58 protein-coding genes (2 of these 58 running past the window's edge) are annotated in these 55,367 nt (G+C 69.8%); 38 read left to right on the plus strand and 20 right to left on the minus strand.

What is annotated here, in order from left to right; translation table 11 throughout:
• The 3 genes in view from KVF89_RS29385 to KVF89_RS29395 are tightly spaced (at most 5 nt apart) and all read right to left on the minus strand, a layout consistent with a single transcriptional unit that may run on beyond the window.
• Positions 1 to 328, minus strand: the start of a protein-coding gene (locus KVF89_RS29385; protein ID WP_257430725.1) for an SDR family NAD(P)-dependent oxidoreductase. The gene continues 428 nt to the left of window position 1, outside the view; 328 of the gene's 756 nt are visible here — the first part of the coding sequence; the start codon lies at positions 326 to 328; the stop codon falls past the left edge of the window.
• Positions 325 to 1,833, minus strand: coding sequence for a class I adenylate-forming enzyme family protein (locus tag KVF89_RS29390; RefSeq protein ID WP_257430726.1), 1,509 nt, complete (start codon positions 1,831 to 1,833; stop codon positions 325 to 327). The genes KVF89_RS29385 and KVF89_RS29390 overlap by 4 nt, the downstream gene beginning before the upstream one ends.
• Before the next feature lie 5 nt (positions 1,834 to 1,838).
• A complete protein-coding gene (locus KVF89_RS29395) occupies positions 1,839 to 2,771 on the minus strand; it encodes a VOC family protein (RefSeq protein WP_257430727.1) in 933 nt (310 codons plus the stop codon).
• Positions 2,772 to 2,935: 164 nt separating this feature from the next.
• Between KVF89_RS29395 and KVF89_RS29400 the strand changes: the two genes are divergently transcribed.
• The 6 genes from KVF89_RS29400 to KVF89_RS29425 all read left to right on the plus strand — a co-directional run bounded on the left by KVF89_RS29400 (position 2,936) and on the right by KVF89_RS29425 (position 9,017).
• Positions 2,936 to 4,129 (plus strand): ABC transporter substrate-binding protein, encoded by a 1,194-nt coding sequence (locus KVF89_RS29400; RefSeq protein WP_257430728.1) that lies wholly within the window; start codon positions 2,936 to 2,938, stop codon positions 4,127 to 4,129.
• A complete protein-coding gene (locus KVF89_RS29405) occupies positions 4,129 to 5,001 on the plus strand; it encodes a branched-chain amino acid ABC transporter permease (protein ID WP_257430729.1) in 873 nt (290 codons plus the stop codon). Before KVF89_RS29400 ends, KVF89_RS29405 begins: the two co-directional genes overlap by 1 nt.
• The gene (locus KVF89_RS29410) at positions 5,001 to 6,923 is read left to right on the plus strand and encodes a branched-chain amino acid ABC transporter ATP-binding protein/permease (protein WP_257430730.1); all 1,923 of its coding nucleotides are present in this window, start codon (positions 5,001 to 5,003) and stop codon (positions 6,921 to 6,923) included. Before KVF89_RS29405 ends, KVF89_RS29410 begins: the two co-directional genes overlap by 1 nt.
• Positions 6,916 to 7,647, plus strand: coding sequence for an ABC transporter ATP-binding protein (locus KVF89_RS29415; RefSeq protein WP_257430731.1), 732 nt, complete (start codon positions 6,916 to 6,918; stop codon positions 7,645 to 7,647). Before KVF89_RS29410 ends, KVF89_RS29415 begins: the two co-directional genes overlap by 8 nt.
• A complete protein-coding gene (locus KVF89_RS29420; protein ID WP_257430733.1) occupies positions 7,644 to 8,357 on the plus strand; it encodes a TetR/AcrR family transcriptional regulator in 714 nt (237 codons plus the stop codon). The genes KVF89_RS29415 and KVF89_RS29420 overlap by 4 nt, the downstream gene beginning before the upstream one ends.
• A gap of 84 nt (positions 8,358 to 8,441) precedes the next feature.
• Positions 8,442 to 9,017, plus strand: coding sequence for a TetR-like C-terminal domain-containing protein (locus tag KVF89_RS29425; protein WP_257430734.1), 576 nt, complete (start codon positions 8,442 to 8,444; stop codon positions 9,015 to 9,017).
• A gap of 20 nt (positions 9,018 to 9,037) precedes the next feature.
• Here the strand turns inward: KVF89_RS29425 and KVF89_RS29430 are convergent, their stop codons facing one another.
• Both KVF89_RS29430 and KVF89_RS29435 read right to left on the minus strand, forming a co-directional pair.
• Positions 9,038 to 9,232 carry a ferredoxin gene (locus tag KVF89_RS29430; protein ID WP_257430735.1) on the minus strand — a complete coding sequence of 65 codons (195 nt, stop codon included), beginning with the start codon at positions 9,230 to 9,232 and terminating at the stop codon, positions 9,038 to 9,040.
• Entirely contained in the window at positions 9,229 to 10,455 is a 1,227-nt protein-coding gene (locus tag KVF89_RS29435) for a cytochrome P450 (protein WP_257430737.1), read from the minus strand. The genes KVF89_RS29430 and KVF89_RS29435 overlap by 4 nt, the downstream gene beginning before the upstream one ends.
• 62 nt (positions 10,456 to 10,517) lie before the next feature.
• Here KVF89_RS29435 and KVF89_RS29440 point away from each other — a divergent pair, with 62 nt between their 5' ends.
• Entirely contained in the window at positions 10,518 to 11,042 is a 525-nt protein-coding gene (locus KVF89_RS29440; RefSeq protein ID WP_257430739.1) for a thioesterase family protein, read from the plus strand.
• A gap of 21 nt (positions 11,043 to 11,063) precedes the next feature.
• On the opposite strand, the gene KVF89_RS29445 is transcribed toward KVF89_RS29440, so the two are convergent.
• Positions 11,064 to 11,993, minus strand: coding sequence for a DUF5995 family protein (locus KVF89_RS29445; protein ID WP_257430740.1), 930 nt, complete (start codon positions 11,991 to 11,993; stop codon positions 11,064 to 11,066).
• Between the two features lie 118 nt (positions 11,994 to 12,111).
• On the opposite strand from KVF89_RS29445, the gene KVF89_RS29450 reads away from it, so the two are divergent.
• Genes KVF89_RS29450 through KVF89_RS29465 form a run of 4 tightly spaced genes read left to right on the plus strand, consistent with a single transcriptional unit; the run spans position 12,112 to position 15,267 of the window.
• Positions 12,112 to 12,327 carry a ribbon-helix-helix protein, CopG family gene (locus KVF89_RS29450; protein ID WP_257430742.1) on the plus strand — a complete coding sequence of 72 codons (216 nt, stop codon included), beginning with the start codon at positions 12,112 to 12,114 and terminating at the stop codon, positions 12,325 to 12,327.
• Positions 12,327 to 12,701, plus strand: a complete 375-nt coding sequence (locus tag KVF89_RS29455) for a type II toxin-antitoxin system death-on-curing family toxin (RefSeq protein WP_257430744.1) — start codon at positions 12,327 to 12,329, stop codon at positions 12,699 to 12,701. Before KVF89_RS29450 ends, KVF89_RS29455 begins: the two co-directional genes overlap by 1 nt.
• A gap of 48 nt (positions 12,702 to 12,749) precedes the next feature.
• The gene (locus KVF89_RS29460; protein WP_257430880.1) at positions 12,750 to 13,916 is read left to right on the plus strand and encodes a cystathionine gamma-synthase; all 1,167 of its coding nucleotides are present in this window, start codon (positions 12,750 to 12,752) and stop codon (positions 13,914 to 13,916) included.
• 22 nt (positions 13,917 to 13,938) lie between these two features.
• Positions 13,939 to 15,267 (plus strand): AI-2E family transporter, encoded by a 1,329-nt coding sequence (locus KVF89_RS29465; protein ID WP_257430746.1) that lies wholly within the window; start codon positions 13,939 to 13,941, stop codon positions 15,265 to 15,267.
• On the opposite strand, the gene greA is transcribed toward KVF89_RS29465, so the two are convergent.
• Both greA and KVF89_RS29475 read right to left on the minus strand, forming a co-directional pair.
• Complete coding sequence (gene greA / locus KVF89_RS29470; protein ID WP_257430748.1) at positions 15,255 to 15,761, minus strand: transcription elongation factor GreA; 507 nt, start codon at positions 15,759 to 15,761, stop codon at positions 15,255 to 15,257. The two genes, KVF89_RS29465 and greA, sit on opposite strands and share 13 nt — an antisense overlap.
• 54 nt (positions 15,762 to 15,815) lie before the next feature.
• The gene (locus KVF89_RS29475; RefSeq protein ID WP_257430750.1) at positions 15,816 to 16,238 is read right to left on the minus strand and encodes a DUF4307 domain-containing protein; all 423 of its coding nucleotides are present in this window, start codon (positions 16,236 to 16,238) and stop codon (positions 15,816 to 15,818) included.
• A 41-nt stretch (positions 16,239 to 16,279) separates the two neighbouring features.
• On the opposite strand from KVF89_RS29475, the gene mca reads away from it, so the two are divergent.
• Together mca and KVF89_RS29485 are read left to right on the plus strand one after the other, a co-directional pair.
• Entirely contained in the window at positions 16,280 to 17,179 is a 900-nt protein-coding gene (gene mca, locus KVF89_RS29480; RefSeq protein WP_257430751.1) for a mycothiol conjugate amidase Mca, read from the plus strand.
• A gap of 28 nt (positions 17,180 to 17,207) precedes the next feature.
• A complete protein-coding gene (locus tag KVF89_RS29485; protein ID WP_257430753.1) occupies positions 17,208 to 17,516 on the plus strand; it encodes a hypothetical protein in 309 nt (102 codons plus the stop codon).
• On the opposite strand, the gene KVF89_RS29490 is transcribed toward KVF89_RS29485, so the two are convergent.
• Entirely contained in the window at positions 17,501 to 18,094 is a 594-nt protein-coding gene (locus KVF89_RS29490) for a TetR/AcrR family transcriptional regulator (protein ID WP_257430755.1), read from the minus strand. The genes KVF89_RS29485 and KVF89_RS29490 overlap by 16 nt on opposite strands.
• 61 nt (positions 18,095 to 18,155) lie before the next feature.
• On the opposite strand from KVF89_RS29490, the gene KVF89_RS29495 reads away from it, so the two are divergent.
• Positions 18,156 to 19,427, plus strand: a complete 1,272-nt coding sequence (locus KVF89_RS29495) for an oxygenase MpaB family protein (protein WP_257430757.1) — start codon at positions 18,156 to 18,158, stop codon at positions 19,425 to 19,427.
• Here the strand turns inward: KVF89_RS29495 and KVF89_RS29500 are convergent.
• From KVF89_RS29500 to KVF89_RS29515, 4 genes are all read right to left on the minus strand, one after another.
• A complete protein-coding gene (locus KVF89_RS29500; protein WP_257430759.1) occupies positions 19,417 to 20,376 on the minus strand; it encodes a hypothetical protein in 960 nt (319 codons plus the stop codon). The genes KVF89_RS29495 and KVF89_RS29500 overlap by 11 nt on opposite strands.
• Positions 20,369 to 20,896: a SigE family RNA polymerase sigma factor gene (locus KVF89_RS29505; RefSeq protein ID WP_257430761.1), complete on the minus strand. Its 528-nt coding sequence runs from the start codon at positions 20,894 to 20,896 to the stop codon at positions 20,369 to 20,371. Before KVF89_RS29505 ends, KVF89_RS29500 begins: the two co-directional genes overlap by 8 nt.
• A 184-nt stretch (positions 20,897 to 21,080) precedes the next feature.
• Positions 21,081 to 22,196, minus strand: coding sequence for an HNH endonuclease signature motif containing protein (locus KVF89_RS29510; protein ID WP_257430763.1), 1,116 nt, complete (start codon positions 22,194 to 22,196; stop codon positions 21,081 to 21,083).
• Positions 22,197 to 22,495: 299 nt separating this feature from the next.
• On the minus strand, positions 22,496 to 22,960 hold the full coding sequence (locus KVF89_RS29515) for a hypothetical protein (RefSeq protein ID WP_257430765.1): 465 nt from the start codon (positions 22,958 to 22,960) through the stop codon (positions 22,496 to 22,498).
• An 89-nt stretch (positions 22,961 to 23,049) separates the two neighbouring features.
• Between KVF89_RS29515 and KVF89_RS29520 the strand changes: the two genes are divergently transcribed.
• A complete protein-coding gene (locus KVF89_RS29520) occupies positions 23,050 to 23,520 on the plus strand; it encodes an MmcQ/YjbR family DNA-binding protein (RefSeq protein ID WP_257430767.1) in 471 nt (156 codons plus the stop codon).
• 9 nt (positions 23,521 to 23,529) lie between these two features.
• On the opposite strand, the gene KVF89_RS29525 is transcribed toward KVF89_RS29520, so the two are convergent.
• Entirely contained in the window at positions 23,530 to 24,201 is a 672-nt protein-coding gene (locus KVF89_RS29525; RefSeq protein ID WP_257430769.1) for a PaaI family thioesterase, read from the minus strand.
• Positions 24,202 to 24,217: 16 nt separating this feature from the next.
• On the opposite strand from KVF89_RS29525, the gene KVF89_RS29530 reads away from it, so the two are divergent.
• The 5 genes from KVF89_RS29530 to KVF89_RS29550 all read left to right on the plus strand — a co-directional run bounded on the left by KVF89_RS29530 (position 24,218) and on the right by KVF89_RS29550 (position 27,122).
• Complete coding sequence (locus tag KVF89_RS29530) at positions 24,218 to 24,997, plus strand: enoyl-CoA hydratase-related protein (RefSeq protein ID WP_257430771.1); 780 nt, start codon at positions 24,218 to 24,220, stop codon at positions 24,995 to 24,997.
• 19 nt (positions 24,998 to 25,016) lie between these two features.
• Positions 25,017 to 25,235, plus strand: coding sequence for a hypothetical protein (locus tag KVF89_RS29535; protein WP_257430773.1), 219 nt, complete (start codon positions 25,017 to 25,019; stop codon positions 25,233 to 25,235).
• Between the two features lie 108 nt (positions 25,236 to 25,343).
• Positions 25,344 to 25,478 (plus strand): hypothetical protein, encoded by a 135-nt coding sequence (locus KVF89_RS29540; protein WP_257430775.1) that lies wholly within the window; start codon positions 25,344 to 25,346, stop codon positions 25,476 to 25,478.
• The gene (locus tag KVF89_RS29545) at positions 25,475 to 26,617 is read left to right on the plus strand and encodes a N(5)-(carboxyethyl)ornithine synthase (RefSeq protein WP_257430777.1); all 1,143 of its coding nucleotides are present in this window, start codon (positions 25,475 to 25,477) and stop codon (positions 26,615 to 26,617) included. The genes KVF89_RS29540 and KVF89_RS29545 overlap by 4 nt, the downstream gene beginning before the upstream one ends.
• A 64-nt stretch (positions 26,618 to 26,681) precedes the next feature.
• Positions 26,682 to 27,122: a class I SAM-dependent methyltransferase gene (locus KVF89_RS29550; RefSeq protein ID WP_257430779.1), complete on the plus strand. Its 441-nt coding sequence runs from the start codon at positions 26,682 to 26,684 to the stop codon at positions 27,120 to 27,122.
• Position 27,123: 1 nt separating this feature from the next.
• Here the strand turns inward: KVF89_RS29550 and KVF89_RS29555 are convergent, their stop codons facing one another.
• Positions 27,124 to 27,825 (minus strand): FadR/GntR family transcriptional regulator, encoded by a 702-nt coding sequence (locus KVF89_RS29555; protein ID WP_257430781.1) that lies wholly within the window; start codon positions 27,823 to 27,825, stop codon positions 27,124 to 27,126.
• A 76-nt stretch (positions 27,826 to 27,901) separates the two neighbouring features.
• On the opposite strand from KVF89_RS29555, the gene KVF89_RS29560 reads away from it, so the two are divergent.
• Positions 27,902 to 29,128, plus strand: coding sequence for a CaiB/BaiF CoA transferase family protein (locus KVF89_RS29560; RefSeq protein WP_257430783.1), 1,227 nt, complete (start codon positions 27,902 to 27,904; stop codon positions 29,126 to 29,128).
• Positions 29,125 to 30,558, plus strand: a complete 1,434-nt coding sequence (locus tag KVF89_RS29565; RefSeq protein ID WP_257430785.1) for a carboxyl transferase domain-containing protein — start codon at positions 29,125 to 29,127, stop codon at positions 30,556 to 30,558. The genes KVF89_RS29560 and KVF89_RS29565 overlap by 4 nt, the downstream gene beginning before the upstream one ends.
• Positions 30,559 to 30,609: 51 nt before the next feature.
• Here the strand turns inward: KVF89_RS29565 and KVF89_RS29570 are convergent, their stop codons facing one another.
• Entirely contained in the window at positions 30,610 to 31,563 is a 954-nt protein-coding gene (locus tag KVF89_RS29570) for an acyl-ACP desaturase (protein WP_257430787.1), read from the minus strand.
• Positions 31,564 to 31,869: 306 nt separating this feature from the next.
• Here KVF89_RS29570 and KVF89_RS29575 point away from each other — a divergent pair, with 306 nt between their 5' ends.
• From KVF89_RS29575 to KVF89_RS29620, 10 genes are all read left to right on the plus strand, one after another.
• A complete protein-coding gene (locus KVF89_RS29575) occupies positions 31,870 to 32,625 on the plus strand; it encodes a FadR/GntR family transcriptional regulator (protein ID WP_257430789.1) in 756 nt (251 codons plus the stop codon).
• 81 nt (positions 32,626 to 32,706) lie between these two features.
• Entirely contained in the window at positions 32,707 to 34,281 is a 1,575-nt protein-coding gene (locus KVF89_RS29580) for an ABC transporter substrate-binding protein (protein ID WP_257430791.1), read from the plus strand.
• Entirely contained in the window at positions 34,278 to 35,315 is a 1,038-nt protein-coding gene (locus KVF89_RS29585; protein WP_257430793.1) for an ABC transporter permease, read from the plus strand. Before KVF89_RS29580 ends, KVF89_RS29585 begins: the two co-directional genes overlap by 4 nt.
• Positions 35,312 to 37,186 carry a dipeptide/oligopeptide/nickel ABC transporter permease/ATP-binding protein gene (locus KVF89_RS29590; protein WP_257430795.1) on the plus strand — a complete coding sequence of 625 codons (1,875 nt, stop codon included), beginning with the start codon at positions 35,312 to 35,314 and terminating at the stop codon, positions 37,184 to 37,186. The genes KVF89_RS29585 and KVF89_RS29590 overlap by 4 nt, the downstream gene beginning before the upstream one ends.
• Positions 37,187 to 37,290: 104 nt before the next feature.
• Positions 37,291 to 38,091 (plus strand): ATP-binding cassette domain-containing protein, encoded by an 801-nt coding sequence (locus tag KVF89_RS29595; protein ID WP_257430797.1) that lies wholly within the window; start codon positions 37,291 to 37,293, stop codon positions 38,089 to 38,091.
• 48 nt (positions 38,092 to 38,139) lie between these two features.
• Positions 38,140 to 38,676 (plus strand): MaoC family dehydratase, encoded by a 537-nt coding sequence (locus KVF89_RS29600; RefSeq protein ID WP_257430799.1) that lies wholly within the window; start codon positions 38,140 to 38,142, stop codon positions 38,674 to 38,676.
• Positions 38,673 to 39,914, plus strand: coding sequence for a CaiB/BaiF CoA transferase family protein (locus KVF89_RS29605; RefSeq protein WP_257430801.1), 1,242 nt, complete (start codon positions 38,673 to 38,675; stop codon positions 39,912 to 39,914). The genes KVF89_RS29600 and KVF89_RS29605 overlap by 4 nt, the downstream gene beginning before the upstream one ends.
• Positions 39,911 to 40,729 (plus strand): HpcH/HpaI aldolase/citrate lyase family protein, encoded by an 819-nt coding sequence (locus tag KVF89_RS29610; RefSeq protein WP_257430803.1) that lies wholly within the window; start codon positions 39,911 to 39,913, stop codon positions 40,727 to 40,729. The genes KVF89_RS29605 and KVF89_RS29610 overlap by 4 nt, the downstream gene beginning before the upstream one ends.
• On the plus strand, positions 40,729 to 41,445 hold the full coding sequence (locus KVF89_RS29615; RefSeq protein WP_257430804.1) for a cysteine hydrolase family protein: 717 nt from the start codon (positions 40,729 to 40,731) through the stop codon (positions 41,443 to 41,445). Before KVF89_RS29610 ends, KVF89_RS29615 begins: the two co-directional genes overlap by 1 nt.
• Positions 41,446 to 41,524: 79 nt before the next feature.
• Complete coding sequence (locus KVF89_RS29620; RefSeq protein ID WP_257430806.1) at positions 41,525 to 43,258, plus strand: DEAD/DEAH box helicase; 1,734 nt, start codon at positions 41,525 to 41,527, stop codon at positions 43,256 to 43,258.
• Positions 43,259 to 43,340: 82 nt separating this feature from the next.
• Here the strand turns inward: KVF89_RS29620 and KVF89_RS29625 are convergent, their stop codons facing one another.
• The 3 genes from KVF89_RS29625 to KVF89_RS30680 form a co-directional block, all read right to left on the minus strand.
• Positions 43,341 to 45,047, minus strand: a complete 1,707-nt coding sequence (locus KVF89_RS29625; RefSeq protein WP_257430808.1) for a DNA/RNA helicase domain-containing protein — start codon at positions 45,045 to 45,047, stop codon at positions 43,341 to 43,343.
• Positions 45,028 to 45,351, minus strand: a complete 324-nt coding sequence (locus KVF89_RS29630) for a nucleotide pyrophosphohydrolase (protein WP_257430810.1) — start codon at positions 45,349 to 45,351, stop codon at positions 45,028 to 45,030. The genes KVF89_RS29625 and KVF89_RS29630 overlap by 20 nt, the downstream gene beginning before the upstream one ends.
• 392 nt (positions 45,352 to 45,743) lie before the next feature.
• Positions 45,744 to 46,367 (minus strand): IS110 family transposase, encoded by a 624-nt coding sequence (locus KVF89_RS30680; RefSeq protein WP_273475608.1) that lies wholly within the window; start codon positions 46,365 to 46,367, stop codon positions 45,744 to 45,746.
• A 336-nt stretch (positions 46,368 to 46,703) separates the two neighbouring features.
• Here KVF89_RS30680 and tcmP point away from each other — a divergent pair, with 336 nt between their 5' ends.
• Positions 46,704 to 47,957 carry a three-Cys-motif partner protein TcmP gene (gene tcmP, locus KVF89_RS29635; RefSeq protein ID WP_257430811.1) on the plus strand — a complete coding sequence of 418 codons (1,254 nt, stop codon included), beginning with the start codon at positions 46,704 to 46,706 and terminating at the stop codon, positions 47,955 to 47,957.
• Here the strand turns inward: tcmP and KVF89_RS29640 are convergent.
• A complete protein-coding gene (locus KVF89_RS29640; protein ID WP_257430812.1) occupies positions 47,947 to 48,702 on the minus strand; it encodes a DUF5131 family protein in 756 nt (251 codons plus the stop codon). The genes tcmP and KVF89_RS29640 overlap by 11 nt on opposite strands.
• Positions 48,703 to 48,770: 68 nt before the next feature.
• On the opposite strand from KVF89_RS29640, the gene KVF89_RS29645 reads away from it, so the two are divergent.
• The 5 genes from KVF89_RS29645 to KVF89_RS29665 form a co-directional block, all read left to right on the plus strand.
• On the plus strand, positions 48,771 to 49,079 hold the full coding sequence (locus tag KVF89_RS29645; protein WP_257430814.1) for a MarR family transcriptional regulator: 309 nt from the start codon (positions 48,771 to 48,773) through the stop codon (positions 49,077 to 49,079).
• 580 nt (positions 49,080 to 49,659) lie between these two features.
• Entirely contained in the window at positions 49,660 to 50,937 is a 1,278-nt protein-coding gene (locus KVF89_RS29650; protein WP_257430816.1) for a hypothetical protein, read from the plus strand.
• Positions 50,934 to 53,237 carry a phosphoribosyltransferase gene (locus tag KVF89_RS29655; protein WP_257430818.1) on the plus strand — a complete coding sequence of 768 codons (2,304 nt, stop codon included), beginning with the start codon at positions 50,934 to 50,936 and terminating at the stop codon, positions 53,235 to 53,237. Before KVF89_RS29650 ends, KVF89_RS29655 begins: the two co-directional genes overlap by 4 nt.
• Before the next feature lie 415 nt (positions 53,238 to 53,652).
• Positions 53,653 to 54,192 (plus strand): YaeQ family protein, encoded by a 540-nt coding sequence (locus KVF89_RS29660; protein WP_257430820.1) that lies wholly within the window; start codon positions 53,653 to 53,655, stop codon positions 54,190 to 54,192.
• Between the two features lie 327 nt (positions 54,193 to 54,519).
• Positions 54,520 to 55,367, plus strand: partial view of a CPCC family cysteine-rich protein gene (locus tag KVF89_RS29665; protein ID WP_257430821.1) — the 5' portion only. 175 nt of this gene lie beyond the right edge of the window; 848 of the gene's 1,023 nt are visible here — the first part of the coding sequence; it begins with the start codon at positions 54,520 to 54,522; its stop codon lies off the right edge, out of view.

Raw genomic sequence — 55,367 nt, forward strand, 5'->3', positions numbered from 1 at the left:
ACGGACCGCGGACGTTGACCTGCATGAACCGGTCCCAGGTCTCCAGCGCGATCCGGTGCGTGGCGCGGTAGTCGCCGAACAGCGCCGCACAGTTGACCAGGACGTCGAACCGCACGTCGTCGCGACGCAGCGTGTCGAGAGCGGCGCGCACCCGGGTGTCGTCGGTGAGGTCGACGTCGACGTGGGTGACGCCGGGGAGGGCCGCGGCGGGCGCGGTCAGGTCGAGACCGAAGACGCGGTCGCCGAGCGCGACGAACCGCTCGGCGACGATCCGCCCGACGACACCGTTGGCGCCGGTCACGAGCACGGTGCGGGCGGGGCGGCTCACCGGCTCTCCTCGGCGAGCAGCAGCGCGGCGCGCTCGCGCAGCGCGACCCGCTGCACCTTCGAGGACAGCGTGCGGGGGAAGTCGTCCATGACCAGCACCCGCTTGGGGACCTTGTAGTCGGCGAGACCCGCCCGGGCGGCGGCGGTCACCGCCGCCGGGTCGATGACGGCGCCGGGCTGCGGGATCACGCACGCTACGACCTCCTCGCCCCAGCGCTCGCTCGGGACGCCGACCACCGACGACTCCGCGACGCCGGGACCGTGGTCCAGCACCCGCTCCACCTCGGCCGGGTAGACGTTGAGCCCGCCGGTCACGATCATCTCCTTCTTGCGCCCGGCGATGAAGTAGTAGCCGTCCTCGTCGCGATGGGCCAGGTCGCCGGTCCGCAGCCAGCCGTCGGCCAGCGCCTCTGAGGTGAGGTCGGGGCGGCCCCAGTAGCCGGCGAAGACCTGCGGTCCGCGCAGGGCGATCTCACCGATCTCGCCGACCGCGACGTCCTCGCCCGCGTCGTCGAGCAGCCGGATCTCGAAGCCGAGCGCCGCGCGGCCGACCGAGCCGACCTTGACCCGGATCATGGCGTCGTCCATCCACATCGACGGACCGCCCGTCGCCTCGGAGAGCCCATAGGCCTGGCTGACGTTGACTCCGCGGGCGCCGTACGCCTCGACCAGGTCGGGGGGAACGACGGCGCCGCCCGACTGGATGCCGCGTAGCGAGGTCAGGTCGGTGGAGTCCCAGGTGGCGGCAGCCCGCATCCGGTCCAGGATCGTCGGCACGGAGGTGATCCAGGTGACGCCGTGGCGCTCGACGAGGCGCAGTGCCTCGAGTGGCTCGAAGTCGCGGACCAGCACCAGCGTGCCGCCGGCCGCGATCGCGTGCTTGGAGGAGGCGATGAAGCCACCGGAGAAGCACAGCGGCATCACCACCAGGTGCACGTCGCGGTGAGTCAGCGCGTACTCCGACATCCACAGCGTCCGGGACGCCTCCAGGTTGCCCAGCGTGAGGGTCACGCCCTTCGGGCGGCCGGTCGTGCCCGAGGTGTGGATGAGGGCCGCCGGCTCGTCGGTGTCGCGTGCGGGCAGCGGTCCCCGGTCCGGTGCCACCGGCGCCGCGGCGTCCACGTCGACCGCGACACCGCCGGTCCAGGCGTCCGTGAGGTACGCCGCCAGCGCCGGCAGGTCCCGCTCGTAGACGACCACTGCCGGCGTGGCGTCCTCGAGGACCTCGGCGAGCTCGCGGGCGGCGAGGCGGGTGTTGACCGGGACGACGACGGCGCCGACCCGGTGCGCGGCGAACTCCACGTAGAGGAACTCGGGCCGGTTCAGCAGGCAGATGGCCACCCGGTCCCCGGGGCGCACGCCCAGCGCGCCGAGCCGAGCGCGCCAGCGCGCCACCTCCTCGTCGAACCGGCTCCAGGTCACGGCCTCGTCGCCGAAGTGGATCGCGGGGCGGTCGCCGAAGAGCGTGGCCCAGTGGCCGATCCAGGTGGGGAGGGTGCTGCGCATGACGACTAGATCTCCTGGGGGACGGGGCGGTTGTTGCGGCGCGCGCCCTCCACGAGGCCGTGCTCGATGAACTCGACGACCGCGCCGTCGGGATCCTCGAAGAACACCGCGTCCAGGAGTCCGACTCCTGCGCCGATGTCGATCTTCGCGACTCGGGGTGGTTCGGGCAACAGATCGCCCAGGTGCTCCAGGCTGGCGGCGAAATCCTCGGTCACCAGTGCCATCCGGTAGAGCCCGGGGTGGTTGCCCGGGGTGAGGGCGCGGGGGAGGAGCACCTCGGGACCGGGCTCGCACAGCTCGATGCCGAACGTGTCGCGGTTGCCCTCGTAGCGCAGCATCCGGCGGTGCACCACCTCGCCGTCGATCGTGGTCCGCCGGTCGACGGCGACGCGCATCCGCAGCACGCGCTGGTAGAAGCCGGTGCTGCGCTCCAGGGAGCTGCAGTTGAGGCGGACTCCGCGGAAGCGCAGCGGCCGGTCGGCGTCGTAGCGGACCTCGAGATGGGTGCCGTCGGGGTCGCGAAGGTGCAGCGCGGGGACGGGCTCGCCGCCCTCGTCGACGATCTCGACCGCGCGCACGTCCGGGGTCCAGGCGGCGGCGCGGCCGGCGACCTCATCGAGGTCCGCGGCGGTGAACAGGAGCCGGTTGAGGCCCCAGCGGTGCCCGGTGTCGGGTTGCCGGACCCGCACGTCCTCGACGGCGGGATGCCACTGCAGGACGTCCAGCACGGGACCTCGGACGCCGCGGTCGTCGCTCATCAGCACGCCGCTCCAGCGGACCAGCTCGTTGATGGCGAAGGCGTCGCCGGCCTGGTCGATGTCCGGGGCCATGCGCACGATCGGACGCAGTCCGAGCACCTCGGCGTAGTAGCGCTCGGACCGGGCGATGTCACGGACGTTGAGGTTCACATGACCGAACCACTTGGGAATGCCGTTCACGGTGATCCTTTCCAAAAGGTGACGCCACCTTAACAAAATTGTGGCACGCACGGTCAAGATGATCGTTGACGGAGCCTAGATCGCCCCTTAAAGTGATGTGAGTTTCACAAACTCGGTGACGGCGATCACAGCCGGCCCCCCGGCCGGCCCTCGAAAGGAAGACCATGAACCGAACGCTTCGATCCGTTGCCGCGGGCGCTGCCGCGCTGACGCTGCTCCTGACGGCGGCCTGCGGCAGCGACGACACGGGCAGTGGCGGTGACTCCGGCGACCCGCTGCGGGCGACGATCGGGCTGATCGGGCCGAAGTCCGGCGCGGCGCAGTTCTACTGGACCGAGCTCGTGCGCGGCATCGAGCTTGCGGAGCCGGAGATCAAGGAGAGGTTCGGGGTCACCTTCGACAAGGTCGAGGGTGACGACCAGGGCTCGCCCGACGTCGCCTCGCGCGTGATCCAGACGATGCTCAACCAGGACGAGGTGGACGCGGTCTTCGGGCCGTCGCAATCCGGTCCGAGCCTGCAGGTGGCCGAGACGATCCAGCGCACCGGGCGGCCGTGGCTCGTCTCGATCGCCGCGGCGGACGAGATCCTCGACCCCGACGCGGACCCGAACTGGGGCTTCCGCACCAACAACAACAACTCGGACGCGATCGCGGTCAGCGGCTCCTACCTGTGGGCCGAGCCGGGCGCGAAGGTCGGCATCTTCTACGGCGCCGACGCCTACGGCCAGTCCAACCGCGACATGCTCGCGGCCTACGCCGAGGACAACGACAAGACGGTCGTCCACGAGGAGGTGATCCAGCCGGGCGCGACCGACGTCTCCTCGCAGGTGCGCAAGATGCGGGACGCCGGGGTCGACTCGATCCTGGTCGCCGTCACGACCGGCGCCGACACCGCCGCGGTCAGCAAGGCGATGGACCAGCTGGGCTTCGAGCCCGACCGGTTCCTCGTCACCGCGACCGTGCTCGCCGGCTACACCGACCTGGCCCAGCCGCGGGAGTGGGAGAACCTCGCCTTCATCGAGCCCCGCGACCTGACCGGCGACTCCTTCGCCGGCATCGCGCAGCGCTACGAGGAGGAGTACGGCGAGAAGCCGACCAGCGCCGTGGCGGTCTACACCACCTACACCTCGGCGATCCTCTACGCCCAGGCCGTGGCCGCTGCGAAGGACGCCCACGACTGGGAGGCGGTGCGCCAGGCGATGGAGGACACCCCCAGCCTGGATGTCAACGGACGGGTCTGGGAGCAGCCGTTCGGCGCGGACGACCACGACCTCTACGAGGACGACCCGTCGTCGTGGTACGTCATCGGCTTCGATCCCGAGGGCAACCTCCGCACGATCGGATCGGCCGGCTCCTGATGCTCGACCAGATCCTCGTGGGTGCTGCGATCGGCTGCCTGTACGCCCTGATCGCCCAGGGTTTCGCGCTGACCTTCCGCACCACCCACACGATGAACTTCGCGACCGGCGAGATCGGCGCGATCGGCGCCTTCGTCGCGCTGGGCCTGGCGGGCGTCGGCTGGCTGCCGGCACCGGCGAAGCTCGCCGCCGCGGCGATCATCGTGGCCCTGGTTGGGGCGGTGGTCTTCGCCGTCCTGATCAGGCCGTTCGTCACCAACGACGGCCATGACGCCCGGTGGCTGCTGGTGACCGTCGCGTTGTCGCTGGTGGCGGTCGACCTGCTGCGCAACAGCCAGGGGACCCAGCACCGCCCGCTGGACTTCGCCCGGCTGGACGGGGTGCTGTCCCTCGGGTTCGCGCAGGTCCCCAAGCAGCTCGCGCTGCTGGCCGTCGTCTGCCTCGCGCTGGGGATCGCGATCGCTCTCCTCGTGACCCGCACGGGCCTCGGCGTGCGGATGCGCGCCGTGGCCGAGGACACCGAGACCGCCGGTCTGGTCGGCATCGACGCCCGCCGGATGGGGATGCTCAGCTACGCGATCGGGTCGGCCGCCGTCGCGGTCGGCGCCACCCTGTGGACCGGATACGTCGGGGTGTTCCCGGACATCGGACCGCTGCTGCTCGTGCCCGCGTTCGCCGGCGCCGTCATCGGCGGGCTGATCTCCGTCTGGGGCGCTCTCGCCGGTGGCGTGCTCTACGGCATCGCCGAGCAGCTGTTCGCGCACTGGTTCGGTGCCACCGCCGGCGGCGTCATCGGCCTGGTCGCCGTCGTCGGGGTGCTGGTGCTCCGGCCCGAGGGCCTGTTCGCCCGGCGCGTGGAGGTGAAGGTCTGATGGCCGCCGTCGCCCTCCCGCTCGCCCGGCTGCGGCCGTGGGCGTTCCCGCTCGCGGTCGCCGTCGTCGCGCTCCTCGCCATCCTCTACACGACGGACGGCTCCGGGGTGCGCCTGTCGAACAGCCAGCAGATCGGGCAGATCTGCGCCTTCCTGGTGGCCTCCGTCGGCCTCAACCTGCTGGTGGGGCGCACCGGCATGCACTCCTTCGCCCAGGGCGCCTTCCTCGCCATCGGCGCCTACACCTTCGTGTGGACCCAGCTGACCTGGGACGCTCCGTTCCTGGTCGGCATGCTGCTCGCGGCGCTGGTGCCGGCCCTGGCCGGGGTGGTGATCGCCGTCGCCACGACGCGGATGCGTGGCCCGCAGCTGGCGATGGTCACCCTGATCACGGCCGTGGTGGTCTACAAGGTGCTCGCGGAGTGGAAGCCCTTCGGCCAGTTCGGCGGCTATCCCAACACCGCCGCGCACGGGTCGAGCCTGATCGAGCCGCCGTCGCTGTTCGGGTGGGAGCTGCAGCCGCCGCTCTTCGGCGGCACGCCGGCCACCGCGCTGGTCCCGGTGATCGTCATCGCTGCGCTGAGCCTCCTCCTCTACCGACGAGTCGCGGGCACCGGATGGGGCCTGTCGCTGTCGGTGATCAAGCAGAGCGAGCTGCTGGCCGCCCACCTCGGCGTCAACGTCTACCTGCGCAAGGTCGCGGTGGTGTCCTTCGCCGCTGGGCTCGCCGGGCTCGGCGGTGCCTGCTACGCCCTGGTGTTCGCCCACCTGCAGCCGGAGAGCTTCGCGCTGATGCTGGGGGTCAACCTGATCGTGATGGTGATCCTCGGCGGCGCCGGCACGGTGCTCGGACCGGTCATCGGCACCGCGGTGATCGTCTACCTCCAGACCGCGCCTTCGGTCGCGGCCTTCGTGCGGTGGGAGAACGACACGATCAGCGACCGCTGGTACCTCTCCGCCCAGGGCCTGATCGCCTTCATGATGATCGCGGTGCTCTTCGCCATGCCGGCCGGCATCGTCGGGAGCGCCCAGAGGCTGTTGCGCAGGCGCCGGCCGCGCCGCGCGGCGATCGCGCCGTGGCACGGCGGGGAGCCGGCGGCCCACCTGGTCGCCGTGGCGCACACGTCCGGCGAGTCCGCCGAGCTCGTCGTCACCGACGTCGGCCTCGCCTTCGGCGGCGTCCGCGCGGTCGACGGGGTCTCGATCACCGTCGCGCCGGGCAGCATCGTGGCCGTCATCGGCCCCAACGGCGCCGGCAAGTCCAGCGTCGTGAACCTGATCTCCGGTGTCTACGCCGGCCAGGGCGGGAGCATGCATCTCGGGGGGACGCCGCTGCGGGGCCTGCCGGCGTACCGGCGGGCCCGGCTGGGCATCGCGCGGACCTTCCAGACGCCGATCCTCTCGCCGGAGCTGACCGTGGTCGACAACGTCCTGGTCGGGTCCGAGCAGACCGCTTCGATGTCCTGTGCCGGTGCCGTGAGCGCGACCCGGGCGGCCCGGCGTGCGCGCGAACGGGACCTGCGCGACGTGGCCGCGGCGCTCGAGCTCGTCGGACTCACCGAGGAGGCAGGCCGCACCGCGGACGAGCTCTCCTATGGTCAGCAGCGGCTGGTCGAGCTCGCCCGGGCACTGGTCTCCCGGCCGCGCCTGCTCGTCCTCGACGAGCCGGCCGCCGGCCTCAACCCCACCGAGATCGCCGCCCTGGCGCTGATTCTGGAACGCCTGAGGGACCAGGGCCTGTCGGTCCTGCTGGTCGAGCACCACATGGATCTGGTCCGCCGGATCGCCGACCACGTGGTGTGCATGATCGACGGCCGGGTCGCGGCGGCGGCGGACGCCCACACCGTCCTGTCCGATCCCTTGGTCGTGTCCGCCTACCTGGGCCAAGGACACGTCGCGGTGGCAGGAGGCCAGCATGCTTGAGCTCACCGGTGTGTCGTCCGGGTACGGCGCGGTGCCGGTCCTGCGCGACATCGACCTGACGATCACTCCCGGTGAGGTCGTCACGGTGCTCGGTGCCAACGGCGCCGGGAAGACCACGCTGGCCCGCACGGTCAGTGGCCTGCTCCCGGCCAAGGAGGGCTCGATCCGGCTGGACGGCGCGGACCTGACCCGGAGACGGTCCCACACGAGAGCTGGCCGGGGCGTGATCCTGGTCCCCGAGGGGCGGCGGCTGTTCGGCGGGCTCACGGTGGCGCAGAACGTCGAGCTCGGCCGGATCGCGGCGCGCCGGCGGCGCGCCGACGCGGACCCGGTCGAGCACCTCCTCGACACCTTCCCGAAGGTGCGGACCCTGTGGGACCGGCAGGCCGGCCTTCTCTCGGGCGGCGAGCAGCAGATGGTCGCCCTCGCCCGCGCCGCGGCGGGGCGACCGCGGGTGCTGCTCCTCGACGAGCCGTCACTCGGGCTGAGTCCGATCCTGGTGGACGAGGTCTTCGCTATGGTCACCTTCATGGCGCGCGAGACCGGGAGCGCAGTGCTGCTCATCGAGCAGGTCGTCGACGGGGCGCTCGGGGTCGCCGACCGGGGGGTGGTCATGTCGCACGGACGGATCGTCGCGACCGGCAGCGCCGCCGAGCTCCGTGCGTCGCCGGTGGTCCGCGAGGCCTACCTGGGCATGACCGGGATCGAGGAGGCCGCCTCGTGAGCACGGCCGAGGGCCCCGCGGCGACGTGGCTGCCGAAGGACGCGGTGCGTGACGCCGTCGAGCACGGCGGCACGGAGACCTCGTTGATCGCCGCGGACGCGGTACCCCGGCCGCGCACGGCGAAGGGCCGAGCCACCCTGGTCCAGCTCAAGGAGGCCGGCCGGGTGGTGTTCCAGCGCGACGGCTACGTGCACGCGCGGGTCGCGGACATCGCCGCGGAGGCGGGCCTGTCCAACGGCGCCTTCTATCGGTACTTCACCGACAAGGAGCACCTGATGCTGGTGATCCTCGACGACTTCCTGCGCCAGTACCGCGACTACATCCGCGTTCCGTTCAACCCCGACCGGCCGCTCGCCTCCATCCAGGCCAGCTACGAGCGCTACCTGGAGTTCTACCGCGAGCACGTCGACCTGATGACGCTGCTCATCCAGGCCAGCCAGGTCGTCGACGAGGTGCGCAAGCTGTGGCTGAGCTCCGCGGCGGAGGTGTACGCCAGGATGGCTCGCCTGCTCAAGCGCTGCCAGGATCTCGGCCTGCTCCGCGAGGGCGTCCAGATCGAGCTCATCGCGCCGCTGCTCGGCGGGATGATCGAGCAGTACGCCAACCTGACCTACGTCCACGGCGCCCACGACGTGAGCGACCCGGCGGTCGTCGCCGAGCAGATCACGGCCATGTGGGTCTCGGGGGTCCTCAAGAACGTGGAGCGCTGAGCGGGGCCGTCCGCGCGCGCCGGGGCGCCGCCCTACGATGACCCGGACAGCCCCACAGGGACGGACGGCGGAGACGAGGGCGGCGTGACGGCTGAGCAGGCCGACCAGGTCGCGGACCCGTTGACCCTGAAGATCCTCGAGGCCGTGGTGGCGCTGATGCGCGACGGGGGGATCAGTGCCGTCACCACGGGCTCGGTCGCCGCTGCCGCGTCGGTCAGCAAGGCGACGATCTACCGACGCTGGCCCTCGATGAGCAAGCTGGTCGCCGAGGCGGCCGCGCACGCCTTCCCCGAGGTGACGGTGCCCGACCTCGGCGACGTCGTCGCGGAGCTGCGCTGGTTCCTGACCGAGCGGATCCGGCAGTACGCGGAGCCCGGGTCGGCCCGGCTGGTGGCCAGCCTGATCGGCGCATCGGTCAGCGACGACCACGTCCAGGCCTTCTTCCGGTCGTGGGTCGCCGCCCAGTCGCAGAGCAGCCGCGCGGTCTTCGAGCGCGCGGTGGCGCGTGGCGAGTTCCCCGCGGACCTCGACATCGACGACCTGCGCACGGTGATGTCGGCCCCGGTGATGTTCCGGGCGGTGGCCGAGGACGGCGTACCGGACGAGGCCCTGGTGGAGACGGTCCTCGCGATGGTCCGGGCGGTGCGAGCCTCCGCCTGAGCGGACCCCTGGGGGCGTGCTCAGTCGGTCAGCAGGATGGCCCGCACCGGGCACGCCGCGGCGGCGGTGCGGACGGCCGGCTCGAGCTCCGGTGCCGGGTCCGGGTCGAGGAGCACCACGGTGCCGTCCTCGTCGTCCTGGTCGAAGTGGTCGGGAGCCATGCCCACGCACACCCCGGCCGCGATGCAGGACGCGGCTTCGACGGCGATCCTCATCGGCCCTCCCCGTGGACGTCGACCAGCACCTCGAGCGCGGTGTGGATGGTGGTGCGGTTGAACCGCAGGTCCGCGGGCCGGGTGACCAGCCGCAGGGAGGGGAACCGCGCGAAGAGCCGGCTGAGCACGACCTCCAGCTCCAAGCGGGCCAGTGCCTGGCCCAGGCACTGGTGCACGCCATATCCGAAGGCGACGTGCCGGCCGGGCTCCCGGGTGACGTCGAGGACCTCCGGGTCCGGGAAGACCGCGGGGTCCCAGTTCGCCGCGAGCAGGGAGGCGAACACACCGTCGCCGGCGCGCATCGCCGTCTCGTTGACCGTCACGTCGTCGAGTGCCGTGCGGGAGCCGATGAACTGCGCGATGGTGAGGTAGCGCAGCAGCTCCTCCACCGCCCGCGGCCACAGGCCGGGGTCGTCGGCGAGCAGGGCCACCTGGTCGGGATTCTCCAGCAGCAGCACCGTGCCGAGCGCGATCATCGAGCTCGTCGTGTCGAGGCCGCCGATCAGCAGGTCGAGCAGCATCCGCCGGGTGCCCTCACGGCTCAGGTGCCCGGGAAGCAGCTGCCCGTGCACCAGCCGCGAGGCGAGGTCGTCGCGCTTCTCCCGCTCCCGCTCCCGGTCGGCGATCACCGCGTCGAAGTAGTCGAGGAGAGCCGTCATCGCGCCGGCGGACTGCTCCGGGTCGCTCGCCTGGCTCATGAAGGTGGCCAGGTGCGCGCGGAGGAGGGCGCCGTCCTCCGCCGGGAGTCCCATCAGCTCGCAGGTCATCAGCGCCGGTACGACGTCACCGAGTGTGGTGACCAGGTCGATCGGCTGCGGGGCCGCGGCAAGGGCGTCGAGCAGATCATCGGTGGTCCGCTCGAGGAACGGTCGGTGGCTGCGCACCCGCTTGACCAGGAACTCGGTCTGGACCATCCGGCGCTCGTGGTCGTGCTCGGGGGGGTCGGTCTTGTCGAAGGTGCCCTTGACCTTCCAGAACTGGAGGGCCGCCGCGCTCGGCGAGGGCATCACGCCAGGCCGGTGCGGGTCGGAGCTGAACCGCGGGTCGCCGAGCACGCCGAGGACGTCGGCGTGGCTGGTCGCCAGCCAGGCGGTCTCGCCGCTCCACAGCGCGACCCGGGCCATCGGACAGCCGTCCCGGCGCAGCGCGGCGTACTCGCCGGGTGGGGTGAGTGCGGTGGCACGGTCGAAGGGCCACGCTGGGATGACGTCGTCGACGGTCACAGGACCTCCTGAACTAGGGTACGGTACCGTACAGTACCGTTGAATCTAGGAGGTCCGATCGCGTGACGTCAAGTAGCCAGGGGACGCCGACGGCGGCGATGGTGCGAGAGATCCCGGCGCACGAGGAGCGCCGGGTGCGCAGTCACTGGGTGGACGTCAACGGACACCTCAACGTCCAGCACTACTTCACCCTCGCGGTGACGACGGTGGGCTATTGGTACGAGGACATCGGTCTCGACCAGCGCTATCGCGTCGAGCGGCGGCACTCGCTCTTCACCCAGGCCCACCACCTGACCTACCACGCGGAGGTGGCGCTGGACGACCGGATCTCCGTGCGTCCCCGGCTGCTGGCGCGCAGTGCGCGGGCCGTGCACGCCCGCTCCTTCCTCGTCAACGAGACCAGGGACCGGCTCGCCTGCACCCTCGAGGTGGTCTTCGTGCATGTGGGACTCGACGACCGGGCGACGGCGGCGTTCGCGCCGGACGTCGCCGGCTGGATCGACGCCGCGGCGGCGGCGCAGCCGGCGCTGACCTGGGACCCGGGAGCCGGATCCGTGCTGTGGCGTCCGGGCGGCGTCGCCGCCTAGCTCGAGCGACCGGCAAGGGGATCAGCCGTGGCCGGCGCACCAGGTGTCGCGCTTGGTCGGCTTCGCGACGAAGACGGTCCGGATCAGCCCGGCCTGGAGGGCGGAGTAGAGCTCGATCTCCTTCTCCACGAGCCGCCGGGCGCCGGGCGTCCGCGCGAGCACGAGTGCCTCCGCGTGCCGCCACACCATCTCCCGCCAGCCGCGCATGATCACACCGGCGACCGCCTCCTCGGCCGTGCCCGCGTCGATGTCGTCGAACGTCGGGTCGAAGCGCGCCGCCTCCTCCGCGAACACGGGGGCGTAGAGGCTGTCGAGCCGGTTGTTGTAGCGGTTGTGGTCCGCCTTGTGGCTGCCCGCCGGGCCGGAGAGGCCGGCGGTCGCCAGGACGCGGGGGAAGTCGCTGTTGATGTGGGCGTTCATGGCGAGCAGGAAGTTGCCCAGACCGCTCATCGCCCGGTCGTCCTCGGCCTCCAATGCGATCCGCCACGCCGCGGGGATGCCCGTGCGCAGGCCGGCCTCCCACCGGCCGGTGGTCTCGAAGTACATCTCGGCGAACACCGCGTCGACGCGGTTCAACCAGGCGCGGTCGGCGAAGTACCCGCTGCGCACCGCGTCGCGGACGTTCTCGGTCACCCGCAGGTAGGCCAGGGAGAAGACGGCGCTGTGCGAGCAGGAGTCGACCAGCCCGGTCAGCCGGTCCTCCATGCGGGCGACCACGTCGTCGATGCAGGCGTCCGCGCCGTCCACGCAGACATCACCGGTGTACGGCGTCGCCGGCACCGGGATCGGTGCCAGCAGCCCGACCAGTCCGTCCAGCGGCGGCAGGAGCAGGCCGCGCAGCGGATCCGGGTCGTCGTCGTACCCGGCAGCCGAGGCGGGGAGCGCGAGCGCGCCGGCCGCGAGCAGGCAGGGCAGCAGGACGGCAGCCAGGACGCGGGTGAGGGTGGTCACATCCCGAGAAACGAGCAACCGCTCGCCTTGGTCACGACGAGGCTGTGGAAAGTCGTTCGACGGAGCCGGATCCGCGGTCCATCGTGGTGGTATCACTTTGATGCCAAGGAGGAGTACGATGACGGTCATGGCCTTCACCCTGCGAACCGACGATGAGCTCGACGCCGCTCTGGCCGAGCTCGCGGCGACGCAAGGCCTCTCGAAGCAGGAGGTCGTGCGTCGCGCGGTGCTCGACCTGCATCGGCGGACCCAGCACAAGAGCCGGGTGGTGGCGGCGTCGGCGGCATCGCGTGAGCGGTGGGGCGCCGTGCTCGACCGTCTCGGCTCGGTCTGATGGTCGAGTATCTCGACCTGGAGGACCTGCTGGAGCTGACCGACGACCTCCGGGCGGGGCCGGTGCGTGACGCCGGGTTGCTTGAGGCGGCAGTGGCCCGGCCGCGAACGACGGTCTTCGGTGACGACGCCTACCCGCGGCTGCTCGACAAGGCCGCTGCGCTGCTGCACTCGATCTGTAGGAACCACGCGCTGGTGGACGGCAACAAGCGGCTGGCCTGGTTGGCCACCGACGTCTTCCTGCGGATCAACGGCATCGTCCTGGTGCTGCCCGACGACGACGCCTTCGATCTCGTGATGGCGGTCGCTGACGGAAAGGCCGATGTCGCCGAGATCGCCGCCGCGCTCGACCGGGCGGTGCTGCGGCTTGAGTAGGCTCGAACGGTGAGCGCCAACGACATCAACGGGGACATCAACGGGCACATCGACGAGCACCTCGCGGGCGCCGGGTTCGAGACCCGGGCCATCCACGCCGGCTACCGCCCCGATCCGACCACCGGCGCGGTGATCCCGCCGATCTACGCGACGTCGACCTACGCCCAGGACGGCGTCGGCGGGCTGCGGGGCGGCTACGAGTACAGCCGGTCGGCCAACCCGACGCGGACCGCCCTGGAGTCGACGCTGGCGGCACTCGAGGGCGCGGCGCACGGGTTCGCCTTCGCGTCCGGCCTCGCGGCCGAGGACACGCTGGTCCGGGCGCTGTGCAAGCCCGGTGACCACGTGGTGCTCCCCAACGACGCCTACGGCGGCACGTTCCGTCTCTTCGACAAGGTCGCCACGACCTGGGGGATCGAGCACAGTCCGGCGCCGGTGACCGACCTCGACGCCGTCCGGGCCGCGATCCGGCCGGGCACGACCCGGTTGGTCTGGGTCGAGACCCCCACCAACCCGCTGCTGTCGATCGGCGACATCGAGGCGTTGGCCGCGGTGGCCCACGACGCGGGGGCGCTCCTCGTCGTCGACAACACCTTCGCATCGTCGTACCTCCAGCAGCCGCTGGCCCTCGGCGCCGACATCGTCGTCCACTCGACCACGAAGTACGCCGGCGGCCACTCCGACGTCGTCGGGGGAGCGCTCGTCGTGGACGATGCCGGTCTGGCCGAGCGGATCGGGTTCCACCAGAACTCCATCGGCGGCGTCGCCGGCCCGTTCGACGCCTGGCTCGTGCTGCGCGGACTGAAGACGCTCGCGCTGCGCATGGAGCGGCACAGCGACAACGCCGAGAAGGTCGCCGACTTCCTCTCGAAGCATCCCGCCGTGAGCCAGGTGATCTACCCCGGCCTCGCCGACCACCCGGGGCACGCGATCGCGTCGCGCCAGATGAGGCGGTACGGCGGCATGGTGTCCTTCCGGGTCACCGGCGGTGAGGAGCAGGCGCTCGCGATCTGCGCGGCGACGTCGGTCTTCACGCTCGGCGAGTCGCTGGGCGGCGTCGAGTCGCTCATCGAGCACCCGGGGCGGATGACCCACGCCAGCGTCGCCGGGACCGATCTCGAGGTGCCGGCCGACCTGGTCCGGCTCAGCGTCGGGATCGAGACCTCGGAGGACCAGATCGCCGACCTGGAGCGCGCACTCGCGGTCACCGCATGAGCCGACGGTCTAGCCTGGCCCGGTGACCAGCGAGGAGCCGACCGAGCCCGAGAAGTCGACCGAGCCCGAGCAGGACCACGCGGTCGAGGAGGCCCAGGAGGACGAGCCGCCGCTGGGCCCGGACGAGGGCGAGCGCGAGGAGCGGCTGTTCCGCCGGTTCGCCCACCAGTGGGCGCTGGCCCGCGAGGAGCGGGAGGGGCGCCGGCACGAGCAGCCGACGTTCGCGACCGGACCGTCCAACCTGCGCCGCGCGGAGGTGCCCTATGGTCTCGACCTTGCCGCGGGCTGGGCCTGGCGGCTGCTGCTCATCGCCGGCGCCGGCTACCTGATCCTGCGGCTGGTCGGCTACTTCGCCGTCGTGACGGTCCCGCTCGCGGTGGCGCTGCTGATCAGCGCCCTCGCGGCACCGTTCGTGTACGCGGTGACCCGCGTCGGCATCCCGCGTGGGCTGTCGGCGCTGCTCGTCGTCATCACCGGCTTCGCTCTCGTCGGCGCGCTGCTGACCTTCGCCGGACAGCAGGTCGCGGCGGGAGCGCAGGACCTGGCCGACTCCACGGTCAAGGGGCTCGAGGAGATCCGGCACTGGCTCAAGGACGGGCCGCTGAACGCCAGCGACTCCCAGATCAACGACTGGATCAAGAGCGCCCAGGACATGATCCGCGAGCGCTCACAGGACGGCGAGGTGGTCAGCCAGGTCACCGAGGTCGGCGCGGCTCTCGGTCACGTGGTCGCCGGCTTCTTCATCGCCCTGTTCGCGACCTACTTCTTCCTCGCCGACGGCGATCGGATCTGGTCCTGGGTCGTCCGCCTGGCGCCGCGGGTCGCGCGCGAGCGGGTGGACAGCTCGGGGAAGGTCGCGTGGCTGTCGCTCGTGCAGTTCGTCCGGGCCACCGTGATGGTCGCGCTCGTCGATGCCATCGGCATCGCGATCGGAGCGGCCGTCTTGAACGTGCCGTTCGTGCTCGCGATCGGCGTGCTGGTGTTCCTCGGCGCCTTCGTCCCGATGATCGGCGCGACGATCGCCGGCAGCGTCGCGATCCTGGTCGCGCTCGTCGACCAGGGACCGGTCACCGCCCTGCTGATGCTCGCCGTCGTGATCGGCGTGCAGCAGCTCGAGGGCCATGTCCTGCAGCCGTTCCTGCTCGGCCGCTGGGTCTCGCTGCACCCGCTCGGCGTCATCCTGGCCATCGCCTGTGGTGTCCTGGTCGCGGGGATCGCCGGCGCGCTGGTCGCCGTACCCCTGGCGGCCGCGGCGAACGCCGTGGTCCTGCACCTGGCCGAAATGGCCGAACCGCCGGCCCCCGTGGAGGAAGCCGGCGGTCCGGAAGCGGAGGAACCTCAGCCGGCGTAGGGCTTCGCGTCGAGGATGATCACGGTCTGCTGCTTGCCGTTGACCTCGTAGGAGACGGTCTCGCCCTTGCTGCGGCCGTTGATGGCCCGGCCGAGCGGCGACTGCGGCGAGTAGACGGTCAGGCCGTCGGGGTCGATCTCGCGCGCGCCGAGGAGGAAGGACTCCGCCTCGTCGTCGTCATCACCCTCGAACTTGTAGGTCACGACCATGCCCGGCTCGACGACACCGTCGTCGGGCGGCGTCTCGCCGACCTCGGCGCGGCGCAGCATGTCCTTGAGCTGGAGGATGCGGGCCTCGTTCTTGCCCTGCTCCTCGCGGGCCGCGTGGTAGCCGCCGTTCTCCTTCAGGTCACCCTCGTCCCGCGCGGCACTGATCTCGGCCACGATCTCGGCACGCCGAGGCCCCTGGAGATGCTCCAGCTCGGCCTGCAGCTTGTCGTAGGCGTCCTGGGTCAGCCAGATGGTGTTCTGACCGCTCTGGTCGGTCTGCGTCATGGGTGCTCCTGTACTGCTCGTCGCGTACCCCTGCGGGTGCATGAACGATCGAGTCTACCGGTAGCGCGGCTGACCGGCCGCCTTGCAGCCGAGCCACTCGACCGTCGTAGCACGCCTCTCGGTGCGCACCGTGAACTCCTGCACGGCGCCGTCCTCGCGGGTCGGTGTGACGCTCAACTGGCCCATCACGGCCTTGTCGTGGGAGATCGCCCGGGCCACGCAGGTCGCGTCGACCGGATCGTCGCCGTAGGACACGCGGACCTTGATCGTCGCCGTGTGGTCGTCGACGATCTTGAAGCCGATCTCCTCCGAGGAGACCGCAGGATTGGCGTGGAAGAGCATCGCCCACAGCAGCCAGCCGAGGAAGGAGACCGCCACCACGCCCGCGCCGACGACCACCGCCGTACGCCGAGCGCGCGAGGGCGCGCCATAGCGCTCGGTCAGGGACGGCGGCACGGGGCCGGGGCGCGGGCTCACCGATCCATGATCCCATGTGCCCCCTCCCTACGATGGGGGGCATGCCCATCACGCACTCGCCCGTCACCGACCGCTCCGGGCTGCGGTTGATGCACGTCCACGCCCACCCCGACGACGAGTCGAGCAAGGGGGCCGCGTCGACGGCGATGTACGCCGCGCAGGGCGCCGAGGTGCGGGTGGTGACCTGCACCGGCGGTGAGCGCGGATCGATCCTCAACCCGAAGATGGACCGGCCCGAGATCCTCGAGAACATCACCGAGGTGCGTCGCCAGGAGATGGAGCGGGCCCGCGACATCCTCGGGATCTCCCAGTCCTGGCTGGGCTTCGTGGACTCCGGCTGGCCCGACGGCGACCCGAAGCCGCCGCTGCCCGAGGGCTGCTTCGGCCTGGTGCCGCTGGAGGAGGCGACCGAGCGGCTGGTGCGCGAGATCCGGGAGTTCCGCCCGCACGTGATGACGACCTACGACGAGCGCGGCGGGTACCCGCACCCCGACCACATCCGCTGCCACGAGGTGAGCGTGGCGGCCTTCGAGGCAGCGGGCGACCCGGACCGCTTCCCGGACGCGGGGGAGCCCTGGCAGCCGCTGAAGCTCTACTACCACCACTCGTTCAACCGCCCGCGGATGCAGGCGCTGCACGACGCGATGCTCGAGCACGGCCTCGAGTCGCCGTGGGGCGAGCGGCTCAAGGAGTGGACGCCCGAGCCCGACTGGGATGCCCGGATCACCACTCGGGTGCCGTGCGCCGACTACTTCGGCGTGCGTGACCAGGCGCTGCTGGCGCACGCGACGCAGATCGACCCGGACGGACACTGGTTCGCCATCCCACGGGAGCTGCAGCAGGAGGTGTGGCCGACCGAGGACTACGAGCTCGTGGCGAGCCACGTCACCGCGCCGATGCCGGAGGACGACCTCTTCGCGGGCGTCACCCCGGGTGCCTGAGCGCGGCGCTGCCTGACACACTGAGGTCATGCACGCTGCCGTCGCCACCGCCGTCAACGCCGCCACCGGGCTGCTGGTGAACGCCAAGGACGAGCCGGTCGACCAGGACACGAACATCGTGGCGGGCTGGACGGCGCTGTGGGTCTTCATCGCCCTGATCGTGGCGGTCGGGCTGATCGGCTGGGCGCTGACCCGCAGCCTGCGCACCGCGGAGCGGGCCAAGGAGGCCGGCGTGTACGGCGATGCCCCGACCGCTGACGACACGGCGGTCGATGCGGCCGGCCCCGATGCCGGGCCGGACGGGCCCGACGCCCCCGAGGGTCACGCCAGCAGGTAGCCGCCGACCAGCGCGAGCATCTCGTCGAGTAGCTGCTCGCGGGTCACCAGAGCCGGCTGGTCGAGCACCCAGCGCATGGCCAGGTTCTCGACGGCGAGCACCACGACCCAGGCCGCGACCGCGGCATGGGGGCGATGGCTGGTGTCGGGACGGGCGGCGAGATAGGTCGTGACCAGCTCGCGGACCCGACGCTCGAGCGCGGCCCGCCGCTCGCGGCTGCGCTGGGCTGGGAGCTCCTCGGCGACGACGCGGAGCAGCTCGCGATCAGCCTCCAGCGCGGTGACGAGCGCGTCGGCGGTGTCGCGGACCATGGTCGGCCCGAACTCGCCGATCCGGTCGGTGAGGGAGGCGGCGACGCGCTCGGCGACCTCCTCCCAGTACCGGTCGATGACGACGTCGAGGATCGCGGCCTTGTCGGGGAAGTACTGGTAGAGCGAGCCGGGACTCACGCCGGCCAGCGTCGCGACCCGGTTGGTGCTGAAGGCGTCGTACCCGCGCTCGACGAGGACGGCCCGCCCGGCGGCGACGATCCGCTCGACCATCTCGCGGGACCGGGCCTGCTGGGGGGCTTTGCGCACGGCAGCAGGGTAGGACATTCGCGAGTTGAATGCGAGCAATCGCTCGCGTCAGGATGGAGCCATGAGCACCGACGTGGCCCCGGTGGCCGGCGAGTCCCGCGAGCGTCCCTATCCGACCCGGTTCCGCGCCGGCGGCGAGCGCAACCGCCGCCTGGGGCGGCCGCTCAAGCTGGTCGGCCGCGTCCACGGCGTGGACGAGGCGCTGCTCGACCGGATCGGCCGGGCGATGTTCGAGCGCGACGAGCTCGGCGCGCGCCTCGCGGACGCGATCCGGTTGCGAGGGGACGCCCCCGAGCGGGTCCGGATGGACCAGTTCCGCCGGGCGCTCGAGGGCGGGCTCGCCGCCGTACCGGACGCCCCGCCGGCGCTCGTGGAGTTCTGCACCGCACTCGAGACCGACCCGGACTGGCTCGACCGCGACCTGGTCGAGGAGGGCGCCCGGGTGTTCCGGCGCCTCGGGCAGAACGCGCAGGACGTGCTGCTCCAGCTGTCCCTCGTCGGCGGCTACCGGTTCGGCGGCCCCACCGACCTGCTCGTCGCCACGGGCGGCCTGACCGGCAGCCAGACCCTGCGCCGCCTCGCCGAGACCCAGAAGTGGGGCGCCAGCCTCACCGACCCGCTCTCCCTCCTGCCGCCGCGCGACGGGCAGGCGCCGGGGGAGGGCTGGCGGCTGACCGTCCACGTGCGGCTCATGCACGCCCTGGTCAACCACGCCTTCGAGGACACATGGGACACCCCGACCTGGGGTCTCCCGATCAACCAGGCCGACCAGGCCTCCACGCTCGGGCTCTTCGACGGGGTCCTCATCATCGGCTCGCGTGCCCTCGGTGTCCCCGTCTCCCGCTCCGAGTCGCAGGCGCTCATGCACCTGTGGAAGTACGTCGGCTGGTTGATGGGGGTGCACGCCGACTTCCTCGTCGACGACGAGTGGGAGCGCCACCGCATCGACTACCACGTGCTGCTCGCGCAGGGGCCGATCACCGAGGCCGGCCCGCAGCTCGCCCGGGCCGTGGTCGAGGCCCAGGCGCTGCGCCACTACCCGGGCTGGCCGGCGGCGCTCCAGCCCCTGCGGGCCCGCTACGAGCGCGAGCGGCTGCTCTCCATGCTCACCGTCTTCCTCGGCCCCGAGAGCATGCGGGAGTTCGACCTCCCGCTGCGCCCGCCGTGGGCGCACGGCTACCTCGTCGCGCTCAACACGCTGCGCTACCGCGTCGTCAAGCACCTTCCCGGCGGCCGCGACCGGCTCGCCCGGTGGGGGAGCCGCCGGGCGCAGTGGCTGCTCGACAGCTACTTCCAGGGGGAGCGGGAGGACGTGGGCGAGCTCAGGGCGTGAGCCCCAGCTCGGCCATCGAGACCGGGAGCGAGGCGCCCCCGTCCTCGTCGCGCCCGGGCCAGGTGAGCGCGACGCAGCCGTCCTGCACCTCGACCACGTCACCGCGGTCGGTGCCGAGCAGCAGCCGGACCGGCTCGGGGGGCGAGCACTTGCCCAGCACCAGCGGTCCGGGCGCGTCCCATGCGTCGGCCACCCGCCGCAGCTGGTCCTCGGACAGCGGCTCGGCCGGGCTCTCGCCGTAGCCGCGGCACACCGCGCCCGAGACGATCCGCTCGCGCCCGGGCCCGGCCGGACTGGGCGCGGGCGTCGCGGCGCAGTCGAACGCGCCGTCGTAGGGCCGGGAGTAGGCGAGGTGGTCGCGTTGGTCGGCGAGGGCGTCGAGGTACATCGACACCAGGTCACCGCCATCGACCATGAGGCCGACGGCACCGGACGGGACGCACGGACTCGCCGGCGTCAGCACCGACGTCCCGTCGTCGTAGACGAACAGCAGCGACTGCCGGCTCGGAATCACGCTGATCGCGGCGCAGCGGGCCGGGTCGAACTCGTCGAGTGCCGCCAGCCGCCCGGTGAGGTCATCGACCTCGGTCAGGGCGTCCGGCGTCTCGGGCGCGGCGGGGTCGGGACACAGCCGCAGACCGACGAGCCCGTCGAACGTACCGGGGTAGGTGGCGTCCTCGGTGGCCGGATCCGGCAGCCGGGCCGGGCAGGGCGGGACGTCGTACGGAGCCGAGGTGGGCTCCTGCGCCACCTGGTCGCGGTCGTCGCCACGGGTGCCGACCACTGCGGCGGTCGCGGCGCCGACCAGGATGACGGCGGCGAGACCGGCACCCATGGCGCGGCCCCGGTCGCGTCGCCGTCGCGCGGTCGCGGCCAGTGCGTGCGGCTCGAAGGTCGGGGCATCGTCGGGGACGGCCTGCTCCAGCAGGTCGCGCAGTCGCTCACTCATCGCTCTCCTCCAGCAGTCCGGACTCGCGGAGGCTGCGCAGGGCGCGGGATGTCTGGCTCTTGACCGTGCCGATCCCGATCCCGAGCGCGGCGGCGGTCTGCGCCTCGGTCAGGTCGTCGAAGTACCGCAGGACGACGACCGCTCGCTGCCCCCGGGGGAGCCGGGTGAGCGCCGCCAGCACGTCGTGTCGCAGGCCCGGATCCGCCGCTGCCGGCGGCTCCGGCTCGGGCAGCTCGGACGTCGGCAGCTCGCCGTTCCAGCGGCGTCGCCACCAGTCGGTGTACGTCGTCACCATGGTGCGTCGCACGTAGGCCTCGACCGCCTCGGCGTCGGTGATCCGGTCCCAGCGCCGCCAGCACTTCAGCAGCGCCGTCTGGACCAGGTCCTCGGCCCGGTGCCGGTCGCCCGTCAGCAGCCACGCGCTGCGCCACAGGGCGCGGCTGCGGGCGGCGACGTACTCGTCGAACGACGGCAGCCGACCGGTCGCCTCGTCGTCGAGCACGGGTACAGCGTCGCGCATTCCTCCACCTCCATGAGGCAGGACGGGCTGGATGCGCGAAAGGGTTGTCAGCCGGCCTCGGCGACCTCACCGGTGTCGCGGGCCAGGTAGACCCAGGGGAAGGCGCGGCAGCCGACCTGCCAGCCGTCGCGCCCGAACCGCGCGAGGCCGCCGCCGATCGCCGACCAGCTGTGCCCGGTGACGCTCAGGCGGCTGTGTAGTCGAGCAGCAGCTGGGTGACCATGATGTCGACCCGGGTGGGTGTCTCCCCGCTGCTGCTGGGGGTGAGGCGTCTGGTGCCGGTCGGGTCGATGAGGTAGTGGGCCCCGTAGGGATCGCGCCAGATCACGATCCCGGGGAACGGATGTCGTGCTTCCCACCCGGTGTGGGTCTTGATCCGGTGATGGGTCCGGGTCAACGGTCCGAGGTTGTCGACACTCGTCGCGCCCCCCTGGCTGTGGGGGATCGCGTGGTCGAGGTCCATGCGGCGGGTGGTGTTGGCCGCGTAGGGGAACACGTCGGCGGGGTGGATCAGGTGCACGGCCTCGCGGAGGCGGGCGGGGATCTCGTAGGCATCGACCGGTGCCATCCCAGCCAGGTCGAGCACCGGGGTGACCTGGACCTTCGCGGCCGTGGCGTCCAGCAGCTGCACGACCCGGCCGATCGTGAGTGGCCCGTGGCCCTCCACACGCGCGACCGGTGAGTCGGGTGTGAGGTGGAGGTAGACCTTGGCCCGTACCTTGACCGGACCCACCGACAGATCGGGACGAGCCGCTGGGTTCAGCAGGAGTGCTGCGGCCGCGACCCGGCGGTCGTTCACGACACTGTCGGGCATCGACTCGGTCAGCTTGTCCGCGACCGTGGCCACCGCGGCGTCGATGCCGGCGATGGTGAGGGCATCGGCCTTGATGATCAGGGTGCTCATGCCGTGCCTGTTGACCCGGGAGACACGCACGCCCCGCTCCCGCGCCGCAGCGTCCTCACGCTGACGGGCGAGTTCGGGGGCCGCGGCCGCGACCTTGCCCTCGACCAGGGCCTCGAACCGGGCCCACGCCAGACGACCGTCCGCGACCTCGACCACCTCACCATCGACCCACCCGGCCTCCTCAGCCGACAGGTCACGGGTCACCTGGGCGACGTGACGCGCATGCGCCACCCGGACCGTGCCGGCCTCCACGCCGGCCCACAACCGCGGGAGCCGTAGCTGGAGATCGACGGCGTCGGCGATCAACCGCCGCGCACCATAGGGGCTGGTCTGGACCCGGGCACCGAACACTGCTGCGGCGTGCTCGGTGATCAACGGCGTCCCGACCCCACCCACACGACGAGCCCTCGACCTGCCCCGACGATCACCGGGCGGGAGCCGGTCCGGGGAATGGAGCACCGCCCACTGATACGCCGCCCTCAAGATCTCCCGCTCAGCTGACAGGCGCGCAGCATGCTGGGCCTCGACAAAGTCGAGAACCCCCGCCGCCGACAGGTCCTCCAGACCCGCCACCACCCGATCACTGACCATGCCCCAACCCAACAACAGGGGTCCGACACAACCCCACTCCCGCCGGACGCACCAGCGGCGCCGGTCCTGGTGGACCGGCGCCGCTGACCGACGAGTGTCGGGGCTCAGCCCATCGCCGCCTTCTGGCAGGTGGTCTGCGCGTTGACGAACAGCTCGGCGTCGGCCGGGTCGATGCCGGTGGCGTCGGCGTCGGCCAGCGCCTGCAGGGTCTTCGCCGACGCGTCCTCGTAGACCTCGTCGATGAAGCAGGTCACGACCTTGTTGACGATGTCCTCCGGCATGTCGATGCCGGTCTGCTCGCCGGTCTGCTTCACGACCTCGGCGTAGCCGGCGACGACGTCGTCGCGGGACGGCTTGTCGCCGTCAGCCTCGTCGCCCTCGGTCGTGTCGTCGCCCTCGGGGGCGTCGCTCTCGGGGGCGTCGCCGGCGTCGGTGTCCTCGGTCTCGGTGGTCTGCGAGGTCTTGTCCTCGCTGTCGGGCTTGTCCGCGTCATCGCTGCCGCAGGCGGTCAGCAGGCCGGAGAGTCCGACGGTCGCCGCCAGGAGCAGGCCGGGGATTCGTGTACGCATCTCTTCGTTGTCTCCTCAATCGGATCGAGGCCGCCCTCTGGTGGGGCCTCACCGGGACCGTCCTACCCATCCGGAGCGGGCCGAACCTCATGACCTTGCTCATGACCTTCCTCACGACCTTCCGCCGGCCATCCGTCGGTGTCCTCACTGTCGGCGTCGTGTGGGACATTCCTGTCGTGGCCCGCCCGACCCGTCCCGATGTCCCTGGTGCCCATGTCGCACGGCTGCGCGCGATCTTCGCCCGGCTGCCGGAGTGCCGCGAGGAGGACGCGTGGGTCGGGGTGCGCTGGCGGGTGGCCGGCACGACCGCCACGGTCGCACACGTCTTCGGTGGCGAGGACCAGCTGTTCCGCATCGTCTTCCGCGCCGAGCCGGAGGAGGTGATGGCCTTCCAGCACCTCGGGGCGCCGTACTTCAAGGCGGACTGGGGCGGCAACGTCGTCGGGATGCTGATCGACGACGACACCGACTGGCAGGAGCTCGGCGAGCTCCTCACCGACTCCTTCTGCCTGCAGGCACCACAGCGCCTGGTCGACCTCGTCGACCGGCCCCGGGCCTGAGTGGCCGGCTCAGCCCTCCGCCGAGCGCGACCAGCCCTGCTCGGTCTCGTCGACCGGCGCCCACTTCGGGATGAGGAAAAGTCCGGTCGCCTCGACGGCGGTGTCCTCGCCCGGCACGCCGATCCGGGCCTCGACGGTGATCTTGCGGCCCTCCTCGCCGGCGATCCGCGCCTCCATCCGGACCGGCCCGAGAGGCAGCGGTCGGCGGTAGCGCAGGGTGAGGGTGCCGGTCATCGTGAGCCGCTTGAAGCCGCTCGCGGTCTCGCCCATGATCTGGTCGAGCATCAGCGCGGAGACGCCGCCGTGCACCATCCCGGGCGGTCCCTCGTACGCCGCCCCGAGCGTCATCTCGGCGTACGCGCTGCCGAAGGCGTCGTGCACGATGTCGACGGGCGGGGCGAGCGCGTTGCCTCGGCCCACGACGGCGTTGCCCCAGTTCCAGCTGCGGCCCTCGGAGTTGTAGCGGACGCCGGCAGGTCCCGGCAGCTGCTCGGCCCGCAGTCGGGCGACGAGTCCGTCGACCTCCGCCCGGACGGCGGCCAGCTCGTCGTCGGCGACGGTGCTGCGGACGGTCGCGTCCACGAGATCGCGCACGGAGTCGGCGAGGGCGGAGAGTGCCTTCTCGCGACGCTCGACCTCGGCGGTCGGGATCTCGTCGTGGATGAACATCTCCATGGTCATCCCTAGATTGTGGTCCATGAGCGAGACCCCCGACGCACCGGCCAGCCCCGCGGTCCAGACCATCCGCGTCGACCGCACCCTCGTCATCGGTCTGGACCGCCCGGCCAAGCGCAACGCCATCAACGGCGCGGTGACCCGTGGTCTCGACGAGGCGCTCAACCTGCTCGAGGACGACGACGACCTGTGGTGCGGCGTACTGACCGGCGGGCCGGAGGTGTTCTGCGCCGGCGCCGACCTCGCCGAGGGTCCGGGAGAGCCGACCGAGCGCGGAGGGATCGCCGGGATCATGTCGCGCAGCCGGCCCAAGCCGCTCGTCGCCGCGGTCGAGGGCTACGCGCTGGGCGGTGGCCTGGAGCTGGTGCTGTGCTGCGACCTCGTCGTCGCCTCACGGACGGCGACCTTCGGCTTCCCCGAGGTGAAGCGAGGCCTGATGCCCGACTTCGGCGGCGTCTTCCGCGCGCCGCGGGTGCTGCCCGCCAACGTCGCCCGCGAGATGTTGCTGACCGGCGAGCCGCTCGACGCGGTCCGCGCCGAGCGGCTCGGCTTCGTCAACCGGCTCGTCGAGCCCGGGACGACGCTCGACATCGCCCTCGGGGTGGCGGCCACGATCAGCGGCAACGCCCCGCTCGCCGTGCGGGCGGCGCTCGCGCTGGCGCACGACGAGATCAACGGCGACGAGACCGCGAGCTGGGCGGCCAGCCACGCCGCGCACGAGCGGCTGCTGGCCTCCGCGGACGTCGTCGAGGGGGTTGCGGCGTTCTTCGAGCGGCGCGAGCCGCGCTGGGGCGGGAGCTAGTGGTCGCTACGCTCGGCAGATGACGCACGAACCCGGTGGGAGTCAGGCTCGGCTCGACGTCGCCCGATCGGTGGCGACGGGGCTGCTCGCCGGCGCCGCGCCCCCGGACGACGCGACCCTGACCGAGGTCATGGCGTTGAAGGACCGGCGCAAGCCGTCCCACGCCGTGAAGCTCCTGCGCGAGCGCACCTCGCTGGGGCTCGGAGATGCCCGGCGACTGGTCGACCGCCTGCCCTAGACAGGCGGTGGGCCGGCCGTCCTTGCAGGCCAGTGCCGGTGGGACCGCGGCGCGACGCGTACTGTCGAAGGTCGGAGCCATCCAGGCTTCCTCTCAGAGAGATCCGCCATGAGCGACAAGTCGCCGCGCCAGAGCATGTCCAAGAAGACCGGCAAGTCCATCAAGGAGAAGCGCGCCGACAAGCGCGGCAAGGCGACCGAGGAGACCTTCTCCGACAAGATCCATCCGGGCAAGAAGAAATGACGTTGCTGGGGCTGGGTGTCATCGGCTCCTCGGCCAAGGAGAACGAGCACCGCCTCCCGATCCACCCGGACCACATCCCCGCCCTCGACGCCGACCTGCGGGCGCGGATCACCCTCGAGCACGGGTACGGCGCGCGGTTCGGCGTCGATGACGCGTCCCTCCGCGCGCACGTCGCCGGGTTCGCGTCACGTGCTGAGCTGCTGGCGGACTCCGGTGTCGTGCTGCTGCCCAAGCCACAGCTCGCGGATGTGGCCGCGATGGGCCCGGGGCAGGTGCTGTGGGGCTGGCCGCACTGCGTCCAGGACACCGAGCTCACCCAGGTCGCGATCGACCGTCGCCTGACCCTGATCGCGTTCGAGGCGATGAACCACTGGACGCGGGACGGCGCGGTCGGGCTGCACGTGTTCCACAAGAACAACGAGCTCGCCGGGTACTGCTCGGTGCTCCACGCACTCCAGCTCGCGGGTCTGACCGGCGACTACGGCCGCCGGCTGAGCGCGGTGGTCATCGGGTTCGGCGCGACGGCGCGCGGTGCCGTCACCGCCCTCAACGCCCACGGTGTGCATGAGGTCGCGGTGCTGACCAACCGCGGCGTCGCCGCGGTGGGATCGCCGATCCACTCGGTGCGGATCCGGCAGTTCGAGCACGACCAGGACGGCGGACCCGGCAGTCACGTGATCACCGAGCGTGGCCGTGAGCCGTTGCCGGCGTACCTGGCGGAGAACGACATCGTCGTCAACTGCACCCTGCAGGACACCGCGGCTCCGCTCGTCTACCTGCGCGACGAGGAGTTGGGCGCGTTCCGCCCGGGCAGCCTGATCGTCGACGTGTCGTGCGACCTGGGCATGGGCTTCAGCTTCGCCCGCCCGACGAGCTTCGACGAGCCGACGTTCGTGGTGGGGGAGAACGTCCTCTACTACGGGGTCGACCACTCGCCGTCGTACCTGTGGAACTCGGCGACCTGGGAGAACAGCAACGCGCTGATCCCCTTCCTGCGGCGGGTGCTCGAGGGTGGCTCCGCATGGGACGCGGACGAGACGTTGAGCCGGGCGATCGAGATCCGTGACGGCAGGGTGGTCAATCCGGCGATCCTGGCGTTCCAGGGTCGTGAGGCGGAGCCGCCGTACCGCGTGGCGTGAGGACGCCCGCACCTCGGCAAGATCGGTCATGCGGGGGTGTGCCCGGCCGGGCGATCATCGACCGATGACCCGTTCCGCATCGGCAAGGCTCGCGGCCGTCGTGGACGCGCTGCCTCTCGAACCACACCTGCGCGTCCTCGAGGTGGGCTGCGGGCCGGGGGTGGCCGCCCGCGAGGTCGCGCGCCGGCTCCGGTCGGGCCACGTCCTCGCGATCGACCGCTCGGCCGCGGCGATCGGTCAGCTCGTCCGCGGGTCCACCGACGAGCTGGCCAGTGGGAGGCTCCGCGCCCGGGCCTGTGCCGTCGAGGACTTCGAGCTCGGAGCGGACGACGAGCCCTTCGACCTGGTGTTCGCCGTCCGGGTCGGAGCGCTGGACGGTCGGCACCCGGAGCTCGGAGAACGAGCACTCGCCAGGATCGCGCGCGCGACGAAGCCGTCGGCGCGGCTGTTCATCGACGGGGGTCGTCCGCTGCGAGAGCTGCCCATCCCGCGCTTGCCGACCTGACTCAGGCCTCGCCGCCGATCAGCGCCACCTCGCTCACCAGGCCGATGTGGTCCTGCATCGCACGAGCCGCGGCCGTGGGGTCGCCGGCCGCGATGGCGGCAGCGATCGCCCGATGGCCGGCGAGCGAGGCTTGCGGTCGGTCGGGCTGGGAGAGCGACTCGATCCGGGTCTCGCGGATGAGCGTCGCGATCTCGGCCATCAGCCGGGCCAGCAGCGCGGAGTGGCTGGCCGCGGTGACCGCGGCGTGGAACCTCTCGTCGCCGTCGATCCCACGGCCGCCGGCGGTGATCTCGGCCTCCATGGCGGCGAGCGCGGCCTCGATCTCGCGCAGGTCCTCCTCGGTGTGACGTTGCGCGGCCAGTGAGGCGATCTTGGTCTCGAGGGCGTCGCGGGTCTCGAGGATCTCGGGCAGCCGGTCGGCGTGCGCGCGGATGGCCTGGGCGATGGTGCCCGCCGCCGTCCGGCTGATCACGGTCCCGTCGTTGCGGCGCACGGTGACGACGCCGATCACCTCCAGCGCCACGAGGGCCTGACCCAGCGTGGCGCGGCTGACGCCCAGCTGCTGGGCCAGCTCGCGCTCCGGGGGCAGCCGGTCGCCCACGGTCAGACCGGTGTCGGTGATCCATGAGGTGATCTGCTCGGCGACCTGCTCGTAGAGCCGGGTCCGGGTCACCTTCGGGACGCGGGTGCGGTCGGGTGCCATGTCTGCATGCTATTGACAGCGCTCACAGCGTCCTATTGGCTAGGCCACTGAGCCAACGCGCGAAGGTGGGAGTCTCATGGGACCTGGGCAGGTCGAAGGAACGAAGGTCGACGACGGACCCGGCCCGGCGGGGCCGTTGTCCGGAGTGCTGGTGGTGGACCTGTCCCGGGCGCTGGCCGGGCCGCACGCGACGATGATGCTGGGCGACCTCGGTGCTCGCGTGGTGAAGGTGGAGGCGCCGGGCCGCGGCGACGACACCCGGGGCTGGGGGCCGCCGTTCGTCGAGCCCGACGGGGGAGGGGAGCGGGAGTCGACGTACTTCCTCTCCGCCAACCGCAACAAGGAGTCCATCGCCCTGGACCTCAAGGACGACGCCGACCGCGCGGTCCTCCTGGAGCTGATCGACCGCGCCGACGTGCTGGTCGAGAACTTCCGGACCGGTGTGCTCGAGCGCCTCGGCCTGGGACTCGACACGCTGCTGGAGCGCAACCCGCGTCTGGTCGCGCTGTCGATCACCGGGTTCGGCCACGACGGGCCGGAAGGAGGTCGCGCCGGCTACGACCAGATCGCGCAGGGGGAGGCGGGACTGATGTCCCTCACGGGCTCCGGTCCCGACGACCCCCAGCGGATGGGCACCCCGATCGCCGACCTCCTGGCCGGCATGTACGGCGCCTACGGCGTGCTGGCGGCGCTCCACGAGCGCCAGCGCACCGGCGTCGGGCAGATCGTGCGCACCTCGCTGCTGTCCGCGGCGGTGGGTGTCCATGCCTTCCAGGGCACGCGGTGGACGGTGGCCGGAGAGGTCGGCCGCGCGCAGGGCAACCACCATCCGTCGATCTCCCCCTACGGCCTGTTCCGCTGCGCCGACGGCGCGGTGCAGATCGCGGTCGGCTCGGAGCCGCTCTGGGCGCGCCTGGGTGACGCCTTCGGCATCGACACCGCGCTGGAGGGCTTCGCCACCAACGCGGAGCGGGTCGCCCGCCGCGAGGAGACGATCGCCCTGGTGGAGAAGGTGTTCGCGGCCTGGGAGGCCGAACCGCTGCTCGCCAAGCTGGCCGAGGCCGGCGTACCCGCGGGGAAGGTCCGCACCCTCGACGAGGTCTACGCCTGGGACCAGACGGCGAGCCAGGGTCTGCTGCTCGATGTCGAGCACGCCACGCTCGGAAGGCTGACCCTGCCCGGACCGCCGCTGCGCTTCTTCGCGGCCGACGGCGTCGAGCGGACGCCCGACGGGCACCGGGCACCCCCGACCCTCGACCAGCACGGCGCCACAGTGCGCGCCTGGGTGGGGGAGGAGTCGTGAGTGGTCGGCTGGGCGCGCGTGAGCTGATCGACCTGGTGCTGGACGCCGGCACGCAGGTGTCGTGGGACCGGCCGATCGACCTGTCCGGCGTCGCACCGGACTACCGCGCGGAGCTCGAGGCGGCGGCGGCGAAGGCCGGCACCGACGAGTCGGTCATCACCGGGCGCGGCCTGGTCCGGGGCAGGCCGGTGGCGGTCGTCGTCAACGAGTTCCGCTTCCTCGCCGGCTCGATCGGCCGCGCGGCAGCCGCACGGATCGTGGCCGCCGTACGCCGCGCGACGGCCGAGGGGCTGCCGCTGCTCGCGGCGACCGCGTCGGGCGGGACCCGGATGCAGGAGGGCACGCCAGCCTTCCTGCAGATGGTGGAGATCTCACGCGCCCTCATGGAGCACCGTGCGGCGGGCCTGCCCTACCTCGTCTACCTGCGCCACCCGACGACCGGCGGCGTGTTCGCGTCCTGGGGATCGCTCGCCCACGTGACCGTGGCGGAGCCGGGGGCGCTGGTCGGCTTCCTCGGACCGAAGGTGTACGAGGCGCTCCACGGCTCGCCCTTCCCGGCGGGGGTCCAGACGGCGGAGAACCTCGCTGCCCACGGTGTGATCGACGCCGTGGTCCCGGTCGCGGACCTCCCGGAGCTGGTCGACCGGGCCCTCGGCGTACTGGTCGACCCGCCCGTGCCGCCGAGCCTGCCGCGTCGGCTCGGGGACGTCACCGACCGCGACGCCTGGGAGTGCATCACCAGCACCCGGGCCGAGGGTCGCGCCGGCGTGCGTGACCTGCTGCGGCACGGTGGCTCGGGCACCCTCCGTCTCAACGGCACCGACGGGGGAGAGCGGGACGAGTCGGTGCTCATCGCCTTGACCCGACTCGACGGGCAGCCGTGCGTCGTCGTCGGCCAGGACCGGTCGCGACAGGACGGGCAGAACCTGCTCGGGCCGTCGGCCCTCCGGCAGGCCCGGCGGGGGATGAGGCTGGCCGAGGAGCTGCGCCTGCCGCTGGTGACGGTCGTCGACACCCCTGGCGCGGAGCTGTCGCAGCGCGCCGAGGAGGGCGCGATGGCGGGCGAGATCGCCCGCTGCATCGCGGCGCTGACCACCCTGTCGGTCCCGACCGTGTCGGTGCTGCTCGGCCAGGGATGCGGCGGAGGAGCGCTGGCCCTGTTGCCCGCCCGCACCGTCGTGGCCGCCGAGCGCTCGTGGCTCTCGCCGCTCCCGCCGGAGGGTGCGAGCGTGATCGTCCACGGGGACGTGTCCCACGCCGCCGACATGGCGCGGCGGCAGGGCGTGCGAGCCATCGACATGCAGGCGAGCGGCGCCGTCCACGTGCTGGTGCCCGAGGCCGACGCGGAGACCCCTGCCGACCTCGCGATCGCGGTGGCGGCAGCGTGCGGTGAGGCGCTCGCCGCCGCCACGGCCGGCTCGGTCCGCTGACGCCGCTCGGGACGGCTCAGCCGTAGCGGCCGGGGCAGCCGGCTCGCCGGGTCAGGTGGCGATATCGAGTGTCAGGTCGCTGTCGGACCGGGCCGCGGCGCGGGCGCGGTTCTCGGCCCGGCGCTCCACGAAGCTGGCCGCCTGCGTGTCGAGGCCCTCGAGGAAGGCAGCGAGGTCGTCGCGGGCCTGCTCGCCGACGGCGCCGAGGTTGGTGCGCTCGAAGATGTCCCAGTGCCGCAGGATCGGCATGATCACGTCGTCGTGGTGCAGCCTCAGGTCGTAGATGCCCGCCTTGGCGATGATCATCGAGTTGCGCCGGAAGCCGGCCATCGTCGCGCCGGGCATCTCGAAGCCGATGACCTCGTCGGCGATCGCGCGCATGGTCTCGTCGGGTGCGATCTCCAAGGCCGCGGCCACGATGTTGCGGTAGAAGACCATGTGCAGGTTCTCGTCCTTGGAGATCCTGGCGAGCATCCGGTCCGCGACGGGGTCGTTGGTGACCTTGCCGGTGTTGCGGTGCGAGACGCGGGTGGCGAGCTCCTGGAAGGATACGTACGTCACCGCCTCCAGCGGCGTCTTGTCGCCGGAGTCGTAGCCGGACGTCATGTAGTCCATCCGGGCGCGCTCGAGCTCGACCGGGTCCACGCCGCGGGTCACCACGAGGTAGTCGCGCATGGCGATGCCGTGCCGGTTCTCCTCGGCGGTCCAGCGCCCGACCCAGGTGCCCCAGGCGCCGTCGCGACCGAACCGCGTCGCGATCTCGCGGTGGTACGACGGCAGGTTGTCCTCGGTCAGCAGGTTGGTGATCATCGCCGCCTTGGCGGTCTCGGAGAGCCGGGACTGCTCGGGAGCCCAGTCCTCGCCGCCCAGGAACGCGAAGTCGCGGCCCTCGCTCCACGGGATGTAGTCGTGCGGGTGCCACTCCTGCGCCAGCCCCAGGTGGCGGTCGAGGTTCTCCGCGACGACCGGCTCCAGGGCCTCCAGCAGATGGTTCGCAGTGCTCACTGACACTCCCTCTCTCGACTGCTGGTGAGCGTACGCCTCGCCGGAAGGCCGGGCATTCCGCTCGGCTCCGCAGCCGTGAGGAATTGCCGGATTCGAGGCGGGTCGGCGAGCTCGTCGTTTGTGACGGTCACGGTCGACGGTCCAGACTTCCGCCGGGACTCGGTACGCGGTTCGTTTCAGTGGGATGCAGGTCTCGCCGCTCCAGCCGCTGCTGGACCCGGCACGCTGGAGACGGGCGGCCTGGGGCGCGGTGCCCTATCCTCGGAGCAAAGCCGGCGCGGGCGCGCGCGGCGAGGAGCAGGCAACGTGGTGGAGGAGAGTCGAATGGCGAGTTCCCCTGGACAGGTCAACTCGGGTGACGGTACGGCCTACGGACGCCTTGCGGAGTTCCTGCGCCAACAGATCGTGGCCGGGGTGTTGAAGCCGAACGACCGCCTGCCGGCCGAGCCCGAGCTCTCGGACGCCTACCAGGTCAGCCGGAACACCGCCCGGGAGGCGCTTCGCGTGTTGGCGAGTCAAGGATTCGTGACCTCCAAGCGCGGCACGTCGGGGGGAACGTTCGTGGCCCATCCGTCGACCGATCAGCTGGGAGCCCAGCTCGGCGTCGGGTTGGGGCTTCTCGCTGAGTCGGAGGCGATTCCGCTGGAGAAGCTCATCGAAGCACGCGAGATGCTGGAGGTCCCTGCTGCGGAGATCGCCGCGATGAGACGAACCGACGAGGAGCTCGCCGAGCTGCAGCGATGCCTCGACGACACCAGCCCGGTGGCCCCCGATGGCACGTACGAGCACAACCGGGCATTTCACGGTGTCCTGCTTCGCGCGACCCACAATCCGGTGATTGAGGTCATTGCGGAGCCGGTCTTCGAAGTCCTCCACCGCCGCATGGATCGAGAGTCCCTGTCCTCCGAGACGCACCAGTGGGTCAACGACGAACACCGGGAGATCGCCCAGGCCATCGAGGCGCGCGACCCCCTTGCAGCACGTGAGGCCACCCGGGCGCATCTGCGCAGCCTCCGGCGGTTGTACAGCACGATCGACAAGCGCGCGACGCGCGACACGTAGTGACCGTTGACACATCTAACCTCCGAGGTTAGATTCTCCCCGGCTGGCGCCACCCGTAGGCGCCGACACCGAGGAGGCCCGATGAACGTAGGGATCGATCACCGCCAAAGGCGTGGGAACGCGCGCCGGACACAGCGCCGGCTCCGCCGGCTCAGCGCTGCCGTCCTGAGTCTCGTGCTGTGCGGCACGGCCGTGGCCTGCGGCTCGGCCGATGACGCCGGCGGCAGCGACAAGGTCCTGACGATCGGTCTTCCGAGTGGGCCGGTCAGTCTCGACCCGTCGAAGGACAGCGTGACCTTCGGCAACATCCGGCCGCTGACCAACGAGTTCCTGCTCCACCAGGCCGCCGACGGGTCGATCCAGCCGGGCCTGGCCTCGTCGTGGCGGTATGTGGACGAGGCCTACAAGGTGTTCGAGCTCACCCTGCGTGAGGGCGCGACGTTCTCGGACGGGTCGCCGGTCGACGCCGAGGCGGTGAGCACCTGGTTGGAGTACTTCTCGAAGGGTGCTGGAGCGTTCACCGCGTTGATGGGGACCATCGACGCCGTCGAGGCCGTCGATGCCCTCACGGTGCGGCTCACGCTGGCCGAGTCCAACCCTCTCATCCCCTATCTGCTCTCGGAGAGCGCCAACTGGGGAGCCGTCTCCTCGCCGAAGGCGGTGGCCAGTCCCGATGTTCTGCGGACCGAAACCGTCGGGGCAGGCCCCTACATGCTCGACCCTGACCAGTCGATCAGCGACAAGAAGTACGTCCTGGTGCCGAATCCGCACTACGACAAGCCGGATGCCGTGAAGTGGGACCGGGTCGTCGTCGACATCATCCCGGATGCGAACGCCCGGCTCCAGGCACAGAGCACCGGTCAGATCGACGTTGCCTGGGGAGACCTCACGACGGTGGCCGCGGCGGAGAAGAGCGGGCTCGAGGTGGTGGGCCTGCCGACCGGAACCGGCGGCCTCATCTTCGCCGATCGAGCCGGCGACGGACCCGTTGGAGATGTTCGGGTCCGTCAGGCCTTGAACTATGCGATCGACAGGGAAGCCATCACCGAGGGACTGGTCGGCGAGAACGGCGAGCCCACGTCGCAGCTGTTCGCCACCGACGTCGAATCCTCACTGCGCGACCACTACGGCTATGACGTCGAGCGTGCGAAGAGCCTCCTTGCGCAGGCGGGATACGGAGATGGCTTCACCGTCGAGGTCCTGACGTATGGCGGATACGGCGTGAGCGGCACGCCGCTTGCCCAAGCGATCGCGTCGTACTGGTCGAAGGTGGGCGTCAATGCCAAGATCACGACCGCGCCGACGGCTGCCGAGTATGCGGAGAAGCGGTCGACCAAGCAGTATCCGATCGTCTTCTACTCGGTGCCCACCGGCCCGATGGGTGCTGGGTACAGGATGGCGCTCGCGCCCACCGGCGGGCTCAACCCGTTCGGGGCCACCGACGCCACGATGACCGCCATCTTCGAGCGCGCCTCCCGCACCAACGATGCCCAGGTGTGGAATGAGCTGAGTCAGCGCACGGTCACCGAAGCCGTCTTCGTGCCGGTCTTCAACGCGCTGAGAGTCTTCTACTACGTCTCCGACGGAGTCGCGGGTGTGGAGTTGACCGAGGGGCGGCCGGAGTACAGCTGGGCCACCGAGTGGTCGCCGAGGTGAGCACCGCAACCGACACGAAACGCGGTGCGGCGCAGGTCCCCGATGCCGCCGATCGGCGCCCCGGACGGTCAGGTCGGCGCATCGTGGGAAATCCGATCGGCATCATCGTCACGCGGCTGCTGGGCGCGATCCCGCTCCTGCTGGCGGTCACCGCACTGACCTTCGTGCTCATCGCGCTCGCTCCGGGCGACGTCGCCCAAGCGATCCTAGGCCCCGACGCGACGCCTGCGGCATACGACGAGCTGCGCGAGCAGCTGGGCCTCAACCTGCCACTCCATGAGCAGTACTGGGGTTGGCTGACCGGAGTACTGCACGGCGACGTCGGGACGTCCCTCTACAACGGGGAATCCGTGTCGCACGCCATCACTCAGCGGCTCCCCGTGACGCTCTCCTTGATGGTGGGGGCGCTGATCGTCAGCCTGGTCGTCGGTGTGGCTCTGGGGATGGCCAGCGCGGTGCGTCGGGGTGTCTTCGGGCGAGCGATCGACATGTTCGCTCTGATCGGGTTCGCCGTTCCATCCTTCTGGCTGGGTGCGCAGCTGATCGTCCTCTTCGCGGTTCAACTCGGGTGGCTTCCCGCGACGGGCTACGTGCCACTCGGCCTCGACTCGGGCGAGTGGGCGAAATCTCTGGTCCTGCCTGTGGCGGCCCTCGCTTTCGGCGGCATCGCTGCGCTCGCCAAGCAGTCGAGAGATGCGTTCCTCGACGCGTTGGCCCAGCCGTTCGTCAGTGTCGCGCTCGCCAACGGCGTGAGCATCGGCTCGATCCTGTTCCGGCACGTGCTCAAGGTGGCCTCGCTCCGCATCACCACGATCCTGGGTCTTCAGGCGCTGACCCTCCTCGGCGGGACGGTGGTCGTGGAGAACGTCTTCTCCCTGCCCGGACTGGGGACGTTGGCCTCCAACGCGACCAGCCGCGGCGACGTTCCCATGATCCAAGGGATCGTCCTCTACTACGCGTTCATGGTGGTAGCGGTGAACCTTCTGGTCGACATCGTCTATGCCTGGCTCAATCCACGGGTGAGGGCAGCATGATCGCGGCATTGCGCCGCCCAGCGGGTGCCCTGTGCCTGACCTACATCCTCGTGCTGACGGTCATCGCGGTCCTCGCGCCGATCCTTCTCCCCGATGTGGCCATGCAGCAGGCCGGTGACCTTCGGATCACCAACGCACCGCCCAGCTCCAGCCATCCCCTCGGAACCGACACCCTCGGACGGGACGTGCTGGACAAGCTGCTGGTCGGCACCCGCGTCACCTTGGTGGGCCTGGTCATCGCCGTCTCCTGCGCGTTGGCGATCGGCGTTCCGCTCGGCCTCCTGGCCGGCTACACCAGGGGGGGTGTGGATCGCGTGGTCGGCTGGATCGCCGACCTCGCCTTCGCCATGCCCACCATCATCATCGTCTTCGTCGTCCTGACCATCTTCCCCCACAACATGGTCGCCGCGATGATCACGCTGGGCCTCCTGCTCTCGCCGACCCTCATCCGCGTCGTGCGCTCGGCAACGCTGGTCGTACGTGAGGAGCTGTACATCGATGCGGCCAAGGCCGCCGGTCTGTCGGCCCCTTACATCCTGAGCAGGCACGTCCTTCCGAGGATCCTGGGGCCGATCATCGTCCAGGCTTCGCTCGTGTGCGGCGTCGCGCTCATCGTGCAGACCGCATTGGCGTTCCTCGAGCTGGTGGTTCCCAACCCGCAGCCCAGCTGGGGCGGAATGATCGCGGACGGACTCCGGGTCCTGCAGACCAACGCATGGCTCGTCATCCCGCCAGGCCTGACGGTCACGGTTACCATCCTCGTCTTCGGCCTGCTGGGCGACGTGATCAGGGACACCTCGTCCGCGGCGTGGTCACCCGCGCCGCAGCTGATGCCCAAGCAGCGCGGAGACCTCGGCTCGTCTGCTCGGAGCACCGAGGAGACGGAAGGCTCCGCCCTGCTGTCCGTGCGGTCGCTGGCAGTGACGCTGCCGCGCGAGGGCGTACCCGTCCGGGTCCTGCACGACGTGTCGTTCTCCCTCGACGAGGGAGAGGTGGTTGCGCTTGTCGGCGAGTCCGGTTGTGGCAAGACCATGACGGCGCGGTCCATCGTCGGGCTGCTCCCGTCGGGCGGAGAGGTGACTCACGGCGCCGTCGTCTACCGTGGCCGGGACCTTGCGGCCTTGTCGCGCAAGCAGCGCCATGCGCTTCGCGGAAAGGCTATCGCCTGGGTCTCGCAGGAGCCCATGGTCAGCCTCACGCCCGTCTTCCGAGTCGGTTGGCAGATCGCCGAAGGAGTGCGGCGACACCAAGGGACCTCTCGGACTGAGGCCTGGCGTAGGGCGGTCGACCTGTTGGGCGAGGTCGGATTGTCCGATCCCGAGGCCGTCGCCCGCCGGTACCCGCACGAACTGTCCGGTGGCATGGCGCAGAGAGTGTCCATCGCTCGAGCACTCGCGGGCGACCCGGACGTGCTCATCGCCGACGAGCCGACGACGGCTCTCGACGTCACGCTCCAGGCGGAGATCCTCGCGCTTCTGCGACGGCTCCAGGAGCAGCGTGGGATGGCGCTCCTGCTGGTGACCCATGACTGGGGGGTCGTGGCGGACATCGCCGACCGCGTCGTCGTGATGTACGCCGGTGAGGTCGTCGAGAGGGCGGACGTCGACGACATCTTCGAATCGCCGTGCCATCCCTACACGCGCGGATTGATCGCCTCGGACCCGCACCACGACCCGGACGCCGAACGCCTGCCCTTCATCCGTGGTGTGGTGCCCCGTCCCGAGGACTGGCCGGCCGGCTGTCACTTCAGCGACCGATGCGACTTCAGCATCGCGGCGTGCACCGACCGCACGGTTCCGCTCCTGCACCTGACCGACCATCGCGAGGCGCGGTGCATTCGCACGGACATCTTCGAGGAGGCCCCGGCATGACGACAGACGCTCCTATCCTGCCCACCGTCGACCCCCTCCTCTCCGTCCGCGACCTCGAGGTCAACTACGGCCGTGGTCGCCAGGCAACCCCGGCGGTGCGCGGAGTGAGCTTCGACCTCCAGCCCGGTGAGACCCTTGGGCTGGTGGGGGAGTCGGGCTCCGGCAAGTCCACGATCGCGCGCGCGGTCCTCGGCTTGACGCCGGTGTCCGCAGGACGGGTGAGCTTCCTGGGGCGAGATCTGACCTCGGTGCCCGCCAGGAGGCGTGGCCTTCTGACCCGCGACCTTCAAGTCGTCTTCCAGGATCCCTACAGCTCACTGAACCCCACAAGAACCATCGGGCAGTCGCTGGCGGAGATGCTGCGCGCGGGCGGCGAAGGGGCGGGGACGGCCTTGAGCCGGGAGCGCATCGCGGAGATGCTCGAGCGAGTGGGCCTGCCGGCGGATGCGGCGCGGCGGTATCCGGCGGCCTTCAGCGGGGGGCAGCGCCAGCGCATCGCGATCGCACGCGCTCTGATGACCCAGCCCCGGCTCGTTGTCTGTGATGAAGCGGTGAGCGCTCTCGACGTCTCGGTCCAGGCGCAGGTGCTCAACCTGTTGCGTGAGCTGCAGCGCGACTTCAACATGGCGTATCTCTTCATCGCTCACGACCTGCCCGTGGTGCGGAACGTGTCGCACCGGATCGCAGTCATCCACCGGGGAAGGTTCGTCGAACAGGGCCCGGCGCGGGAGGTGTACGAGCGACCCCGTGACCCGTACACCCAGAAGCTCCTCAGCTCGGTACCCATCCCCAATGCGCGACTCCAACGGTCGCGTCGCGCAACTTCTCCAGCCGCGCGAACGAGCTCGATGCCCGAGCCCGCGGCAGCCGACGGTGCCGCGTCACCCGCCGCGACCACCGACTAGAGACCACCATCACCACCGAGACATGCTCATAGGAAAGGACAGTGGACTGTGCAGACAAAGGCTGGCTGGCAGGGACGATTCTTCGAGGACTTCGAGGTCGGGGACCACTATCGCCACCCCCTCGGCCGCACCATCACGCAGACCGACAACACCTGGTTCACCTTGTTGACTCAGAACACCGCGGAGATGCACTTCAACCAGGTGGTGGGGGAAGCCTCCGACTTCGGTCGATCCCTGGTCAACTCCACGCTGACGCTGGCGGTGGTGGCAGGTCAGAGCGTGATCGACACCTCCTATCAGGCGATCGCCAACCTGGGTTGGGACGGCATCAAGCTGAAGAACCCGGTGTTCGCCGGCGACACGATCTGGTCGGAGTCGATCGTGCTGGACGTGCGCGAGTCGAACAGCCGACCGCACGCCGGGATCGTCACGGTCCGTACCCGTGGCCTGAAGCAGACCGGCGCGGAGGTGCTGTCCTACGTTCGCACGTTCATGGTGAAGAAGCGCGCCGCCGCGACGGTCACCTCGTTCCCGGAGCCACTCGAGCCGTTCGCCTCGGAGCCTGCCGCTGGGGCCACCGCATGATGATGCCCTTGGCAGATGTTCGTATCCTCGCGGTCGAGCAGTATGGAGCGGGGCCGTTCGGGTCGCTGCAGCTGGCAGATCTCGGAGCCGACGTCATCAAGATCGAGAATCCGAACGACGGCGGAGACGTCGGCCGCTATGTACCGCCTTTCGCCGAAGGCGAGGACTCCCTCTTCTTCGAGTCCCTGAACAGAGGGAAACGCAGCGTCAGCTTGGATATCAAGGCTGAAGCCGGGCGCGCGATCTTCGAGCGGTTGGTGGCCGACGCCGATGCCGTGTACTTCAACCTGCGTGGTGACGTTCCGAAGAAGCTGGGCATCACCTACGACCAGCTTGCCCACATCAACCCCGCAATCGTGTGCTGCTCGCTGAGCGGCTTCGGCATGTCCGGGCCACGTCACGCCGAGCCCGGCTACGACTACGTCCTGCAGGGACTTGCCGGATGGATGTCGCTCACGGGTGAACCCGACGGTCCGCCGACGAAATCGGGTCTCTCCCTGGTCGACTTGTCGGGCGGTCTGGTGGCGGCCCTCTCGCTCCTGGCGGCCGTGCACGCAGCCAGGAGGGACGGTCGGGGCATGGACTGTGACGTGAGCCTCTACGACACCTCGATGAGCATGCTCTCCTACCTTGCGACCTGGCACCTGTCAGCGGGGTACGACCCACAGCGGATGGCACGGTCGGCGCACCCCTCCCTGGTGCCCTTCCAACTCTTCCCCACCCGCGACGGTTGGATCGTTGCGGGATGTGCGAAGGAGAAGTTCTGGCAGCGCCTCGCCATCGCGATCGGCAGACCGGGGCTTGCGACTGACCCACGCTTCGAGTCGTTCGAGAAGCGGTTCGCGCACCGGGAGGCTCTGCAGGGGATCCTGGACGAGGTGTTGCGGGCCCAGACCACCGAGCACTGGATTCGGATCCTCCGTGAGGCGGGCGTCCCGAGCGGTCCGGTCCACGACGTCCCACAGGCGCTGGACGATCCGCACACGCATGCTCGCGACCTCCTCATCTCGACAAACCATCCCCGACTCGGCGACGTTCGCCACGTGCGCTCCGCCGTGCGTGCCGGAACTGCGGAGCAGGAGTATCAGCGCGCACCTCGGCGCGGGGAGCACGGCCCGGATGTGCTCCACGATCTCGGGATGAGCGAGAGTGACATCGCAGAGGCTGTGGCAGCGGGGGCTTTCGGCGACCCGGACCGGAGTCTGACGACCGCCTCGACAGGCAAGGCAGATCGGTGAGCGCCGTCACCGCCAGGTCGATGCTCTTCGTCCCGGGAGCCCGCCCCGACCGCTTCGAGAAGGCATCCGCCAGCGGAGCCGACGAGATCGTGCTCGATCTCGAGGACGGCGTGGCGGCGAAGGACAAGGAGACCGCCCGGCAATGCGTCGCCGACTGGATCGCATCCGGGGGGCGGGGAGTGGTGCGTATCAATCCGCCGGGAACCGATGCGTACGCCGACGATATCGCGACGTTCGCCCAGGCGATCGGCGTCGGCATCATGTTGCCCAAGGCGACGGCGCAATCGACGGCAGCGGTCGCACGACTCCTCCGACCGGACAACCTCCTGCTCCCCATCATCGAGTCGGCGCAAGGAGTGTTCGAAGCAGTCGATATCTGCTCGACTCCCGGTGTGAAGCGCGTGGCCTTCGGAAACGGTGATCTCGCGGCGGACGTCGGTCTCAGCCACGACAACTGGCCCGGCCTTCAATGGGCACGCTCCACGCTCGTCTTCGCCTCCGCGGCCGCCGGTATCGCAGCTCCCGTCGACGGAGTCGTCACGAAGATCAAGGACGAGACGCTGTTGGCCGAGGAGTGCCGCAGCGGGCGATCTCTCGGTTTCAGCGGCAAGCTCAGCATTCATCCGGACCAGGTCGCCGTGATCAACAGTCACTATTCTCCGAATGCGGCGGAGCTGGAGTGGGCTCAGCGTTTGCTCACGCAGACGGCGAATGGCGGCGCGTCGTCCGTCGACGGCGAGATGGTCGACGACGCGATCCTGCGGCGTGCTCGCCATATCGCGACATTACATGTGAGCCTGGAAGGCAGCGAATAGTGGATCCTCAGCCTGACGTCTCGGATGATGCGGGCTATCCGGTGAGATTTCCGGATGTGCAATTCTCGCCGTCCGGGTCGGCCCTCGTCATCATTGACATGCAGAGATACTTTCTCGATCCCACTGGGCCGCTCGGTGTCTATTTTCGACACCACTTCTCGACCCTGGCCGAAGACTTCTATCGCACGATTCGGGAGTCCTTGATCCCCAATCTCATGCAGGTCCTCGAGGCATATCGTGCCGCCCGGCACCCCGTTGTGCATGTCACAACGGGTGCCCAAGGAGACGGCAGGAGAGAGCTGCTTCCCTACATGCGCAGCAGGTTCGCGGAAGAACGGGATCCGTCGCCGAGCGTCAACGGCGGACTGGTCTGCTCATCGAAGTGGCACGAGATCGTCCCGGAGCTGAGCCCGCAGCCCGGTGAGATCGTCCTCAACAAGGTCACTCGAAGCGCCTTCACCTCGACGGGGCTCGATAGTGTCCTGCGAAACATGGGGGTCGAGCAGCTCCTCGTCGGAGGTGTCGCAAGCGACGCTTGCGTCCACATCTCGGCACTTGACGCCAGCGACCACGGCTACTGGACGTTCCTCTTGGAGGATGCCACTGCGGCCTTCGACGCGCGTACGCACCGCTTGGCGGTGGAGAGCTTCCAGCGTCTCTGGGGGGTGGTGCTGACAAGCCGTGAGGCGACTGCCGCATTGCGGCGCGCGGTCTGACGGATTCCGGTAGGTGCTCGGGCGATGGCCTCGGGCGAGCCGACTCTGTTCGGAAGGGAGACCCCGGTAGCGTCCGGGGGTGGCCAGTCCTCGCCGTTCCGGTGCTCGTCGACGCAGCGGGTCCTCGCGCCGGGGCGGGGCGCGGCAGTCGCAGCGGCCGTTGCCGTTCGTCGGGCCGGGGGAGCGGCTGTGGGTGCTCGACGTCCCCTACGGGACGCAGGTCGACGGCGCCACCTGGCACCCGGCCGTCAAGACCCACCTGTACGTCGGCCGCACGCTCCCCGCACACCTGCAGCCCTACGCGCCGGGCCCGTACACCCTTGGTCGGTTCATCGAGACCACCCTCAACCCCGACGATCCGACACCGAACCCCGAGCCGACCGATGCGCTGGAGCCGCGCAGGATCCAGTTCGAAGCGGCCGACGCGATCGCGGCGCGCGCGGAGGCGGGCGGACGACTGTTCCTGCTGGCCGACGAGCCCGGTGTGGGCAAGACGATCTCCGCGGTCCTCGGGGCGACGGCGGTGGGCAGCCTGCGGGGTGCGCGACGGGTGCTCGTCGTGGCCGACCGGCCGGCCGCGATCACGATCGGCCACTGGTGTCGGACGATCGCGGCGCTGGGCGATGGCGGTCTGGAGTGGGTGGTGATCACGTGGGACCGGCTGGAGAAGGTCAAGGACCACACGTGGGACGTGATCATCGCCGACGAGGCCCACGCGCTGCGGCGTACGACGACGAAGCGGTGGAAGCTCTGGGCCCGGATCTCCGGTCACGCCAAGCCGCACGACAAGGCGCCGTTCGTCATCGCGACGACCGCGACGCCCGGACACACGCCGCTCGAGCTGCCCTACCTCGCTCCGGCCTATGCGCAGGTGCTCGGCGAGTCGATGCGGGAGTGGACGTCGGCGACGCAGCCCGGTGCCTTGTTCGCCCAGGCGCTGGAGCGGCACGGCGTCGGGGTGGAGCAGGGACGCTACGGCGCGACGTGGACCGCCGACCCGGCGCGGCGTGCCGCGGACCTCAAGCTGGTGCGCGGCTGGCTCGACGAGGAGCGGCCCCCGGCGATGCTGCACCGGGCCGCGCCCTGGGGGCCGGTGCCGATCTCCGGGATGCCGGTGGCGCTCACGCCGGCGGAGCGGACCGCGTACGAGGCCGAGTGGGGGGAGTTCTGTCGTGAGATGGACATCGCCCGCCGCGGCCGCAATGTCGCGAAGGGCCGCGCCGCGCTGCTGCGCTTCCGGCAGAAGGCCGGGCTGATCCGGGTCGACTCGACGGTGGACTGGATCGCCCAGCAGGTCCAGGCCGAGCGGCAGGTGGCGTGCTCGGTCGAGTTCGTCGCCATCGCCGCCGACCCGATCGCCGACCGGCTGCGCGACTCCGGCATCGAGGTCGCCACGATCTACGGCCGCGACCGGTTCGATCCCGAGGCCGAGCGGCTCCGGTTCCAGACCGGGCAGGCGAAGGTCTGCGTCTTCACCACGGTCGCCTCGATCAGCCTGCACGCCGGCGAGACCCTCGCCGACGGCAACCGGGCGAGCACCGAGCCGCGGGTCGGCGTCTTCCACCAGGCGCGCTTCTCCGGCATCGCGGGCCGGCAGGTGACCGGCCGCACCCACCGCGACCACCAGGTCTCGCCGTGGCACATCGCCTACGCCGAGGGCACCGTCGAGGAGCAGGTCGGGAAGGTGATGGTGGAGCGGATCGCCGCGGCCTCCGACACGGTCGGCAGCGACACCACTGGGCTCGCGGACCTCGCCCAGCTCCTCGGAGCCGACTGGCTGCCTCCCGCCTCGCTGACCGAGGACGGTTCCTGAGCGGGCTCGGCTGCGGCTGGGGTTGTGGGCAGCGCTCGTCAGGTGATGTGTGTCGGCAGAGCTGTCTATGCCGCTGCCTGGGTCAGCCGAGGTACTCCCGCAGGTAGGACCGGAGCGGGTCGTCGACGACGTACAGGTAGGTCCCACGGATCCCGCGCGTCAGCAGCACGGCATAGATGTTGAGCACGAAGTCGAGGAGCTCCTGCTGGGTGAGCTTCTGGCCGGGGTTGTTCTGCATGCCCTTCTTGTCGAAGTAGTGCTCGCGGTCGAAGCGGAGCTCGCCCGCGGCTTCGTCGTACCGGAGGTCACGCCCGATGATCACGCCTGCGTAGTTGAGGTCGTAGCCCTGGATCGTGTGGATCGACCCGACCTCGTCGACCGACTTGGGTGAGTCGACCCAGTCGACGACCCGACTGTTCCACCTGAGCTCGACGTCTCCGATGGCGAGGTCGGTGCGCGTCCGGTCCTTCTTGCTCTCCCACGGCCAGGCATATCCGGCGACGACACGGGCGAGTCCCGCCTCGGCGTTGCGGGCGCGGACGTTGGTCAGCATCTCGCCGACGTCGTCGAAGAGTCGTACGTCGTAGTCGCCGAAGTCGATGCGCTGTGACGGTGGCTGAGGGCCGAGGATCTGACGGACGTACTCGACGTAGTCGCCTGACTGGACGCGTAACTGCGAGGTGAGGACGTGTCGACGGGATCGAGCCTCCGCGTCGTCGGCCAGAGCCTTCAGCGTCGACACGCCGAGGTCGGCAGGTCGCACGCGCTGGCGACGATCGATGAGGAAGAGCTGCTGGTGGCTCATCTCGGTGATCCAGTCGAGCTGCGTGTTCGACCGGTCGTCGGTGCCGAAGAGCTTGACATTGATCTCGTGGAACTCACGGTTTTTCTGAGCCGAGGTCTGGTTCGCTCGCTGGTTCAGCCGGTGGGCCTCGTCGACGATGAGCAGGTCCCAGGTGAGCTCGCTCTTTCCCACGTCGAACGGCGAGAGGACCATGCCCGCGTCCAGCCCCGGTGTCCGGGAGAAGACCGCCTGGATCGACTTTCGAAGCGACTGTTGAGGAACGACCAGCCCGATTCGCAGGTCGGAGAGGACGGCTCTGTTGGCGATGGTGAACAGGCCGGTGAGATAGGACTCCGATTCGAGTGGCTCGCCGTCCCAGGCGCCGATGTCTCGAAGCAGCTTCGTCAGGAAGATCGCCACGACGGTCTTGCCGGTGCCCGGGCCACCCTCGATGACCATCGACCCGCTCGGGCCGCCGTTGAGCGCCGAGAGCAGGCCTTCGGTGATGGACACGACCGCGTCGCCCTGGTCGTCCGTCAGCGACTTGAAGGGCGAGAGCTTGTAGAGGTCGGAGTTCTCGATCTCATCGATCGAGGTCGTGAAGAGGCCTTCTGATCGCAGCTTCGCGAAGATCTCCTGGAACCGCTCGCGATAGGTCTCGCGCTGGTAGTAGTTCCCGGTTCCGCTGCTCGCCTGCACGTTGAGGACCTGGTAGCGGCCCTCGCCGGAGAAGAGACCGATCAGGTACGCCTCCAGGTCGAGGCATGCCGACTTGTTGAACGTCGGGTCGACGATGACTCGTGCCTCGCCGAGGTGAGACTTCTTGCCGCCGTCGAGGTGCTGTCGGAGCCGGCCGGCGCCGTCGAGCGACTCGCCGACGTACACCTCCGAGGTGTCGTTGAGGGTGTACACGACCGGCCAGTCGCGGTGGAGCGGGTCACTCTGCGAGAACCGCGCCAGCTCGCTCCTGGCCAGCCCGAACCTCTCAATCCTGAAGCTGGTCATACTTCGCGCTCGTGCCGCGGGCCTTCTCAACCGGGTACTTGGTCCGGGTGGTGTTCAGCTTCTCCAAGACGATCTGGTCGACGTCGAGATCGAGCTTCGCGGCCAGGAGGCGGCAGTAGGTCAGGACATCCGCGAGCTCGCCGGCGACCGTCTCCCGAGGGGGATCCGGCTGCCACTGGAAGCACTCCAGCAGCTCGGCCGCCTCGATGACGATGCTCTTCGCGAGATTTTCCGGGGAGTGGAACTGGTCCCACTCTCGCTCCGTGACGAACTCGCGAAGGGCGGCGTCCACCTCGTCAACCATGGCGCCACCCTAGTGATGGCTGTCTGCGGACGCTGAGGATTGAGCCGTTGCGAGGGACACCAGCACCCATCCGGATAGCCCCCGCGCTGGACTGTTCAGCGGACCCTGGTCCCTGTGCGCGCACCATTCCGGCTCCCCTCTGTTGTCAACCTGCGTTCTGGAGGGCGCCGAGAGGTTGACTCTTCCGAGGTCGTGGCTGCGCGGCGTAGCGTCGAGTCCGCGGGTCCGGGAGTGGGTGGTCCGAAGTGTCGATGTGCGGGGGCAGGTCGACCGCGCTGGATTCTTGAGACGCCCCGCAGTGCCCTCCCGGATCCGCACCAGTGCGCCTGGCATCGGCGACGAGCTGCTTGTAGATCGCGTCAGAGATCCGTCGCTTGAGGCAGCGCAGTGCCTCAGCCGGCTTCTTGCCAGCCGATCTCTTGCGTCGGTAGTAGGCCCGCCCTTCGGTATCCAGACGCAGCTGCGTGACCGCGGCAATGTGGATCATGTGGTTCACCCGCCGGTTCCGGCTCGTGAGAGCCGGTGCCGGTTCTGCTCGCCCGAGGAAGCGTCCAGCGGCGCAGTGCCACGGACGCTGGCCAGCATGGCCTTGGCCTGGCCTGGCCTGAGGTGAGGTCCTTCTTCGCCTGTCCCGGCAGAAGTTCTGCCAGCAACGCCTGGAGTCGGCACACCGTCTGGACGCGGCGTCGGGTGAGTGCTTCACGTCGATCGGTCAGCATCCGCAGGGCTTCGAGTTCGCCATCAACCTTCAGCACCCGCAGATTCGCCGTGCGGACCGCAACCACGGCAACCGAATAGGCATCCAGCGCATCGGTCTTGCGGTTGTGCCCGGTGTCGAAGAGCCGTACCCGGGCGGCGAACTTCGCGGGGACGTCGGCGACGTGCTCACCTGCCTCGAGGAGATGTTGGGCCAGGGGCCGCCTCGCACCGTTGGCTCCCTCGACGGCCCAGACGCGGTCGGGCTCATCCGCTAGTCCCGCCTGTACTCGTTCCGATGTGGACGGCGAGGTGGGCATTTGCTACTACGAGCTGGGCAGTCCCCTCTTGAGCCACGCCTCGTCACGGTGCTCGGCGGGCTGCAAACCGAAAGTGAGCCACACCCATCGACGGGTGAGCAGCCCAAAGAGAGCGAACCCGCCGAGCACCTAGACCGAGTCTGGCCAGACACCGGCCCTACGGGAATCCTCTAGTAGCCCAGAATGACGCATCCACAAGAACGATTGAAGGTCCCAGGCAGGCGCATGGCCGGCCCGTTGCCCCCGGGACATGCCCGTGGTCCGGGCTTTGCGACACCCGAACGTGCACAATCAGAGACGCCGGCGCGGGGCCCGGCGCTCTGGGCAGGAAATCACATGGTCAGCAACGACGGATTCTTCACTGGGCAGAAGCCAGCGGCAGTGCTCAAGCACGCCGTGTTCACCGCCTACGCACACGTGTTCTTCTCAATGCTCGGCAGCCGCCACCACGGCCCCATGTGGCTCGTTGACACCAACGCCGGTCCCGGAAAGTACGAGGCGGATGCCACGGGCGAGCAGGTCAACGGCTCACCGATCGTCGCCCTCGAGCTCGCCCAGACCCAACGGGAGTTCGCTACCCCACGGGAGGTGCACTGCGCCTTCGTTGAAGCGAAGAAGGCCTACGTCGAGGAGCTGAAGGCTAACGTCGCACCGTTTGTCGCCCAGGGCCTGCGTGCCGAAGTCCTCCACGGAAACGTGGCCGACCAGCTCGCAGAAGTCTGGGACATGGTCGGCGACAACCCGGTCCTGACCTTCATCGACCCGTTCGGTGTCGCCGCGGTGTCGAAAGACCAGATGACCGGAACGCTGCTCGACCCAACGCGCAAAGCCTCCTCTGAGGTGCTGGTCAACATCAACATCGAAGCGATCTCCCGGCACGGGGGATACCTGCAGTGGGGTGAGCATCACGAGCCAGAGCTGAAGCCCTCGGTGACGACCGAAGCCGGAGTCGAGCTCTCCGACGCGTTCTTCGGCGGGAGCTGGTGGCGCCGCAAGTTCCTTGAAGGCCGCGACCGGACCAACGACGCCAACCAGGCGGCGATGGAGGTCGTCGACGCCTACCGCGAAATCATCCACGCCGAGACCGGAGCATCTTCTCTCGTCGTCCCCATCCGGCGCACGCCCACCGGGCCCATGCTGTTCCACTTCACGCTCTTCTACCGACACCCCGCCGCGGCGTACAAGTTCGCCGACGCCGCCGCCAAGGGCACGGCGAAGTGGCGCGAGGTGTTCCGCCAGAAGGACCTCGAGGAGCTGCTTGCCCGTGAAGAGGCGCAGCCATCGCTGTTCGGCGCCGAGGACATCCTCGAGTACAACGAACGTGACGCGAAGGCCCGCGAAGCGGAGCTGAAGAACGATGCGGTCGTGCACATCGAGGCGAACCTGACGAGGATGGCCGCCCGGGTCGCCTCCGGTCAGGGCATTCCCATCGGAGGAAACATCGAGACGATCCTGGGAAGTTTCATGTCCTTGGCCGGCCAGTCAGCTCTTCTGAGCGCGTGGGACAACCTGGCCGCAGCCGGTGTCGTTCACACGCGGGACAAGTCCGACTCCAAGAACACCTGGAAGCAACACGTCGTCAAGCAGTGACAACCCGCGCCAGGTCGGGCATCTCCGACCAGACGGCGCCGTCGAGGTCTCGACCGTGAGCCTTCGGAGTTCGTCCGCCCCACTGCTTGTGGAAGAACGGAACCTCGTTCTCGACGCAGTTGTCGCGGATGTCGCGCACCCAATCAGCATCCAGGGGCCTCGCGCGGGGCCCGGACTCACCCCCAGTGATGACCCAGCCGATTCCGGTCAGGTCCAAAGCGTCCAACGGCCCCAGGAGCGGCTCGCAGGACAAGAACCGGACCGCGGCCGGCACGTGCCGCAGATGGTCGACCCGGTTGAGGTGGTCGCTGTTCTCCACGCTCACACCCATCCACAGGTTCTTGGGCCACGCGAGCTTGTCGGCGATCTTCGGAAGCCGTGCTGAACGCTTGGTCAGCACCTGGTAGGTGTGCTGCGGCGTGTCCGCGATGACCGCGAACACGTCGCGGATGAAGTCGACCGGGACTTTCGCGTGGAACAGGTCCGACATCGAGTTCACGAAGACGACCCGCCGCCCGCTCCACCGGTACGGCTGCGCCAGTGCATCGTTGTGCACCGTCAGCGCGAAACCGGGTCCGGAGGTTCGCGGGTCACCGTCGGCCTGGTATCGGGCCGAGCCCATGGCCTTGAGGCGTTTCGCCATGGCAAGCGCGTAGCAGTTGTCGCACCCCGCACTGATGCGGTCGCACCCTGTCGTGGGGTTCCAGGTGACCTCGGTCCACTCGATACCGGTCTTGCGTCGCATGCCTCAGGCTCCCACCGGTCGACGACAGTACGTGATTCGCGTACCGCGTTTCCCGTAATATATCACCCGTGACCGTCGACGTCGAAGAGCTGCGTCGCCTCTCAAAGGCGGCGTTCGGCCAGGCATACCGCCTGGAGGTGATGCTGTTCGTTGCCGAGTCGGACGGTTTCGTCACCCAGACCGAGATCGCCCGGGGCCTGGACCTGCCGGTGTCGAACATCCAGGCGCCGGTACGCAGCCTCATCGACTGCGGGCTCCTCATCGCCCTGCCGAAGTCCGACAACCGCAGCCGGTTCCTGGCGCGGACCGACTCGCCAGCGTGGGAGTGGGCCCGGAGCTTGCGCGAACTCGCTCAGGTCAGCACGTCCGCACGTTGACCCGGCCAGCTCGTCGGGCAGGCTGAACCGTATGGCGGGTCGGCATGTCTGACAGTTCGGTGCGGGCGGTCAGGCGACAGGGCTCGTTGATTTTCGGATGAGCCTTGCCTCAAGTTGCTTGCGTCCAGGACGTCCGATACGTCTAGCCGCGACAGGCGACGTGAAACCGTCGACCTACCCCGATCGCCTCGGGTCGCCTCGGTCGCCTCGGCGATCCTTGCTCGGCGGGCGCTGCTGCCTCCCGCAATCGAGACCTTCCCCGGGCCCGAGAAGTCACCCACAAGAGGCGCGCGACGGCGTGACCTGCCCTGGACCGCAAGCGGGACGCCCTTTGCTTGCCTGCTGGATGTGTGGCTAGCGCCAGCGCGACGGCAGCGAGTCACGCGCCTGCAGTCCTCCCGGCCTGAGGGACTCGGCCGGTCCAGTCAGGCGATGTCGACTTTGTGAAACGAAGTACAACCTCTGCTGCTGTTCCCGTAAAGTGGCCACTTCCCGGCGTGTTTCGCACCACGTCGTTCCGTGAGCGGTCGCACGGCCGCTCCAAATATGCTGGCTGGGCATGCCCAGACATGGAGCTTCAGTGACCGTCACCGCCGAAACGGCTGCGCCCGCCCGGGTGGAGCGGTGGATCCTGCCCAAGCTGCTGACCCGCACCGAGGTTGAGAAGTGGCTGGCCGAACTGCCACTGGACCTTGATGAGGTCATCTTCCATATCAGCGGCGACGGGTGCCGTCCCGGTCCGGGCGGAACCGAGAGTTTGCAGTCCGCCATCTGTTTGCTTCACCGGCGCGGTGTGCGGACCAAGCTGTCGTTCCCTCCGACCACTTTCAGTGACCGTTCGCGCGTCGAGGCGCTTAGTACTGCTGAGTCCGAGAGCGCCGGAACCCAAGCCGAGCGAACTCTTGCGTACCGGCTGCCTGGCCTTGTCCTTGCGCAGTTGTGCGAACCGGCTGATGCGAACTCGGCCGCGGTGATGGTCAAGGAACGCCAGATCGTCACCGTTGAGACGAACAAGCACCTGTTCGGTCACGGCACCTCGCGTGCCATCGCCGTCATCGGTGCCAACGATCACCGAACTCATCTGCGGGCCAATGCTCAAGACCGGCAGAACCAGCTTGAAAGCCGCATCTTGCGGATGCTGGGCACCGAGAACTATCACCCTGCGCGTGACAACCCGCTGATGGAGGAGCTCGTCGAGTTCGTCTACCAGGCCACCGAGAACACCTTCGACCACGGCCGTAAGACCTTCGACGGGCACACAATCCAACAGGTCCGGCTGGCCGGGTTCAGTCGCCACATTGTCGGTACCGGCGTGAACGCCGTCGCCTTGGAGCGGCACTTCCCCGACCCCAGCTCCCACCTTCACGAGTACGTGAAGCGTGCACAGAAGCGCTTCGCGCACGAGGGGCATGACCCCAAACGGTTCCACTTGTGGTCGGTCAGCGTCGCCGACGGAGGGGTCGGCATCGCCGCAAAGATGCACAAGGGCCTCGACATCTTCGACCGTGACCTGGCTGAAGAGTTCAAGGCTGTTCAGGATGGGGTGCTTCCCGACGGTACGACCAAGCCTATGGGGCAGCCTGGACGTGGGCGCGGCTTGGTCAAGATGATGCGCGCCACCCAAAGGCTCGGCGGGTTCTTCGAGATCCGCACGGGGCGTCTCTCGCTGTGGAGGACTTACCTCAACGAGGACGGCAGCAGCGAGGAGAACCTCGACTTCGACCACCCCGCGAGCCCAGCGTTCACCCTTCGCGGAGAGAACGAAGCACACGTCGGTGTCGCAGGAACGGTCGTGTCCGTGCTGTTCCCCGCGTTCGACCTCGGCCCGAATAGCCGTCCGGCGCGGGGCCGCGGTTGAGGCTCTCGGTTGCGGATCTGGACAGCAGCGACGACGATCCGCAATCGTTCCGCATCGCATGCCCTGGTGGCCTCACCGACGAGACCGGCAGCATCCTTTACATCCCGCTGCCGGCCGCCCAGCGCATGCGCGGTATCGACGACGTCATCGCCGCTCTGCCCGCCTGGAGCCTGGTCAATCACCTGACCGTCATCGGGGTGCACCCGTGGCGCCGCGACGCGCTCGACAGCGACGCCTTGGGCGACATCGCCAGCCGCGTGTCCGGCGCCCCGCTGTACGTGCTGTGCCACGACGCCGACGGCAACCCCGCCCTCGAGCACGTCCGCGGCGAGAAGATCGAAGGGCTCAACGAGGCAGACCTGATCGCCGAGCTGCGCCACGCCGACGTGAACTCGGTTCTCATGACCGATGGTGCGCATCTGCCGCACACCGCGAAGCTGCACTACCAGGGTCCGAACGGTCACCACTATGGTGCGCTGTTGCGCCCAGGGTTCGCGCTCACTACAAACAACCGGCTTGACCGCATTGCGTTCTGGCTGGCCAAGGACGTCCGTGACCGGACCAACATCGTGGTTGACCACTGGTCGATGATCGCCCTGGCACATCATGTTGCCGCGTACGCCGCCCGCACCTTCAAGACCAACCCCGAACCATTCATCGAGGCGGTCTCGGGTTACGAGAGCCGCGAGACTCTCGCGCCTCGGCTGCGTCGCGTGTTCCCGCAGCCGACCCAAGGCCAAGCGATGTTCCTGCTCTCGATCAATAGCTCGGGCGCGATGGCCCACGAAGTGGTCCTGCCTGCACTCGAGGAGGCCGCCCAGCGGGGGGCGACCGCTGTCGCACTGGCGACCTCCTCCGCCGAGGGTGACCGCGACGTGCCGGCGCTCGCGGTCCTGGACGAGCAGTTCCGCCGCCACCCTGCCGACGCCTGCCCCAGATGTGCGGACGACACCACCGTCATCCCCATCCAGAAGAACACCTACCTAATGAAGCTCGCGGCGTACACGGAGCTCTCCGCGATCACCGCCAAGGACGCTGAACGGTCCCGCGACGTCGTTGAGGCGTACGCCGCATCGGGGGCGTTCTCGTTGCACCGGGACTACGACGAGGCTGGCGAGGAGCGTCACCACGCGTTCTACGTCGACCTTCTCCCGATGCTGAGTACTGACCGGTTCAACGAGCGGCTGCGCAGCGCCGTTGAGAGCCTGGAGCACATCAACCCGCAGGTCATCATCTGCCCGCCCAGCCAGGCCGCCCAGGAGCTGGCAGCAAAGGTCGCGGACCTGATCGGCCTGCCGGCGCCGATCGTGTCCGACGAGCGCGGACTCTCGACGCTGCCTCCCGAACAAAGTGAACTGCTCTGTGCTGATGTCGACATCCTTCTCGTCGACGATGTCGTCATCACCGGCCGCCGCATTGAGGCCTTCCGTCAGGAGCTCATCAGGCTGCGCCGGTCCCGCGACCTTCCCAGCGAGTTCAACCTCGGCTGTCTCGTCGGCGTCGCGAGGGCACGCGACCCCCGTGCCTTGAAGGGGTGCATGGACTTCGTTCACCACCGACAGGCCAACAAGACGTTCGCAGCAGTCGAGACGCTTTTCCTGCCTAACTGGAATGAGCGCAAGTGCCCCTGGTGCCGGGAACTTCAGGCGCTCACAGCGCTGACCGGGCCAAGTCGAGACCTTCCTGTCGTTGAGACCAGGGTCGCTCAGCTCTTCGAACGCGACGGTCTGGCCGAGCCGTTCTTCAACGTCAGCGGCGATGACGAGGCGGCATCCGGGGCAGGCGTGCCCGGCGATGAGCTGGCCTGGCAGAAGCTCAGCGAAGAGGAGAAGAGCACCAAGGGTTATGCGAAACGATTCTGGGAGCTCAACCCTGGGTCGGTGTTCGGCGATGTTCAAGGCGTCAACCTGGTCATCAGCATCGCGGCAGCCGTTCAGAAGCTCCGGTTCAAGTACGACTACGACCAGGCGCCCGTCGAGCCCGGACTCGACGCACGGTTCCGGTCCCCGATTGCGAAGGTGCTGGACCCTTCGTTGTACATGTTCGGCCGCTTCTACGAGCCCGTCTTGTTGGCCAGCATCCTGAGGGTGTGCAACCCGTGGGACCTCAGCAGCCCTGAAGTTGACGACGACCTAGTCGAAGGCGTCGAACAGCACCTGAACTACCTGTCATCGGGGGAGTACCTGATGGGCGAGGCCATCATCCTCGGCCGGCTGGAGCGGCTTCCTGCACGTGCAGTCAAGGCACTTCCCGAGGCTGGCACCCACCTCGCTGAACTCGCGAGCGCCCTGCTGCCCTAGCCTATCGCGCGCCACTCCGCCGCGTCTGCCTATGTGGGTTGACCTCGCTTACCCGCGATAGGCGGGTTACCGCCCTACTCGTGCCGTCACATGGTGGACACGGCCCAGGTTCCGCCGACCTTTGAACGTTCGGCCTCGTGGTTCGCCTCTAGGTCGAGTACCTCGGCGAGCGTTGCATCGTCACCGACCGGATGGCCGATCAGCCGGATTGCGAGATGCGACAGCACGGCGATTGACGGCTGCCGCCGATCGACGGCACGTGGACCCCAACCGCGCCCGAAGGTTGAAGGCTGAAGGCTGAGTCGCCACCCGCGGATCAACCCATGGCGTGCCACCGCGGGATCGGCAGGCGGAACCGGCCTCCGAGGTCGATGGCGGCTCGGGAGGCGGTAGTCCCCGGATTAGGCTGAGCCTCATGGCGGCCGGCGCGACGATGCACACGTTCGAGGTCGAGTTGGCCGACACGGATCGCGGCGTCTACGAGGAGTTCACGCTGCGCGCGGCGCGGCATCCGTCAGAGACCGAGGCGTACCTCGTGACGCGCGTGCTGGCCTACTGCCTCGAGCACGAAGAGGGCATCGTGTTCAGCGAGGGCATCTCGGCGACCGCCGACCCAGCGGTGCTCGTGCGCGACCTGAGCGGGAAGCTGCTCGCCTGGATCGAGGTCGGCGCGCCGGATGCTGCGCGCCTTCACACGGGCAGCAAGGCTGCCGAGCGCACGACGATCTACACGCACCGCGACCCGGCCAAGGTGCTCGCGCAGTGGGCAGGGGCGAGGATCCACCGCGCCGCCGAGATCGTGCTGCACAGCTTCGATCCTGGGTTCATCGATTCCGTGGTGGACGCGATGGAGCGCCGCAACACGATCGCGCTCACCGTGACCGAGCGGCAGCTCTACCTAGAGCTGAACGGCGTGCACCTCTCATCGGCGGTGCACGACCACCCGATCGGTTAGCGGGGCGACGTCCGTTTGTCGGTCCTGATGCGCGACTTTCGACGCGCGTCAATGATGCCGCCGATGACCAGCGGCGTCATGGGGCGCACCCCGAGGCGGTATCCGCGTTCGTGGCGCCCTGCCGAGTCGCCCGCAGCCCAACGGCTGCGCCAGCCGGTCGACGCAGTCCAGATACCGCGGGGTACGCAGCGTGAGTCGTAGTGCGGACCGGCTTGGCATTGGCCCGACCTCGCTCACCGGCCCGGACCACGACGCCTCGGCCCGTCGTAAGCGTGAGCCGACGGAAAGTCGCGCGCGGCTGGGTTGTGCATCGGTGATGATGAGTTCGTGAGTCGCTTTCCGTGTCCGTGCTGCGGTCACCTGACCCTCGACAGCGGGCCTGGCGACTACGAGCTCTGCCCGGTCTGCTTCTGGGAGGACGATGGTGGGCAGCTTCGCTTTCCGATGAGCTCGGACGGCGCCAACGGCATCAGCCTGATGGAGGCACAACGGGTCTACGCGAAGCGGGGTGCGATGGACGGCGACTTCGCGCGGAACGTCCGGCGGGCGCGGCGTGACGAGCCGATCGACGATGGCTGGCGGACGTTCGATCCGGACCTGGACTGGAGTGAGCCTGCTCTGGCCGGTGACCAGTGGCCGGTGAACCTGGAGGCGCTCTACTACTGGCGGCCGACGTACTGGAACGGGGACCAGCGCAAGCTCCCTCGACCGGCTGCTGAGCCGAGCAACGGCGACCGTTTCCTCGAGCACCTGCGACAGGTCCCCGAGCTCGGAGCAGCGATCGCCGACTCGGAGCGCCGGTGGGGTGCGGCGCATCCCTTCCAGGTCTGTGCGGCCGCCTCCGAGCTGGTCGCAGAGGCGTACCGGGCAGGCAACGATGAGGTCGGCCTGCGCATCGTCACTGCGCTGCTGCCCGCGGTCGAGGAAGGGTCATCGACGTACGCACCGAACTGCGTCGCGATCGCGTTCCTCGAGAACGAGACCTGGCACCAGCCCTGGGCGCAGGAGTACGTCGACCGCTGGCCGGCACAGATCCGGGACGATCTCCGGGCACAGCAGGCACATCGGCACGACGCTGCGGCCGAGCAAGAGCGGAAGCAGGAGGAGTGGACGGACCTCTTCCGCTCAGGGCGCGGCCAACCCGTCGAGGTCGTCCGCGACCGGCTGCGGGCACT

The sequence above is a fragment of the Nocardioides carbamazepini genome, assembly GCF_024614185.1.
GTDB lineage: Bacteria > Actinomycetota > Actinomycetes > Propionibacteriales > Nocardioidaceae > Nocardioides > Nocardioides carbamazepini.

What these genes read in the sequence shown, in the direction of transcription:
- KVF89_RS29390 (WP_257430726.1), bottom strand. Translation starts at nt 1,833, where the DNA reads ATGCGCAGCACCCTCCCCACCTGGATCGGCCACTGGGCCACGCTCTTC.
- KVF89_RS29400 (WP_257430728.1), top strand. Translation starts at nt 2,936, where the DNA reads ATGAACCGAACGCTTCGATCCGTTGCCGCGGGCGCTGCCGCGCTGACG.
- KVF89_RS29405 (WP_257430729.1), top strand. Translation starts at nt 4,129, where the DNA reads ATGCTCGACCAGATCCTCGTGGGTGCTGCGATCGGCTGCCTGTACGCC.
- KVF89_RS29410 (WP_257430730.1), top strand. Translation starts at nt 5,001, where the DNA reads ATGGCCGCCGTCGCCCTCCCGCTCGCCCGGCTGCGGCCGTGGGCGTTC.
- KVF89_RS29415 (WP_257430731.1), top strand. Translation starts at nt 6,916, where the DNA reads ATGCTTGAGCTCACCGGTGTGTCGTCCGGGTACGGCGCGGTGCCGGTC.
- KVF89_RS29430 (WP_257430735.1), bottom strand. Translation starts at nt 9,232, where the DNA reads ATGAGGATCGCCGTCGAAGCCGCGTCCTGCATCGCGGCCGGGGTGTGC.
- KVF89_RS29450 (WP_257430742.1), top strand. Translation starts at nt 12,112, where the DNA reads ATGACGGTCATGGCCTTCACCCTGCGAACCGACGATGAGCTCGACGCC.
- KVF89_RS29455 (WP_257430744.1), top strand. Translation starts at nt 12,327, where the DNA reads ATGGTCGAGTATCTCGACCTGGAGGACCTGCTGGAGCTGACCGACGAC.
- greA (WP_257430748.1), bottom strand. Translation starts at nt 15,761, where the DNA reads ATGACGCAGACCGACCAGAGCGGTCAGAACACCATCTGGCTGACCCAG.
- mca (WP_257430751.1), top strand. Translation starts at nt 16,280, where the DNA reads ATGCCCATCACGCACTCGCCCGTCACCGACCGCTCCGGGCTGCGGTTG.
- KVF89_RS29485 (WP_257430753.1), top strand. Translation starts at nt 17,208, where the DNA reads ATGCACGCTGCCGTCGCCACCGCCGTCAACGCCGCCACCGGGCTGCTG.
- KVF89_RS29495 (WP_257430757.1), top strand. Translation starts at nt 18,156, where the DNA reads ATGAGCACCGACGTGGCCCCGGTGGCCGGCGAGTCCCGCGAGCGTCCC.
- KVF89_RS29500 (WP_257430759.1), bottom strand. Translation starts at nt 20,376, where the DNA reads ATGAGTGAGCGACTGCGCGACCTGCTGGAGCAGGCCGTCCCCGACGAT.
- KVF89_RS29505 (WP_257430761.1), bottom strand. Translation starts at nt 20,896, where the DNA reads ATGCGCGACGCTGTACCCGTGCTCGACGACGAGGCGACCGGTCGGCTG.
- KVF89_RS29515 (WP_257430765.1), bottom strand. Translation starts at nt 22,960, where the DNA reads ATGCGTACACGAATCCCCGGCCTGCTCCTGGCGGCGACCGTCGGACTC.
- KVF89_RS29520 (WP_257430767.1), top strand. Translation starts at nt 23,050, where the DNA reads ATGACCTTGCTCATGACCTTCCTCACGACCTTCCGCCGGCCATCCGTC.
- KVF89_RS29525 (WP_257430769.1), bottom strand. Translation starts at nt 24,201, where the DNA reads ATGACCATGGAGATGTTCATCCACGACGAGATCCCGACCGCCGAGGTC.
- KVF89_RS29530 (WP_257430771.1), top strand. Translation starts at nt 24,218, where the DNA reads ATGAGCGAGACCCCCGACGCACCGGCCAGCCCCGCGGTCCAGACCATC.
- KVF89_RS29535 (WP_257430773.1), top strand. Translation starts at nt 25,017, where the DNA reads ATGACGCACGAACCCGGTGGGAGTCAGGCTCGGCTCGACGTCGCCCGA.
- KVF89_RS29540 (WP_257430775.1), top strand. Translation starts at nt 25,344, where the DNA reads ATGAGCGACAAGTCGCCGCGCCAGAGCATGTCCAAGAAGACCGGCAAG.
- KVF89_RS29545 (WP_257430777.1), top strand. Translation starts at nt 25,475, where the DNA reads ATGACGTTGCTGGGGCTGGGTGTCATCGGCTCCTCGGCCAAGGAGAAC.
- KVF89_RS29550 (WP_257430779.1), top strand. Translation starts at nt 26,682, where the DNA reads ATGACCCGTTCCGCATCGGCAAGGCTCGCGGCCGTCGTGGACGCGCTG.
- KVF89_RS29555 (WP_257430781.1), bottom strand. Translation starts at nt 27,825, where the DNA reads ATGGCACCCGACCGCACCCGCGTCCCGAAGGTGACCCGGACCCGGCTC.
- KVF89_RS29560 (WP_257430783.1), top strand. Translation starts at nt 27,902, where the DNA reads ATGGGACCTGGGCAGGTCGAAGGAACGAAGGTCGACGACGGACCCGGC.
- KVF89_RS29580 (WP_257430791.1), top strand. Translation starts at nt 32,707, where the DNA reads ATGAACGTAGGGATCGATCACCGCCAAAGGCGTGGGAACGCGCGCCGG.
- KVF89_RS29590 (WP_257430795.1), top strand. Translation starts at nt 35,312, where the DNA reads ATGATCGCGGCATTGCGCCGCCCAGCGGGTGCCCTGTGCCTGACCTAC.
- KVF89_RS29605 (WP_257430801.1), top strand. Translation starts at nt 38,673, where the DNA reads ATGATGATGCCCTTGGCAGATGTTCGTATCCTCGCGGTCGAGCAGTAT.
- KVF89_RS29625 (WP_257430808.1), bottom strand. Translation starts at nt 45,047, where the DNA reads ATGACCAGCTTCAGGATTGAGAGGTTCGGGCTGGCCAGGAGCGAGCTG.
- KVF89_RS29630 (WP_257430810.1), bottom strand. Translation starts at nt 45,351, where the DNA reads ATGGTTGACGAGGTGGACGCCGCCCTTCGCGAGTTCGTCACGGAGCGA.
- KVF89_RS30680 (WP_273475608.1), bottom strand. Translation starts at nt 46,367, where the DNA reads ATGCCCACCTCGCCGTCCACATCGGAACGAGTACAGGCGGGACTAGCG.
- tcmP (WP_257430811.1), top strand. Translation starts at nt 46,704, where the DNA reads ATGGTCAGCAACGACGGATTCTTCACTGGGCAGAAGCCAGCGGCAGTG.
- KVF89_RS29640 (WP_257430812.1), bottom strand. Translation starts at nt 48,702, where the DNA reads ATGCGACGCAAGACCGGTATCGAGTGGACCGAGGTCACCTGGAACCCC.
- KVF89_RS29660 (WP_257430820.1), top strand. Translation starts at nt 53,653, where the DNA reads ATGGCGGCCGGCGCGACGATGCACACGTTCGAGGTCGAGTTGGCCGAC.